Here is a 57,671-nt window from a genome sequence, read left to right on the forward strand (position 1 = left end):
TCTCTGATAAAACCCTTTTTACAAACAAAACTTTTTTGATCACTTGTAAGCTTTTTCTCTGTTTTTGTGTTGTTTTGGTAGTTTTCAGGCATTTTGCCATCTTGATTTTGTGGAGTTTTTGTCTTTTACATCTCTTTTTTGAGGAAAAATTAACTTTAAAACTACTTTATAAATACCTTTTTTAATCTCGCAAAGACGCAGTAGCGCCAAGTTTTCCTTTTATTTTCTCCACAAGCCTCTTCTGAAAACACATGTCCTAGCCCCGATAGTAGCGAAAATCCTTTTGTACCGGGGTTCGGTACAAAAGATTGTAGCGGATAGCGGGATCAAGCTCCTTATTAAATTCCAATCTTAAAAGAGATTCGACTTCGCTCTGGACAACAAACTTTTACTATTATAGTATACTTTTTTACTTAATACATTATATATAGAAAAAACAAACCCGGCAGGTTTTTAAAAAACTGCCGGGTTTGAGACCTATATATAGTAGAAAAACAAAAAACCGACAAGCTTCGAAACTTATCGGTTTTGTTTTTTCATTTTTTAAAGGTTTATTTCTTAGCAGAAAACTTCCAGTCAAATTCGTCTTTATCATTAATGGTAGCACCTATTTCGAATTTTACCACTTCTTCGAATTCGGTTTGCAGAATAAACCAATTGTCTTCATTGAAATAGTTTTCAAAAGTATCAAATGTTTCCTGATTGTATTTTGTAATTCCTTTAGTTGCCAGATCTTTTTTTACATCTGTAATTTTTCTTCCTATCAGTTTGAATCCAAAAACTTCCAGGTCATTACTGGAAGCAACTACATATCCCAATTTTAAATCTTCTTCCTGATAAAAGGTTAACCTTATTTTTTGAGCATTGTACACAAAAATCACATTATCGTCTTCGTCCTTATAATTCTTATCAGGTTTTCCTAAAACTGCTGTCACATCATTTTGCTTCATCCCGAAAAGCAATTTATCAATTCCTGATTTTAGATTTATTTTCATAACTGTCTATTTATTTTTTCAGATGCAAATTTCGTGAAGTTTTTTTCAAACTTCGCTATATTTGTTATTATTAATTTTGATAATTCTTTTTATTAGGCTTACTACTCATATAGAACGTGATTTTACCACCATTTATAATATCAGAATGTTTTAAGAAAGGTTTTGAAAGTTCTTTACCATTTAAAATCACTTTGCTTACAAACACATTTTTATCCGATTGATTTACGGTTTGTACTTCAAATGTTTTTCCATTTTCTAAATTTAAAACAGCATTCTTTACTAAGGGACTTCCTAACGCATATTCATCCGACCCTGGTGCAACCGGATAAAATCCTAAACTGCTAAAAATATACCAGGCACTCATTTGTCCAAAATCATCGTTTCCGCCTAAACCATCGGCACCATTTCGATACATTTTTTCAGAATCATTCTGATTTTGTCCTGTGCTTTCCATGGTGAATCTGTCCAGTTGTATAGATAAACCACATGATGTGATGGTTCGTTGCCGTGAACATAATTTCCAATAATTCCTTCTCTGGTGATATCTTCTGTATTTTCGAAATACTTATCAGGTAAGTGCATGTTGAACAAGGAATCTAACCTAACATTAAATCTGTCATTTCCACCCATCATTTTAATCATTTCGGCTGGATCTTGCGGAACGTACAAACTGTAATTCCATGAATTTCCTTCAATAAAACCTTGTCCATGCGTGTCCAGAGGATCAAACTCCTTTTTGAAAGTTCCATCATTTAATTTCGGGCGCATAAAACCGGTTTTGGCATCATAAACATTTTTATAGTTTTTTGATCTCTCTATAAATTCATTGTAGATATCTGTTTTACCTAATTTCTTTGCTGCCTGAGCAATCGCCCAATCGTCGTAAGCATATTCTAAAGTTTTAGAAACTGAAGAACCATTTTTATCTTCAGGAACGTAACCCATTTTCATATAATAATCCAAACCATCGTAATATGGAACTTTAGCAGTATTCACACAAGCCTGAATTGCTTTTTCTGAATCAAAATTAGCATTACCTTTTACAATAGCATCAGCCACTACAGAAACCGAATGATACCCAATCATACACCAGTTTTCATTAGCATAATGCGACCAGATCGGTAACATTTTATGTACGCTTTGATCCGCATGTACCAGCATAGAACTAATCATATCTGAGTTTCGGCTGGTTTGTACTATATTAAACAAAGGATGCAAAGCCCGATATGTGTCCCACAAAGAATAACTGGTATAGTTTTTAAAATTCTCCGCCTTATGGACATTCATATCCAGACCTTTGTAATTACCGTCAAGATCCATATATTCTGTAGGACCTAAGAAAGCGTGATACATCGCGGTGTAAAAATTCACGTAATCTTCTTTTTGAGTGGCATCAATCTGAATTTTATTGAGTTCGTTGTTCCATACTTCCTGACTCTGTTTTTTCACCTTTTCGAAATCCCAACCCGGAACTTCTTTTCTCATATTTTCTAATGCTCCTGCTGAACTCACCGGCGAAAGTGCCATCTTAATTTTTATCTTTTCTCCTTCTTCTGTATTAAAATCAAAAAACAATTTCAGATTTTGACCTGCCATTTCAGGAAAATTCTTTGTTTGATCAAATCTTCCCCAAAATCCTCTGTAAAAACTTTTTTCCTGTGTAGCCTGTCCATAGCTTTTGATTGATTTACTGAAAGACATAGCAAAATAAACTGTCCTGGTTCTTGCCCAGCCATTTGTCTGACGATATCCGGTAATTAACGTATCGTTTTCAACACGAATAAATGTCCACACATTTTTTTTGTCATAATTGTAAATACCGGAAGTCAAATCCAAAATAATATGAGCTTCGTCAGATTTTGGAAAAGTATACTGATGCACTCCAACACGTGTAGTAGCAGTGAGTTCTGCTTTGATATTATGATCTTCCAAAAACACACTATAATAAGCTGGCTCAGCTTTTTCTGTTGCATGAGAAAATGCAGATCGATATCCAGATAATGGTTTTGACGCAACTCCCGGATTCAATTGTAATTTTCCAGTCGTGGGCATAATTAGAAAATCTCCTAAATCTGAATGTCCTGTTCCGCTAAAATGTGTGTGACTAAAACCCACGATTGTTTTATCTTCATATTGATATCCTGCACAATACTTATAAACTTCTCCGTTGTATTTTCCGTTTAGGCTATAAGAGATTGTATCCGTTTCAGGGCTTAATTGCACACTCCCAAATGGTACTGTTGCGCCCGGATACGTGTGGCCCATTTTGGCAGTTCCAATCATTGGGTCAGCATATTGAATTAGGTTTCGCTTTTCGAATATTTTTTTCTGTGCCTTTATTTCATTCGTAAAACCAACAAACAAGATTGACAGTCCAAAAAGAAATCTTTGATAATTTACACTATTCATTATTATTTTTTTAATCATTTTTTATGCTTTCAAGATTATCAGTTAATTACTAAAACGATTTAATATTATTTTCAGATTAGAAAATTACAATAAATTATGCTTTATAAAAAATGACGTTAAAAGGTTTTAAATATCTTTGAAAAACAAAATGCTACTCATTATATGAAAAACTATTTTATACTTCTATACCTTTTTTATTCAATACTTTCTTTTGCTCAAAAAACCAACAGTTCTATATTAGACAAGAAGCAAATAACCCAGAGAGGACTAAATAATATTTCGAAGTTCCCTATCTATAAAGCGTATGAATATCAAGATAAAGACGGCATCTATAATGTAGTTTTATGCGAAAATCAAAAAAGCATTTCTAAAAAAGACAGTTTGAATACAAAAATTCAGGCCATTTGCGGAAAAAAAGATCATGCTGGCTTTCAGGAAAAATGGAGTATCAATGATTTACTTGAAAATACTGAACCTAAAGAAACCAACATCTGGTTCTGGACAAAATACTGCAGTACAAAAGATATTGATAGCGATGGATATGCTGAACCAATAATTGTTTATGGTACCAGAAATGACGATAACGAGATAAGACGTGTAAAAATCATTACTATTCATAAAAACAAAAAATATGTAATTCGGGCTGTTGAATGTGTCTTAGATGATTGCAGAAGTTTCAAAAAAGATGCTGATTGGAATCTGCTTCCTCAAAAAATAAAAATCTATATTGATAAATTGGTTGAAAAAATAAGACAGGATCAAGGCCTATTGCTAAAAGATGGATAACTTTTCAAATGTCAAAAATCAATATCAATGTCAATATCAAAAATCAATTTCAATTTCTGTCGAAATTTTTAATATTAGGTTTATATATCTTACCTCATAAACTGAATTGAAATCCGGACCTACAAAATTTATCGAGCCGATGGCTCTTTTAATTCTAAAGCTTTCGTTTTAAATTTTCTTTGACTTCGCCAAACCATTCGTTTTTTAAGATACTCAGAACTATGGAATCCCGACGTACATTGCTATCAGTGGTTGGCATGTGGCTACGTAAAACACCTTCTACTTTACAGCCAATACTTTTCATTGCAGCAATACTTCGCTCGTTATTATTATCAGCGCGGAATTCTACGCGTTCCAATCCGAGAGTTTCAAATGCAAATTGAAGCAATAAAAATTTACAATGTTTATTAAGTCCGGTTCCCCTAAATGCAGAACCGTACCAGGTATATCCTAATTGGAGAGTTTTAAAATCTAAGTTTATATCGTAAAAGCGGGTTGAACCTGCGTATTTTTGAGATTTTTTATCGAAAACTATAAAAGGAAATTCTTTTTTGGCTTCTCTTGCTTTTACAGCAGACTGAATATAATTGATGAGATTTTCTTTTCCGTCAGCGCCTACTAAAGAATATTTCCATGTTTCGGGCTCGTTGAGAGATATTTCTAATAAATTTTCAACGTCTGACCCCTGCAGGGAACGCAATAAAACAAAATCATCTTCTAAAACAATATTATCTGTGAAATCGAACGCTGATGTCATGAAGGAATTTTAAAATTATGGAAGAGAAAAGTTACTCGCTCATTTCGTCATAGCGTTCCGGAACTTGTGGATCATATAAAGGACATTTGAACTCTTCTAATAAATCTACCAGTTTGTTCATTGTTTTACCTTCGGTTCCGTAGCAGTCTATTTTAATGCTTTGTGGTGTGGTGATAATTTGAAAAGCACCTTTTCCTGTATTATTTTGCCAGCTGTTTTCATCCACTTTTTCCCATTCTGAGAAAACAGAACTAATTCGGTTAAGGATTATCTGTATGGGAATAATTTCAAGACCTTCAACTTCCTTCTTTTCAAGTAAAGCTTCATAAACTTCCTGATTGTTCAGGTAAATTTCGTCTAAATATCTCCAAAAAAGCAGTTCATACATATCTTTAAATTAAAAGATTAAAAGATTAAAACATTGAAAGATTAAAAAATTCAGATCTTGAAAATTATGGATAACCACTGTAATTCTTATGTAACTATAATTTTAGCCCCGATAGAAGTAAAAATCCTTTTGCTTTTTTCTTTAAAAAGCAAAAGATTGTAACGAATAGCGGGATTAGCTCCTAAAAAAGCTAATAGTTATATATTTTAATACTCGAAAGTTCCGTATTTGCTATTGATAGTCAGTTTTTTAGCATCAGCAGCTTCTACCCTTCCTACGATTTGTGCATCGACATTGAATGATTTTGAAATCTGGATAATATCCTGAGCAATATTTTCAGGAACGTAAATTTCCATACGGTGACCGCAGTTGAAAACCTGATACATTTCTTTCCAGTCGGTTTTTGATTGTTCCTGAATCAGTTTGAACAATGGCGGAACCGGAAATAAATTGTCTTTTATAATATGTAAATTTTGAACGAAATGTAAAATTTTAGTCTGTGCTCCTCCACTGCAATGCACCATTCCGTGAATTTCGTTTGGTGTATAGTTATCTAAAATTTTCTTGATAATTGGCGCATACGTTCTGGTTGGCGAAAGCACCAACTGACCTGCGTTTATTGGACTGTTTTCTACAGCATCAGTCAAATTAACCTGACCTGAATAAATCAATTCTTCAGGAACAAGGGCATCAAAACTTTCAGGATATTTTTTAGCTAAATATTTCCCGAAAACATCGTGACGTGCAGATGTTAATCCGTTGCTCCCCATTCCGCCATTATAGCTTTTTTCGTAAGTTGCCTGACCAAAAGAAGCCAAACCAACGATTACGTCTCCAGCCTGAATATTTGCATTGTCTACGACATTGGAGCGTTTCATACGGGCTGTAACGGTTGAATCTACAATAATAGTACGAACCACATCTCCAACATCAGCAGTTTCTCCTCCTGTTGAATGAATGGTTACTCCGAAAGATTTTAATTCGTTGATTAATTCTTCTGTTCCGTTAATGATTGCAGAGATAACTTCGGCAGGAATTAAATTTTTGTTTCTTCCAATAGTGGAAGAAAGCAGAATATTATCGGTTGCTCCAACACATAACAAATCATCAATATTCATAATTAAAGCATCCTGCGCAATTCCTTTCCAGACTGAAATATCTCCGGTTTCTTTCCAATACATATAAGCCAAAGACGATTTTGTACCGGCTCCGTCAGCATGCATAATCAGGCAGTATTCTTCGTCCTGCGTTAAATAATCAGGGACAATTTTACAGAATGCCTGCGGAAATAAACCTTTATCAATATTTTTTATGGCGTTGTGTACGTCTTCTTTTGATGCCGAAACACCTCTTTGTGCGTACCTTTTGCTAGAATCTGAACTCATGAAACTTAGTTTGTGTTGAATGTGGTGCAAAGATAATCCCTTTTTTTAATTCTTTGATGATTCGTAAGTTTGATTCACAAAAAAAACCAATCAGGCATAAAATATTACCATTCAATTTCTTTTAATCCCTTTGCTTTCAGGAAAGTATTGGTCTGGCTAAAATGTTTGTTTCCAAACCAAAATCCTCTGTTTGCACTTAAAGGCGAAGGATGTCCTGATTTTAAAATATGATGTTTTGAAGCATCAATCAAAGCCGCTTTTTTTTGTGCAAAACCTCCCCAAAGCAGGAAAATAACATTTTCTTTTTCAGCAGAAATTTGTTTGATAACGGCATCAGTGAATTTTTCCCACCCCTTTCCCTGGTGGCTGCCGGCTTCAGATTGTCGAACTGTCAACGTCGCATTTAAAAGAAAAACACCCTGATCTGCCCAACGTTCTAAATTTCCTGTTTTAGGAAGCGGTTTACCTAAATCCGTTTCAATCTCTTTGAATATATTATACAGGGATGGAGGAAAAGGAATCCCGTCATTGACAGAAAAACACAAACCATTCGCCTGATTAGGACCGTGATAAGGATCCTGACCTATAATCACCACTTTTACCTGATCAAAATGGCAATGATCAAAAGCTGAAAAAATCTGGCTTCCTTTTGGATAACAGACTTTCGTCGTGTATTCAGATTTTACGAAAGAAATCAATTCGGTGAAATATGGTTTTTCAAATTCTTCATTCAAAACGGGCTTCCATGAATCATGCATTTTAACGTCCATAGTTTTTTTATGCGAATTTCAGGATTTTTTTATTGAAATCATATCTGAAGCGAATAAAATAACACCTATAAACTTTACAACATTCATTGCTACTATTTTTGTATTTTTGTCTTCACTTTCTTAAAGAAATTAAATGATTAGTATTACCGAAAAAACATTACAAGACTTACAATTTCCAACAGTACTCGAAACCATCTCAGCCGGTTGTAATACAGACATAGGAAAAGAAAAAGCTTTAGAAATAACACCATTTAGAGATAAAGAAACTTTGATGCAGGCCTTGATGCAGACATCTGAATATGTTTCATCTTTTGAAAATAACAACGCCATTCCGAATCACGGATTTGACGCCATCACGCATGAGATTAAGTTTTTGGCCATTGAAGACAGCTTTCTTGAAGTGGGAAGTTTCAGGAAAATTGCCAATCTTTCTGCAACGACAAATGTCTTATTGAATTTCTTACGCAAGTTTGATGACTATTATCCAAACCTAAATGCAAGGGCATCACGTGTTGAACTGACCAAAGATATCATAACTTCGATTGACGCAATTGTAGATAAATACGGAGAAATAAAAGACAATGCTTCTCCTGCTTTATTAAGTATTCGCCAAAACATGAATTTGGTTCGCGGTAAAGTAAACCAAAGTTTTGGTGTTGCATTAACCCAGTACAATGGTTTAGGTTATCTGGATGATATTAAAGAAAGCTTTGTGCAAAATCGTCGGGTTTTGGCAGTTTTAGCCATGTATCGCCGTAAAGTAAAAGGTTCTATTTTAGGAAGCTCTAAAACCGGAAGTATTGCTTATATCGAACCTGAAGCTACACTGAAATATTCTCGTGAATTAGCCAATTTAGAATACGAAGAGAAAGAAGAAATTACCCGAATTTTAAAGAATTTATCAAATGTAATTCGTCCATTCCTTCCTTTGTTGATTGAATATCAGGACTTTTTAAGTGATATTGATGTCGTTGCCGGAAAAGCAAAATATGCTAACAGAATTAATGGAATACTTCCAACAATTACTGAAGAAAGAAGATTGTTCTTTAGAGAAGCGTATCATCCTATTTTGTATCTGAACAACAAACAAAAACAAGAAGTTACGCATCCGCAGACCATTGAATTAAAACAAGATAACCGAATAATTGTGATTTCCGGACCAAACGCGGGAGGAAAAACCATTTCGCTTAAAACTGTTGGTTTATTGCAATTAATGCTGCAATCCGGAATGTTAATTCCGGTTCATGAGCGAAGTGAAACTTTTTTGTTTGACAGAATCTTAACTGATATTGGAGATAATCAGTCCATTGAAAATCATTTAAGTACTTACAGCTACCGATTAAAAAACATGAATTATTTCTTGAAGAAATGTAATCATAAGACCATGTTTTTGATTGACGAGTTTGGTACAGGTTCAGATCCTGAACTGGGTGGTGCTCTGGCAGAAATTTTCCTTGAAGAATTTTATCATCGTGAAGCGTTCGGAATTATCACTACGCATTACTCCAATTTAAAGATTTTGGCTAACGAATTACCATATGCAACGAATGCCAATATGATGTTTGATGAAAAATCACTCGAACCGATGTACAAACTGGCTTTAGGTCAGGCCGGAAGTTCGTTTACTTTTGAAGTTGCGTTGAAAAATGGAATTCCGTTTGGACTGATTAATCGTGCGAAAAAGAAAATTGAAGTTGGAAAAGTTCGTTTTGATAAAACTATTGCTACCCTTCAAAAAGAAAGATCGAAACTGGAAAAAACTTCTCTGAATTTAAAAGAGGAAGAAACCAGAGCGCGTGAAGAAAGCAAAAAAATGGAAAACATCAATGTAAAAATCAAACAGAAACTGGAAAGCTATCAGGAATTGTATGACAGCAACCAAAAGACGATTTACATTGGCCAGAAAATTGAAGATATTTCAGAGAAATATTTCAACAATAAAAACAAAAAAGAGCTTATTGGAGAATTTTTGAAAATCATAGAAATTGAAAATTCAAAACGTAAAAAAGCAACCCCTAAAGAAGCCAAAGCCATAATCGAAAAGAAAAAAGAAGTTGTTGCTGAAGTTGCTGTACAAGTTGAAGAAATCCGAAAAGAGAAAAAAGAAAAGAAACTAAAACCAGTTGTAGAAAAACCAAAACCAATTTTGAAAGTTGGGGATCGCGTTAGAATGCTCGACGGAAAATCTGTGGGAAGTATCGACTCTATCGAAAAAAACAAAGCAACAGTTAATTACGGGATTTTTACTTCGAAAGTGAGTCTGGATGAATTGGAGTTGGTTGAAGCTGCGAAGAAATAACCAATATAAAGACCTGAAATCAGAAAACTTATAGCAAATGCTAAATCTTCCAGTAAATAAAAAAATAATTCTCTTTGACGGAGTTTGCAATTTATGCGACAGTTCCCTTCAGTTTATCATTAAACATGATAAAAAAGATATGTTTAGATTCGTAGCTCTCCAATCAGAATTAGGGATTGGGATTTGTAATTATATTGGTGTAGACAGAACAAAAATTGATAGCATTATTTTGTACAATCCCGGTGTTGCTTACTACTACAAATCTTCAGCTGTTATTGAAATTGCTGAAGAATTAGGCGGGGTTTACAGTTTGATATCCATTTTTAAAATTCTTCCGGAGAAACTTCGAAATTATATTTACGATTATATTGCCAAGAACAGGTATAAATGGTATGGCAAAAAAGAAAGCTGTATGATTCCGACACCTGAATTGAAAGCTAAGTTTTTGTGAACTAATTTACTAATTGGAAACGAACGCTGTAAAGAAACAAACTGATAAAATAAATTATACCTGAAAATATAATTTACAAATGATTTTCTTACTTAAATTTAATTTGTACATTTCTGAACTAAACCAATCAGATGAAAATATCAAAATTAATTCCACTAATCCTTTTATTTGCAAGTACCGATTTGTTAGCTCAGTTAACGAATACTAAAGAAATTGATCCTCTTACTTTAGAAAAAGAAAGAAAAATTAGAAGTAAAAATAACATTAGCGAAAGCTTTGAGTACACTCATCAATTGAGGAGCAAAGACAGTATCCTGAAGTCTCATAAAACATTTAATAAGAATGGTGAGTTGCTTACCAAAACGGTATTCTCTTCAAAACAAGATACCATAAACCACGTTGTGTATGAATATGAAGGAGAAAAAGTAGTGAAATCACATATACTTAGCAAAGATAAAAATAAGCTGGTTTTTTTAGACATCCGAAACTATTCTTATGATAAAAATGGAAACAACATCGATATACAATTCATTAATAAAGATGGAGATACAATTTATCAAAAAATAGACTACTACAGCACTAATTTAAAAAAGACGCTCCAAACAAAATGGCAGAATAAAACAGATTTTTCTATTACAGAAGAATATTTTTATTCTAATAATAATTTAATTAAAACAAAAACATATCTCCCAAATGAGAAGTTATTTTCTGAGACAGCCTATCAATATGATAATCTTGGAAATTTAGTGAGTAATTACAGATTAGTAAACGAAAAAAAAGACATTATTAATTTTTACAAATATGACAGAAATAATAATTTAATCGAAAGTAGTTTTAAAATTTTATCTAATAATTATCCTAATCTTTATAAAACAAAATACGAATACGACAAGAATAAAAATGTCATAAAAGAATACCATACCGGAGATAAGAATCTTAAATCTGTTCATACCATTTCTTATAAAAAATTTGAATAACTATTTTCACTAATAATGGACAAAAAAAAGGATGCTAAATTTTTAGCATCCTTTATCTATTAAAATATCAACAAGATTTACCTAATCAATTTTCTATATTTCAAACGTTTTGGAGTTAAATCACCACCAAGACGTTTCTTCTTGTTTTCTTCATAATCAGAGAAACTTCCTTCGAAGAAATAAACTTCAGAATCTCCTTCAAAAGCCAGAATGTGCGTACAGATTCTGTCTAAGAACCATCTGTCGTGCGAAATAATTACAGCACAACCTGCAAAATTCTCTAAACCTTCTTCAAGTGCACGAAGGGTGTTTACGTCAAGGTCGTTCGTTGGCTCATCCAGTAACAATACGTTTCCTTCTTCTTTTAAAGTCATTGCTAAGTGCAAACGGTTACGTTCTCCACCAGAAAGCATTGAAACTTTTTTGTTTTGCTCGCCTCCTCCAAAGTTGAAACGAGATAAATATGCTCTGGAATTCACCTGTTTTCCTCCCATCATAATCAATTCCTGACCATCTGCGAAGTTTTCCCAGATAGATTTATTCGGATCAATATTAGAGTGGGACTGATCTACATAAGCGATTTTCACTGTTTCTCCAACAGAAAATTCTCCACTGTCAGTAGCCTGTTCTCCCATGATCATTTTGAAAATGGTAGATTTACCAGCACCATTTGGTCCGATAATTCCAACGATTCCCGCTTGTGGCAAAGTAAAGTTCAAATTATCGTATAATAATTTTTCACCAAAAGCTTTTGCTACATTTTTAGCTTCAATAACATTTGTTCCTAAACGTGGACCATTTGGGATATAGATTTCCAGATTTTCATCCAGTTGTTTTTGATCTTCGTTCAATAATTTATCGTAATTCTGTAAACGTGCTTTTTGTTTGGTCTGACGACCTTTTGCTCCCTGACGAACCCAGTCAAGCTCACGCTCCAAAGTTTTTCTTCGTTTAGAAGCTACTTTTTCTTCCTGAGCCATACGGTTTGATTTTTGATCTAACCAAGAAGAATAGTTTCCTTTCCATGGAATACCTTCGCCTCTATCCAATTCAAGAATCCAACCCGCAACATTATCCAGGAAATAACGGTCGTGCGTTACGGCAATTACAGTTCCGGCATATTGTGCTAAATGCTGCTCTAGCCATAAAACTGATTCAGCATCAAGGTGGTTGGTTGGCTCATCCAGAAGCAAAACATCCGGTTGTTGCAATAACAAACGACATAAAGCTACACGACGACGCTCACCTCCTGAAAGATTTTTTATTGGCGTATCTCCTTCCGGCGTACGCAAAGCATCCATTGCGATTTCTAATTTGGTATCGATTTCCCAGGCACCAAGAGCATCAATTTTGTCTTGTAAAACTGCCTGACGATCCATTAGTTTGTCCATTTTATCTGGATCTGAATAATTTTCTTCAAGACCAAACAAATCATTGATATCATTATATTCTTTAAGAACAGCCATTGTTTCAGCGGCTCCTTCCTGAACAATTTCTAAAACTGTTTTAGAATCATCCAAAATTGGTTCCTGCTCTAAATATCCAACAGTGTAACCCGGTTGAAAAACCACATCTCCCTGATAGTTTTTATCAACTCCTGCAATAATCTTTAAAAGAGAAGATTTTCCTGAACCGTTAAGCCCCAAAATACCAATTTTAGCTCCGTAAAAGAAACTAAGGTAAATATTCTTAAGAACCGGTTTATCTGCTCCCTGATAGGTTTTACTCAATTTTTGCATTGAGAATATGACCTTTTTATCGTCTGACATTTGTTTTATTTTTTATTTTAATTAATTATTTTTTATTGATTAAATATTGCGATTGATTTTTGCAATTATATACAATTTTGTTACACTCTACCTTTTAAAGCATTAAATACCCAGGCATTGGCTAAAAATCCTACTCCTGTTGCTGCAAATCCCCAGCCTGATATTTCACTGTATCTGAAAGCACCAAGACCTATTAGTAACAATCCCATGATTACCATTATAAAAGTAGCCCATCCTAAAACGGTATTTTTATTCATTCCCATAATTGTGTAATTAATTTAAAGTGGTATTATTTTTAGAAATGCAAATATCGTGAATTTTCACGGCTTAATTAAAAATTTTATACAGCATTTCTTTTAGCAAATCAGATTGAGGCAAAGCATTAGCACCAACACCTTTACTTTTTACATCAATATCTCTTAAAGCTCCCACAATCTGGCTTACTTTTCTCATTGGATAGTTCTTGACTGCTAAATCATATTCTTTCAAAAAATAAGGATTTACACCAATTGCTGCAGCTACATTTTTAGGGTTTTTATCTTTTAGTCCATGGTATTTTAAAAGTTGTATAAAAAAACCAAAAACTAATCCGGTTGTCATTACTAACGGATATTCTTTAGGATTATGAGCAAAATTCTCTGCAATTTTATACGCTTTGAGCTGGTTACGTTCACCAATTGCTTTTCGAAGTTCAAAAACATTATAGTCTTTACTGAAACCAATATTTTCTTCAATATGTTCAGCCGTAATCATGGTTCCTTGCGGTAAAATAATTTGCAGTTTTTCAAGTTCATTATTGATTTTACTCAAATCTGTCCCTAAAAACTCTACTAACATTGCATTCGCTTTGGGATCAATTGTATATTTTTTTCCGGCCAAAACACGTTTTATCCAATCGCCAACCTGATTTTCGTATAACTTTTTGCTTTCATAAACGATTCCGTTTTGTGCTAATAATTTAGTCACTTTTTTACGTTTGTCCAGCGTTTTATATTTATAACAAAAAACCAAAACCGTTGTTTCCATTGGATTATTGACATAGGATTCAATTTTATCAATTGTTCTTGATAAATCCTGAGCTTCTTTTACGATAACCACCTGACGGTCTGCCATCATTGGATAGCGCTTTGCTGTAGAAACTATATCTTCTACAGAAACATCTCTGCCATATAATACCGTTTGGTTAAACCCTTTTTCTTCTTCAGCAAGGATATTCTGCTCAATATATTCCGACAATTTATCAATATAATAAGGTTCTTCACCCATTAAAAAATAAATTGGCTTTATATTTCCCGCTTTTATATCATTAACAATTTTTACAACTTCGTCCATTCAAATGTATGTTCAAGTTTCAGGTTTTACGTTTGTTTCAATAACTTGAAACTTTAAACTTGAAACCTGAAACTATTTTAATTATTTTTGCGTTATGCAGCGATTAAACTTTCCAATCTATAATTTTCGATTCAAAAATAACGAAAATAAAGTGTCTATTTTTGATGAAATCAGAAAAAAATTTATAATTCTTACCCCGGAAGAATGGGTTCGTCAGCATGTTGTTCATTATTTAATGAATGAAAAAAAATATCCAAAATCACTCATAAACGTCGAGAAAGTTTTAACTATCAACGGATTAAAAAAAAGGTACGATGTCGTGGTTTTTAATTCGGATGGTACTATACATATATTGGTAGAATGCAAAGCACCCGAAGTAAAGATATCTCAGGCAACTTTTGATCAGATTGCCCGTTATAATATGACAATGCAGGCACGGTTTTTGAAAGTCACAAACGGTCTGAATCATTATTACTGTCAGATGGATTTTGAAAACGAAAAATATGAGTTTTTAAAATCGCTGCCAGATTACAAGGAGATTTATTAAATTATAAAAAAGATTACTTTTGAATAAAATTGCAGTTGTTATTTTAAATTGGAATGGAATAAAATTATTAGAACAATTTTTGCCATCAGTAATTCAATTTTCTCAAGATGCTGTTGTATATGTAGCAGATAATGCTTCTACAGATAATTCAATTCAATTTGTACAGGATAATTTTCCTTCTGTAAAAATTATAAAAAACTCTGGAAATCATGGTTTTGCCAAAGGCTACAATGATGCATTAAAAGCTGTCGATGCCGAGATTTATGCTTTAATTAATTCAGATATTGAAGTAACTGAAAATTGGTTAAATCCTATTATAGAAACCTTTCATAACGAAAAAAACACCGCTATTATTCAGCCTAAAATACTTGATTTTAAAAACAAAGAATATTTTGAATATGCCGGAGCCGCCGGAGGATTTATTGATAAATATGGATATCCGTTTTGTAGAGGCCGAATTTTTGACACTATAGAAAAAGACAAAGGTCAATATGATGATAATTGCGAAATATTCTGGGCATCAGGCGCTTGTTTTTTTATAAGAAAACAAGTTTATGATGAATTAGAAGGATTTGATGAATCTTTTTTTGCACATCAGGAAGAGATTGATTTATGCTGGCGTGCTTTAAACGAAGGACATACTATTAAATATAATTCTCAATCTGTTGTTTATCATGTTGGAGGCGCTACTCTTCAGCATGGAAATCCTAAAAAAACTTACTTGAATTTTAGAAATTCATTATTGATGATGGTTAAAAATCTTCCGAAAAAAGGATTATTTTTTATTATTTTCTTCAGAATGGTTCTTGATGGAATTGCAGGAGTAAGATTTTTAACACAAGGAAAATTTAAACACACACTTGCTATTTTACATGCCCATTTTTCATTTTATTGTGTTTCATTCATTTACCTGAAAAAGAGAAAAGATTTTCAAATGCAAAAATACTACACTCTAAAAAGTGTCGTTTTCATATATTATATAAAGAAATTGATTTTTTTTAAAGAAATCTTTAACATTAATCAAAATATTAAAAACTAAATTTGTAAATAACGTCTAATTAAATTTAACATCTATGAGAAAAATAGTAATCGCACTATCAGTATTAATGGCTTTAACGTCGTGTGTTTCAAAAAAGAAATATGCAGAATTGGAAGCTAAGAACAAAGAGGTTCAGGATTTATTAAATTCTTGTACTGTAAAATTGAATACCTGTCTGGAAGAAAAAGCTGGTTTAGCTGCTACAGCTCAAAGCTATAAAGAGCACAATCAAGATTTGATCAGTTCTTCAAAAGATTTAACTGTATTGACAACAAAAGGTGCTGAAAACCTTGAAAAATCTTTAGAAAGCCTAAAAGAAAAAGATCTTAAAATATCCAGACTTCAGGATGCTCTTACTAAAAAAGACAGTGTAACTTTAGCATTAGTTACAAGTTTAAAAGGTGCTGTAGGAATCTCTGATCCGGATATCGAAATCAATGTAGAAAAAGGAGTTGTATTTATTTCTATCGCTGATAAATTGTTATTTAAAAGCGGAAGTTATGATGTAACTGACAAAGCTAAAACTGTTTTAGCTAAAGTTGCAAAAGTAGTAAATGACAAACCTGATTTTGAGTGTATGGTTGAAGGTCATACTGATAATGTTCCATACAAAAGCAATGGGGTTTTACTTGACAACTGGGATTTAAGTGTAAAACGTTCTACTTCAATTGTTAGAGTATTAACAAATGATTTAGGAGTTAATCCAGCTAAATTAATTGCTGCAGGTAGAAGTTCTTATGTTCCGTTAGTAGCGAACGATACTCCTGAAAACAAAGGAAAAAACAGAAGAACACGTATTGTTGTTATGCCAAAAATCGATCAGTTCTATGATATGATTGAAAAAGAGATGAAAAAACAGGCAAAATAATTATAGTTCATACAGGATTATACAGAAAAAGCAGGTCAATGACCTGCTTTTTTAGTACCCTGCAAGGATAAACTATTTTCAATTAACTAACTAAATTTAACTAATCCTAAAGTTAGTAATAATTTTTGTCTGATTATCTATTTTAAGTTTTTTTTTACAAAATATCCACATCTCCTTTACCTTCTCTTATAATAACAGGGTCATGCTCTGAAAGATCTATAATTGTTGACCCAACATTATCTCCATAACCTCCATCTATAACAAGATCTACCAGATTTTGCCATTTTTCAAAAATTAATTCAGGATCAGTAGTATATTCAATCACATCATCTTCATCACGAATCGAAGTTGAAACTACTGGATTACCCAATTGTCGAACAATTTCCAAAATAATATTATTGTCAGGAATACGTATTCCGACAGTGGTTTTCTTTTTAAACTCTTTTGGGAGATTATTGTTTCCAGGCAAAATAAAAGTATAAGGCCCTGGCAATGCTCTTTTTAATATTTTAAAGGTTGAAGTATCAATCTGACGTACATAGTCTGATAAATTACTCAAATCGTGACAAATAAATGAAAAATTTGCTTTTTCTAATTTAACACCTTTAATTTTTGCAATTTTTTCCAATGCACGTGAATTGGTTATATCACAACCTAAACCGTAAACAGTATCAGTCGGATAAATTACCAAACCTCCATTTTGAAGCACTTTTACCACTTTTGCAATAGCAGCTTCACTGGGTTTATCGGGATATATTTTTATGAATTCGGCCATTTGTTTTTGTTTAAAGTTAGATATATTTTAGCTTTAAAACGTTACACTTTTTAATTTTCATGTTTCATTTATTGTATGAGAACAAAAAATCTTATCCGACAACATCTAGTTTGGCAAATCTTAAAAGTAATTTTTTAATTCCTCCAACCTCAAATTTTATTTCAGCTTTTTTATCAGCTCCAATACCTTCCAGATTAACTATTTCCCCCTTACCAAAACGTTCATGCATTACAATATTCCCAATAGTTAATTTGTTATCAAATAAATTTGGAGCTGCTGCATTTGGGTTCGTTCCTGCCACAGGTTTTAATTTGCGGATGTTCAAATCAGGTTTTGGTTCGTTATCCGTTATGTATTTGGGAGGCGTTCCTCCAATTGGCTTTGATAAACGTAATTTTGACTTGTCTACATCTCCAAAAATATCGCTGTCAATAGTCGGTTTATAACGATAATTACTTTCTGAAGGAGTTAAATACTCTAAAAACTGACCATCAATTTCTTCGATAAAACGAGAAGGTTCACTATCTGTTAATTTTCCCCAACGATAGCGAGACTGTGCATAAGTTAAATAGGCCTGATGTTCTGCACGTGTTAAGGCTACATAAAACAAACGGCGTTCTTCTTCTAATTCACTTCTAGTACTCATACTCATCGCACTTGGAAACAAGTCTTCTTCCATCCCCACTACAAAAACATGTGGAAATTCAAGACCTTTTGCTAAGTGAATTGTCATTAAGGCAACACGGTCTTCATCAGATGTATCTTTATCCAAATCAGTAGCCAAGGCAACGTCTTCCATAAATTCTGACAAAGCGCCTCTTGCTCCATCTATTTCTGTTTGACCTTCGGTAAAATCTTTGATACCGTTTAAAAGCTCTTCAATATTCTGAATTTTTGCCATACCTTCCGGAGTAGCATCTTTTTTCAATTCCTGAACTAAACCTGTTTTCTTCGCAACATGGTCTGTAATATAAAATGCATCCTGATTTTGATCAATTACCTGAAAACTCTGGATCATAGTAACAAAATCTTTCAGTTTGTTTTTTGTACCAGCATTCAGTTTCAAATCGATTTTATCGATATTTACCATCACTTCCCAAATCGAGCGTTTGTAATGATTGGCTGCAATGGTCAATTTTTCAACGGTAGTATCTCCAATTCCACGAGCAGGATAATTGATCACCCGAATCAAAGCTTCTTCATCTTTTGGATTAATTACCAGACGCAAATAACACAAAACGTCTTTTATTTCTTTACGCTGATAGAAAGAGAGGCCTCCATAAATTCTATACGGAATATCTCGTTTTCTCAAAGCATCCTCCATAGCACGAGATTGTGCATTGGTACGGTACAAAATAGCAAAGGCTCCATTATGAAGCTGATTCTGCATTTTTTGTTCAAAAATAGTACTGGCAACAAAACGTCCTTCTTCTGCATCAGTTAAACTACGGTGTACTTTAATTTTTGGACCAAAATCATTAGCTGTCCAGACAATTTTATCCAACTTGGTTTTATTATGCTCCATTACCGTATTTGCCGCTTCCACAATATTTCGCGTTGAGCGATAATTTTGCTCCAAACGAAACATTTTTACGCCTTCGTAATCCTTTTGGAAATTCAGAATGTTATTGATATTCGCTCCACGGAAAGCATAAATACTCTGCGCATCGTCTCCAACGACACAAATATTTTGAAATCTGTCTGACAAAGCTCTTACTATCAAATATTGCGAGTGATTGGTATCCTGGTACTCATCCACCAGAATATATCGAAAACGATCCTGATATTTAGCCAATACTTCAGGAAAACGTGTCAATAATTCATTGGTTTTCAGCAACAAATCATCAAAATCCATTGCTCCGGCTTTGAAACATCGTTCTACATACTGCTGGTAAATTTCTCCCAAGCGAGGTTTTTTAGCCATCGCATCAGCTTCCATCAATTCCGGATTATTGAAATACGCTTTTACCGTAATTAAACTGTTTTTATAAGTCGAAATTCGTCCTAAAACTTGTTTCGGCTTATAAATATCACGATCCAGCTGCATTTCTTTTATAATCGAAGAAATTAGCCTTGCCGAATCCTGAGAGTCATAAATGGTAAAGTTGGATGGATATCCCAAATGTTCTGATTCTGAACGAAGAATACGTGCAAAAACAGAGTGAAAAGTTCCCATCCATAAGTTTTTTGCTTCACTGGCCCCCACAATAGATGAAATCCTGTGTTTCATTTCGCGGGCAGCTTTATTGGTGAAAGTAAGTGAAAGTATATTGAAAGCATCAATTCCCTGATGCATCAAATAAGCAATTCTGATTGTCAAAACACGGGTTTTTCCCGAACCTGCACCAGCAATAATAATCATTGGCCCATCTTTTTGTAAAACAGGTTGTCGTTGGGCTTCGTTGAGCTGGTCAATATAATTTTGCATGAAATAGTTCTCCTTTTATGCAAAAATAAGAATTAAAGTCTTAGAATTTTAATTCTATAAAAATCAAACTTGTGTTAAAAAGAAAAAGACTTAAATAAAAAACCACTTCATAACAAGAAGCGGTCTTTTAATTTAACAAAGTGGTTTTAGTTTTCTTATAAATCAGAAACAAGATTCGCCAACCGGAGCTTCTCCTGTAATTTCTATCCAGTCTATATTAGCAAACGGTAAAGCATCAATGGTCTCTAATCGAATTGTGTTTATGCCTTTATTCAGTCTGAGGATTGTTGGTAGTGTAGTCACAAATTTTGTTGTACTGGAAGTTACAGGAAATGATATATCAATCGTATCTGTTGCGTTTACTTTTACTTTTGCAGTTGTCGTTTTCCCTCTGTGTACATATCGAAATACTACTGTATAAAGCCCTGAAGTTGGTACTTTAATTATATAATTTATTCCTTTGTCAGGAGCATCAGCAATATTTATTACTTTTCTGTTTTCTGCGCTTGAGTTAATAGCTATTACTCCATCATATGTACAAAATCCAGGTGCAGCTTCTTCAATTCGTAAAGTGTGGGTTCCCGTAAATTTTTCTCCAAAAGTTGCCGTAACTGCCATATCAGCACTCATCGCAACAGTTATTACCTCAGTAGTTTCTCCTGAATTCCATGATTTCAATTCATTTCCTTTTGAAGGAATGGCAGTTAGAGTTACCTGTTCTCCTTCTGTATAAGCAGCTTTATTTGGATTTATTGTGATGCTTCCTCCTTCAATTGGATTAGCTGCAGTAGTCAAAACATAAGCGGCAGGTATCGTACTTTTAAAATTAGCCGTAATTGTTTTGTTGGTATCCATTTTAACATTCGTTATGGCTGTAGCTGAACCATCACCCCATGATTTGAATACAAAATTATTTGCTGGTGTTGCTGTCAATGTTACAACTTCACCCGCATCATAAATTGTTTTAACCGGACTAACAGTTATATTCCCTCCTGCAGTTGGTTTTACTATAGTTTTCAATACAAAATCAGTTTTCTGCTGAGATCCTAATTCTCTGGCTCCAAGATCTGGTGCTGTTCCGTTAAATTCTATTCCGTTTGCCTGTACGCCTGCATCTATAAAATCGCTTGTAACTTTTAATGCGAGAAAATCACCCAGATTAGGACTTCCGTCTTCATTTTTGAGAACAGTAGGAACAGTCAAAGAAACAAAATCATCATCACTGATTACAATTGCCGGAGTTCTTCCGTTAATACTGCCTTTTATCCACCAAACATTCGAGTTTTCGACATCTTTCCCAAAGTTTTTATCTTTAAATGATTTATAGGAAATGTTGTTTCTAAATTGATGTTTCCCCCCGGGGCGAAAACCAAAACCGTTGCTTTTATTATTGTAGGACGTGTTATTAGTCATTTCAATAGCACCTAAATTATTATTATCAGTAAAACCGTGCTGACCGTTTCCAAAAGCAATACAGCGGCGCAGAATATGATTCACCGGAATTCCTTCGCCTCCTAATTTAAAACCATTTTTATCTCCGGTTACTGTTGTGCTTCCATTAGTTAGTGTTCCATTGTTATAGGCTACGCAATTTTCGAATAAAACAGCACCGATTGGTCCAGTCTTTTTCTTCGTGTATAAATCCCAGCCATCATCACTGTTATGATGCGAAATACAGCCACGAAAAATATTATCCTGACCGCAAGTCAGTTTTGCAGCAAAACCGTCTGCATTTTCAGCCAATGAATCTTTATTATCAAAAGATTCACAGTTGAGAATTAAATTATTTGAAGGCCATTGGGCAATTGTCGTATAAGTATCATTATAACGACTTATCTGAAGTCCGCTGTCTCTGTTTTTTTCAAAAATACAATTGTCAATAATATTGTTGTTCCCGGAAAGCAGCATACCGTTATCTCCGGATTTTCTGATTGTAATTCCTTTAAAATACCAATACAAACCATCCAATACAATCCCTTTATTTTCATTAATTTCCTTTTGACCTGAAAAATCAAGAATTGGGGTTTCATTTTCATAAGCTTCAATTCTTTTTAGATTTTGTACTGTTCCGCTATTTTGTCTTTCAATAAAAATAGTTGAAGCTATAGAATAAATTCCGCCACGCACATAAATCGTTTGTCCAGGATTTATAATACTGATTGCTTTTTGAATTGTGACAGGGTTGTCAACAGTTCCATCGTTAGTTGCCTTTCCTGCGGGAGAAACATAAATTTGTGAGTATATACAAAGCGGAAATAACAGTGCATAAAACACTGTAATTATCTTTTTTTTCATTTATCCAGAGTCTATTAAGATTTATCTTTTATAATCAATTAAAAAATGTAATCGATTACACAAATGTATTATTTTGTAATGAATTAACAAATAAAAATGTAATATTCAGATAAATAATCGATTAGATTCTCGAATTAGAATGGTTATTGAAAAGAAAATTGTTACTTATAAAAAACATCGTAAGCAAACCGGATAAGAGTTCCGATTACAACAACTAAAAAGAATATTCGAATAAATCCATTTCCTTTATTGATGGCCAATTTAGCACCAAGCCAGCCTCCAATACCATTGCTTACAGCCATCGGAATTGCAATGCTCCAGATGATTTTTCCTTTGATCATAAACAAACAAATCGAGCCGAAATTTGTTGCGAGATTTACCATTTTCGCATTTGCGGAAGCGTGTAAAAAATCGAAGCCCAAAAGTGCAATAAAAGCAACTACAAAAAAACTGCCTGTTCCCGGACCGATAAATCCATCATAAAAGCCAATAATTACACTAATAACGACCGCATATATAATCTGAGTCTTTGCAGAATGATCTTTCGCTACATGCTGACCGAAATTTTTCTTCGCATAAGTGTAAACAAACAACAAAGACAAAACTACAAGTAAAAGCGGCTTCATAAAATCATTACTTACCAAAGTCAATATCGTAGAACCCAAAAATGCTGATGGAACTGCCAGACACATCATAATCAAAAGTAATCTCCACTGGATGACGACTTTTTTAAGATATTGAAAAGCAGCAAATGCTGTTCCGCTAAAAGCCGGAATTTTCAATGTTCCAACAACTGTTGAAACAGGTAGATTTGGCAATAAAATCAATCCCATTGGCGTTTGTATCAATCCTCCACCACCAACAATTGCATCAATAAATCCTGCGGCAAAAGCAGCTAAACAAAGAAAAAGTATACTATAGTAATCCATTAAAATTGTATTTGAAGAGCTTAAAAAAGCAAGGAGCAAAAGTACGGCTTCCATTTTGTTTTATTACTAAAATTTAAATCGGATTTCTCCTCAAAAAGTATATTTTTGCTAAAAAATATTGAAATGGATTTTACACGAATTATAGAATTAGCAAGTTATACTTTACCAGCCATTGTTACCGGATTTGTGGCTTACAGTTTTTTTGAACTTCACATTAAAAACAACGATAAAAAACGTGCTTTTTTATTAAACAGAGAATATCAGAAACAATCTTTACCGATTCGTCTGCAGGCATACGAGCGCATGACTTTATTTTTAGAACGCATCAACCTGACCAAATTATTAATTCGTGTTACGCCAATTTCACAACAAAAACACGATTATGAAAATTTCATCATTGATCAGATAGAACAGGAATTCGAGCATAACCTAACACAGCAGATTTACATGTCCGATGAATGCTGGACAATTATTACAACTGCCAAAAACGCAACTATACAAATGATTCGTAAAGCTGCCATGAGTGATCGCATAGACAGCGCTGATAAATTACGTGAAGTGATTTTGAATGATTTATTAGAGAAACAATCTCCAAGCAATGCAGCTTTGGGATATATAAAGACTGAGGTTGCGGAACTTTGGTAATAAGATTTTTAGCACTTAGTACGAGTCCCTAAAATTTTATCTTTAGAACTAAGGAGTAAATACTTTACTTATTATCACTCATAATTTCCGACTTATTCTGAGCATATTCATAGCCCTGTTCCCACCAGGTTTTCATTACTTCCTTATTAAAAATCAAGGCATTATTTGTCAGTTTGGTTGGCGTGTAATATAAATTAAGTTTTACATCCTTGTTGTTTGCTATCAGTTTTCCTATAGCAATGTCATGTTTTTCAACCTGATCCAGAGCAATTCTGAATAAATCAATCATCAATGAAAAAGGATTTTTTCCGATAACGTTTTTTTCCATATTGACTTCGGTTTCCAGAATAATTACATCAATTTCAGTTGCTCCACGATTGATTGCCTCTTTAATTGGTACTAAACTTGAAAATCCGCCATCGCCATATTCAAAATTATTTCTTTCAACCAGGCTCATAAAAGGAACATAATTACTTGAAATCCATGACCAGTCGCAAAATTCATCATACGTACAATCTTTAACCGACTTATATTCGGCTTCGTTTTTTGTAAAATTGGTCACTGTAATGACAACATCTTTCTTCATCTTTTTCAACTGATTGAAATCTGATAATGAAAAATTCTTTTTGATGTATTTCTGTAATCCCTTACTTTCCCCAAAGGTTCTTTTTCCTTTAAAAAACTGGCGGATAACATTAAAGTGATTAATGGTCACAATATCAACACCATCCTTTACTTTAACGACAAAAGGACAAATATTAAATATTTTTGACATGTTGACATTGGTATAAATCGAATGAATTTGTTCAATATTTCCAAGTGCCAGATGCGGAATCAATAAACTTCCGGTAGAAGTACCGAGGTACAAATCATATTGATGTCTTTTTACTTCTAATAAATACTGGGCAACACCACCGGCAAATGCGCCTTTACTACCACCACCGGAAATAACCAATGCTCTCATAAATTAATTGTAGGTTTTGTTTTTGGATTTTTTCAGGAGAAAGCAGAGGCAAGAATCAAGAGCAAAGACTTCTTTTAACTCTCCAATCTATACTCTCGAATCTTGATTCTATTCTCTCATTACTCTTTCAACAAACGATTCAATTGAAATTGTTCATCGGGGGTCAAATTAGTCAAAATTCTTTCAAACGAAGCACGCATTTCAGAATTTTTTAATAACAATCTAATAGTTTCTCTTCCAAATTTTGAAAATTGCCACATATGATGGGTTGTAGAATTAACTAAATTACTCAAAACCTGATCGTTAATAATTTTAAACGCAATTAGTTTTTCTAAAGCATTTTGTCTGGTAGTAGCTTCGTATTTTGTAGAAGAAAAAGCTATTAATTCTGAAATTAAAGCTTCTGGATCATTACTGTAATTTGTAGTAGACAATGCTAATGAAAGCCATAGAGTACGAAGATTGTAATCATTGAACCCAATCCAGGTTTTAGTTTTATCAAGATATTCTGTTCTGCGTTCAGTGAAATTCTTCCATAAAAAATAAAGGGCAATTTCCTGTGTCTGATACGATTTGTCTTCTAATAAAGTTTCATATTCAGTTCTGAAATCTTCCGGGATTTTCGATAACTTTTCGGCAACAGCCTGACGGATTTTAATATTGTTTGTTTGCAAAGCAGCTATTAAAAGCCCTTTTTTACCTTCATATTTTTCAGATTCAATTTGCTCAATTACGGATATTTTTACAGCCTGATACGTATCTGAATTTAAAATTTTCAAAAAGTAATCCTGTTTATCAGCCAAAGATGTTTTTTTTAGTTTATCCACTTCGAGACGCTCTTGAATCGGCTTGTTTTTACTCAATAAAGCATTCGCAGTTGGTGTGTCAAAAGCAGTAGTTTCCAACCATGTTTTCTGAAATTTATCCAAATCAAAATCCGATACTTTTTTAATTTCATCAAAGAAATTCTGAGTATTTACGGTTTGATACGCATATTTTTTCAAATAACTTTTTATGGCTTTTTTAAACGCTTTGTCTCCAATTGATTCATGCAAAACAAATAATGCCCAGGCTCCTTTTTCGTAAAAAGTCAACGAACTGGCTTTGGCATTTAAAACCGGAATTGAATCAGTTCTGGAAGCAAACTTGAGCTGTTGAGCCGTATCGTATAATTTTGAATAAAAATAGTCCTCGCCATAAATTTCTCTTTCGGTCAATAAAGCATAATACGTTGCAAAACCTTCCTGAAGCCAGTGATGGGTACTGCTCTCGGCGGTAATTAAATCTCCAAACCAATGATGTGCCAGTTCGTGTGCATCAACATTTGTATAATTTCGATCTTCAAAACCAATCGAATCTACGACATACCGTGTAGCAAAAAGCGTCGTGGTCGTATTTTCCATTCCGGCATACAAAAAATCACGTACGGGAATTTGCCTGTTGATTTTCCAAGGATATTTCACTCCTATTTCTTTCTCTAAAAAGTCAAAAATACGTTTGGAATACCGATAAGTCGGTTCAAAATGATCTGTATCTTTAGGTTCTAAATAATATTCTAACGGAATTTTAGATTTTGATTTGAATTCTTTTTTATTAAATTTTCCAATGGCGAGCATCAATAAATAAGAACTCATCGGTTTTTCCATTTCATATTGCCAATGAAACTGGTTGTTGTTCTGCGTTTTATCTTTTAAAATCCCGTTCGAAACAACCTGATAGTCTTTATTATAAGTAATTCCAAGGTTAAAAATCAGTTTTTCGTTTACATCATCAAAACTCGGAAACCAATTACTTGTGTATCTTCCCTGCCCCTGTGTCCAGATTTGTACGTCAGCGTTTTCAATAGTAACAAAATACAAAGCTTGTTTTGGTTTTACCGAATATTCAAAAGTCAACTGATTTTCGCCTTTCTGAAAATGATCAACGATTTGCAATTGCTTGCCTGTATTAACAAAAACTACCTCTTTTTGATTGATTTCAACTTTAGAAAATTCCATGTTTTTGGCATCAATCTTAATGGTATCGACAGGTTTTACTATTTCGAATTGGAAATTAACCGAACCTGAAACCAATTTTTCAACAGGATTTAATTTCAATTGCCCTGAAACCGATTTAAAATCGACAAATTGTGTTTGTTGGGCAAAAATGAAGGTGGTAAAAAATAATAAGATGTATTTCATTGAAATAAATTTGAAGGCGAAATCCAAAGTTACAAAGGTTTCATCAACAAATCGAATGAAATTTGTATGTTTACATTAGAAAATTATAAACACGTGCTGATACCTAAAAAAGCCATATTCAACTGGAGCAGCGGAAAAGATTCTGCTCTGGCTTTATATAAAATTCTTCGGAATCCTGATTATAAAATAGAATGTTTACTGACTAGCGTCAACCAGCAATATCAAAGAATTTCAATGCATGGTGTACGTGTAGAATTACTCGAAACTCAGGCAAAAAGTCTTGATTTGCCTTTAAAAATAATGCAGATTCCTGAAATGCCAACTATGGAAGTTTATGAAAATGTCATGACTGAAACCTTATCTGAATTAAAAAAACAAGACATTACACATTCAGTTTTCGGGGATATTTTTTTGGAAGATCTACGTAAATACCGTGAAGATCAATTAACAAAAATTGGTTTTCAAGGCGTTTTCCCAATCTGGAAAATCCCTACTCATGATTTAATTCAGGAGTTTATCAGTTTAGGATTTAAAACGATTGTAGTTTGTGTAAACGAACGCTACCTCGATAAAAGTTTTGTTGGCCGGATTATCGATCAGGATTTTATAAAAGATCTGCCTGAAAATGTAGATGTTTGTGGTGAAAACGGAGAATTTCATACTTTTACCTTTGATGGACCTATTTTTTCAGAACCCATTAATTTTGAGATTGGAGAAACGATTTACCGTAAATATGAAAAACCTAAAAATCAGGACTCTTCAAATACGGCCTGCGACACAAACGCAACTGATGCATTTGATTATGGCTTTTGGTATACTGATTTAATTCCGAAATAATTTTATTTGAAATGACGATACAAAATCAATCATCTGAATTAGAGAAAGTCCTGACGTTCTTAAACGAAATTGGGATTGACGTGGTTGAAAAAGAACTTGAAACTTCTTTTTTACCGGGACTGGATTTAGGTCCAAACTGCCTTTATATTGATTTTGAAAAATTACTATATCCGGGTGATATTCTGCATGAAGCGGGTCATCTTGCTGTTACAACTTCTGTCGAAAGGAAAATTGCCGGTACTGATAAAATGGCTGCCGACTGGCCATCTCAGGGTGAAGAAATGGGCGCCATCTTATGGTCTTTTGCTGCAGCAAAATATTTGGAATTACCTATTGAATTTGTATTTCACCCGAACGGATATAAAAATGAATCCGAATGGCTTATTTCAAATTTTACAAATGAAAATTATATTGGGTTGCCTTTTCTGGAATGGACAGGGCTTGCTTTGGGAAAAGTTAATGCAGAAAAAGAAAGCAAAGAAGCCTTTCCAAAAATGCTAAAATGGCTAAGAGATTAAATTATGGATAAATTAGTTCGCTCAATAAAGTTTCCGATGTTTTTTGACCCAGAGAGACTTAAAAAAGATGTTTATAAAATCATCGATAAAAACTGGACGAATCATTATAATACAAATGATTATTCGGGAAAATGGACTTCGATTGCCTTAATGTCACAAAACGGAAAATCGGATTCTATTTTTGCATTACCCAGCGGTGATGAAAAACTAGTTCCTACCGAAATTCTGGAATCCTGTACTTATTTTCAGGAAATTCTGGATAGCTTTCTGTTCGAAAAAACTGCTGTTCGATTGTTGAAACTGGATGTTGGTGCCGAGATAAAACCACATACTGACAATTGCCTTGGATACGAAGACGGCTGTTTCAGATTGCATATTCCAATCATTACAAATAGCAAAGTTGAATTTATTTTAGACGGAAATCGTTTGATTATGAATGAAGGGGAATGCTGGTATATTGATGCTAATTTTATCCATTCGGTAGCAAATCGCGGGGCACAAGACCGAATTCATCTGGTTTTGGACGGGATTCGAAATGAATGGACAGATCATCTATTTTTTAAGGAAGCCGATCAAAATGATTTTGTACGACCTGCTACAGAAGTTTCCGAAAATGAAAAACAACTTATGATTGCAGAATTAAAACGCATGAATCCGCCAAATTTGGATGCCATTTTGAAAGATTTGGAATAAATTGAATTTATTTTTCGATCACATAATTTTCTAGAACCAAAATATCCAAAGCTGTCATTTCGAATAAATCAAGTGCTTCTTGTGGAGTTTCAACAATAGGCATTCCTTTTTTGTTCAGACTTGTATTGAGTAAAACTGCTATTCCGCTTTGTTTATAAAATGCCGTAAGCAATTTTACAAACTTTGGGTTCCAGCTTTCTTCTACAGTCTGAACCCGTGCTGAGCCATCCCAATGTGTTACGTTTTTAAGTTTTTCTAAATATTCAGGTTTTGTTTTGTCTACTAAAATCATGTAAGGGCTATTTCTTCCTTTTACAAAATATTCTCCAACCTTTTCTTTTAATACTGCCGGGGCAAAAGGACGAAAATCTTCCCTGAATTTAATATCCAGATTGATATGATCTTTCATAGCTTCAATTCCGGGATGTGCCAAAATACTTCTTCGACCCAATGAACGCGGACCAAATTCTGCTCCTGACTGAAACCATGCAATTGTTTTCCCCTGATTCAACTTTTCTGCACAATAATTTACCAGCTCATTTTCCTCAAAAAACTTTTTATACTTATATTTTTTGTTTTCATTTTTATCGAACACAATTTCAATTTCATCATCTGAATATGTTTTTCCGAAACAAGTGTTGCCATCATGAGGCACTTTTGGCATATTTAAACATTCCAGCCAGCCATAAAATGCACAACCTAAAGCGAGCCCATTATCTGCTGCTGCGGGTTCAAAATAAATATTTTCAGCTATTTTACTGTCCTGCAATTTTGCATTGGCTACCGCATTTAAGGCAACACCTCCAGAGTAACATAAATTTTTATGAGGAAATTGTTTTAATCGATTTTGAATGCATTTTAAAACTGCTTTTTCCACCTGTTCCTGAGCCCATTTTGCTACATTAGCATAATAATCAAAATTGATTTTGAAATACTCATAGCCTTTTGACGGATTGGTAAATTGATTTTTCCAGTCTTCGTTTACGAACAAATTTCCCGATTTAAATTCAAAAGCTTCAAAATCATAAATTCCTGATTTTCCAAATGGTGCAAGTCCCATTAATTTTCCTACATCATCCATATCTCCAAAAACATAATGACTTACCGTTGCATAAAAGCCTCCTATAGAATGTTGTGTTGTAGGAAGTGAAAACAAACTATCTGACTTTTCAGCCATTTTACTAAAATCCTTCATTAACGAAATAAGTTTTTGTCCGTCAAAATGATAAAAGCTGTCTTTTTCGCATACCATCTGAGTTTCATTCAGGATTTCAGGACTCACATATTGTTTTTGTTCTGGATGTAATTTAATAAACTGGTCAAGCGGGCTGCCACAGCCATCTATAACCATTACTGCACATTCTGAAAATGGAGAAGTTCCAACAGCACTGTATGCATGTGACAAATGATGGGAAATATCAATAATTTTTAAATCCTTTACTTCTGCAAAAAGTCTTTTCCCTTTATATTGATTACGATCCGGGATTTCAAAATTCGCACACTGTACGACAAGAGAAATATCTTTCAATTGAATTCCTTCCGCATCCAGACAATATTGAACGGCCAGATTATCATTCCCCCCATCATGTTTTATCCGGCTTAATCGTTCTTTTTCAATTCCCACACAAATACGTCCGTCTTTTAATAAAACTGCCGATCCGTTGTGTGAAAGTCCGGTACCGAGAACATAAACAGGTGCATTCATTAAGGCATTATTTTAATAGTTATTTTTAAACTACTAAAATAAATAAACTTAGTTATCCATTGAAAGAATAAACTGAAGAATTTCCTGAATATTTAAAATATAATCAGGTATCATATTTTGTATAGCGTTGTTGGGCATAAAAGGCATATCGGCTGATTCAGGATTTTGAACAATGACAGTTCCTCCTTCATTTTGAATTACTTTTAAACCATTCGTACCATCAGCATTTGATCCAGACAATAAGATTCCTACTAATTGATTTTTGTATACTTCAGCAGCCGACTCGAAAGACACATCAATACTTGGTCTGCTGTAGTTTACCTTTTCGGAAGTATCAAGTGACAGCGTATTATTTTTTTCAAAGAGTAAATGATAATTAGAAGGCGCAACATAAATAAATCCCGGTAACAATGGCACTTTGTCCTCAACCTGTTTTACTTTAACAGCTGATTTTAATTCGATTAATTCTTCAAAAGTTTGTTCGTCTGTACTTTTTCGATGTACAACAATTACTATTGCAAAAGATTTTATTGCGGGCAATTGCGGTAAAATTTGCATAAGTACATTTAAACTTCCGGCAGAACCGCCTATAATTACTACCTTAAAATCTGGATTTACTTGATCTTTCTCCATATTTTTTCCCTATCTAATTGTTTGTATTTGCCTGGGGATATTGAATACTTTATGGTTTCTTTTGTTCCTAAAGCCAGAAAACCCAAAACAGCAAGACTATCATCAAATAAATTTATTGCTCTTTTTTGTAAATCGTTATCAAAATAGATTAAAACATTACGGCAAAAAATGATATCAAATTCATTAAACGAGGTGTCTGAAACTAAATTATGCTGGGAAAAAACCATTTTTTGAGCTAATTCTTCATTAAATTTTGCAATACCATAATTTGCTGTATAATAATTCGAAAAATCTTCTTTTCCGCCTGAATCCCGGTAATTTTCAGAATATTCTTTCATCATTCTTAATGGAAAAATTCCTTTTTTTGCTGTTTCCAGTACCTTTGCGTTAATGTCTGTGGCATAAATTAAAGATTTTTGCAGTAATCCTGCTTCCTTTAATAAAATGGCCATTGAATATACTTCTTCACCTGTTGAGCACCCTGCATGCCATAAACGAATAAAAGGTTTTGTCCCCAATAATGGGAGAATTTGATTTCGAATTACAGTATAAAAGGATGGATCGCGAAACATTTCGGTAACATTTACCGTAATTTCATCAACCATATGTCTGTAATATTCAGGATCGGATCTCACTTTGGACAAAAATTGTTCGAAATGAGTGAATCCGTCCAAGTGATATATTCTGTTTACACGTCTTTTTAAAGAGGCTCTCGAGTAACTACCAAAATCAAAACCATAATATTCATATACTTCATTAATAAGGGTTTCCAGTTCGATGTCTTCTATCATAAAAACTTTAAATTTTGCTTAATATCAAAAGCAATTTATCTACATCAACCGGTTTAGAGATATAATCATCTGCACCAGCCTCCAAACATTTTTCTTTATCTCCTGTCATTGCCTGAGCTGTTACTGCTATAATAAAAGTTGATTCATGCGAAGCGATTTTTTTTATTAAAGGAATTGCATCATAACCATCCATTTCAGGCATCATCATATCAATCAAAACTGCATCTATATTTTCGTCAGCATTTAATATTTTTAGAGCCTCTTCAGCGCTCAGACATGATAAACAATCAAATGATTTAGCACGCAGCGTATTTTCCAAAGCAAAAATGTTTCTGGAATCATCATCGATAATTAAAAGTCGTTTTTTATTCATTTTTTTACTACTCTATAATTAAACTTTATCATACAGCCACACACGCAACAATGACAATAACTGATCAATATCAACAGGCTTGGTGATATAATCTGAAGCTCCTGCTTTGATACATTTTTCACGGTCACCTGTCATTGCTTTTGCTGTAACGGCAATTAATGGCAAAGTCAAGTGTTTTGGATTACTGCGAATTTTTTCTGCTGTTTCATAACCATCCATGTTCGGCATCATCATATCCAGTAAAACGATATCTGTGTTTGGATTTTCTTCAAGCATTTTTATGGCTTCTTTACCATCAAATGCAGTAATCACATTCATTTTAAATACTTCCAAGGCTTTTGTCAGCGAATAAATATTACGAACGTCATCATCTACTATCAAAACAGTTTTATCGAACAAAATATTATTCAGCAAATTCAGTTTTCTATGATTTTCTTTTTTCCCTTCCGGTTTTTTGTTTTCTTCAACCAAATGGAGGAAAAGAGAAACTTCATCCAGCATTCTCTGGTAAGAATGTGCTGTTTTGACAATTATAGAATCAGCATACTTTTTAATCTTTATTTCTTCTTTAAGCGAGAGGCTTTTTCCGGTAAAGACAATTACAGGAAGATTTTCTAAACCAGGACTTTTTTTAACACCGTCCAAAATTTCGTAAGCCTGTTTGTCCGGGATTCCCATATCTAAAATGACACAATCAACGTCTGTTTTATTAAGTGCTTTTAAACCTGCAGAAACTTCACTTTTAATTTCAGAATTGATATTATAACTTCCTAAAAAGTAAGCCAAAGCTTTGGCATGTTTAGGATTGTCCTCAATAATCAAAACCTTTTGGGCCTCTTTATTGATTATATATTCTATTCTGACAAAAACATCCGGAATTTTTTCAAAAGCTACGGGTTTATCCAGAAAATCAACCGCTCCTTTTAACAAACTCTCCTGTTTCAATTTGTGCGATGACATGATATGCACCGGAATGTGTTTGGTTTGTGAGTTATTTTTAAGTTCTTCCAAAATTTCCCAACCACTTTTCACAGGAAGTTCAATATCTAACAAAACACCAATTGGCTTATACAACAAAGCAAAATTTAAGGCATAATCACCTCTTACTGCTACTACCGCTTTATAGCCTTTTTTTCTGCTAAAGGCTAATAATGACTTTGCAAAATTGATATCGTCTTCTACGATCAGAATGACTTTATCATTTTCTGAAATTGAGTCTCTGTCGTCTTCTACTTCCTCAGGGATAACGGCACTAATGTATTTATTTTTATTGTTATTTTCCTGTAATTTTTCTTCCGATTCCTCGATTTGGATAGGCGGAGTTTTTAAAGCTGTAACTTTTTTTAATGATGAACCGAAAACCGGCAGACATAAAGTAAAACTACTGCCTTCATTTTCTTTACTATGCAAAATTATTTCTCCTTTAAGTAATTTTGCCAGCTCTCTGCTTATTGATAGGCCCAAACCTGTACCGCCATATTTTCTTTTCGTTGAACCGTCTGCCTGTTGGAAGGCTTCAAAAATTAGAGGCTGTTTGTCTAACGGAATTCCAATTCCTGTATCTTTTACAATAAAACAAATTATTTTATCATCGTCATCGTTTATTTTAATTTCTACACTTACTGATCCTTTTTCTGTAAATTTTATAGCATTTGAAATCAAATTTTTAAGGATTTGTTCCAGACGCATTTTATCGGTTTTAATAACTGCCGGCGCTTCTTTAGAAATAATTTCAAAATCAATTTTTTTCTCTTTTGCAACTACCGTAAACAAATTAGAAAGATTATCTGTTATCTCTTTAGTTGTAACATCTAAAAACTCCAGCTCCATTTTACCGGCTTCGATCTTGGATAAATCCAGAATTTCGTCAATAAGGCCCAACAAACTATTACCTGAACTCTGAATAACCTTTGCAAATTCAATCTCTTCAGAATTCATGCTTTTGTTATTGTTCTCGGATAATAAACGGCTTAATAACAAAATAGAATTTAAAGGAGTCCTTAATTCATGTGACATATTTGCCAAAAACTCCGATTTGTAACGTGTGGTAAGTTCCAGTGCTTCAGATTTTTTCTGAATCTCAGTATTTCTTTCTTCCAGTAAAACACTGCGTTCAGACAATTCTTCATTGGTTTGCTCCAGTTCTTCCTGCTGTACCCTCAATTCTTCTTCAGAAGCCTGTAGTTTTTCGGTCTGTGTTTCTAATTCTGCATTCATGGCTTCGAGATCGCTATGCTGGATTCTTAACTCTTCTGATTGTGCTTGGGTTTCTTCCAGAAGTTCAAGTACTCTTTTTCTATTTTGAGTTGATTTTATAGCAATAGCAATATTATTTGAAACCGTCTGTAAAAATTCCAAATCAATTGCTGTAAATTCTTTTACGTTTGCCAATTCAAACGCACCTTCTATTTTAGTGTCAATTAAAGGCACTGCCACAATATGTTTTGGTTTTATTTCTCCCAAAGCATACGTAATCTGAACATCATTTTCTGTAAATGATTTTAGTTCCAGAATTTTTCTTGAAACCACACATTGTCCAATTAATCCTTGTCCTTTTTGAATGTGTTGTCTGTTTTTATTAGGAAGATAGCTGTAGCCCGAAGTTGCATAAAGCTCATCGCCTTCAATTGCATAGATCACCCCTGCACTGCTTTTAGTATATTGACATAAAAACTCGATTACATCTTTTGATAATCTTTCGAGTTCCTTATCCCCTATCATCACATTATTTAGTTTTGCAATTCCGGTTTGCAGCCATTCTTTTTGAGACAATAAATCAAAAGACGATTTTAAAGAAGCCCCCATACTATTTAAAGATTCACCTACACTGCCCAAAGCATCTGATTTGGTATCATCGACCCTGATATCATAATTTCCTTGTGAAATATTAATCGCAATAGTACTTATTGCTTTAATTCTTTCAGCAGTTTCTTTGTCTTTTCGTTCTAATTCCTCCTGAAGAAACGAACGTTCATTATAATCCTTTAAAATACGCAACAAGAACACAATTGTTATAATAAAAGCGATTATAAAAGCAGCTATAATTAAAATAAAACTATAATTACCATATCGCTCCGAATTTGCATTTCGCTCTTTCAAAAGCAGCTGTTCTGTATTTTCTATACGTTTGTAATAACTACGCAATTCATCCATCATTTTTTTTCCTTCGTTCAGATCAAAAGAGACAGTTTCTTTGCCTAATCGTTTTTTTATTACCTGATTATTTAAATATTTATAAAAAATACTGGTAAGCGATCTTACTTGTTGCAGGTTTTTTTGCTGTGACGGATTATCAACTGTTAATTCATCCAATTTATTAAAGAAACTATCCGATTTCTTTTCAGCTTCATTGTATTGGTCTAAAAATTGTTCATTACCGGTTATCAGGTAACCCCGCATACTTGTTTGAGCATCAGTAATTACAGATACTCCCTCATTCAGATTATAAATTACTTCCTGCGTGTGGTTTACCCAATAGTTGCTTTTCAACAGGCTTTTTATACTTAAAAATGAAGCTGTTGAGCTTATCATTAAGATTAATAAGGAAACTAGTGAACTGATTAATAAGTTTCTTTTAAAGTTGTTTTGTTTCATATGTTAATAATATTTCTTTTTTATCTGTTATATGTAATTCGCATATCATCATTTGGTATTTGTCCCACCAATTCACTCTAATGCTCATTTCATATAAATTATTTAATTTCCTGATATTCTAAAGGTAAAATCATAATAAAGCTAGCTCCCTGGCCAATTTGACTTTTAGCGGTAATTAATCCATTATGTTTTTCAATTATTTTTTTTGCAATAGCGAGTCCAATACCTGTTCCTTCATAGCTTTGGCGATCATTCAGACTCTGAAAAATGATAAAAATCCTGTCCAGATAAATTTCATCAAAACCAATTCCGTTATCCTTTACAATGATTCGGCAATAGCTTCCGTTTGGAGAAGGCTTTCCATCAAAATCTTTGGTTTCAATCAATTCCGAAGTAATTTCTATCACAGGATTTTCGATATTGTTTGAAAACTTAAGTGCGTTTCCAATCAAATTCTGGAACACCTGACGTAACTGACTCGGAATACTGTCAATAGTTGGAAGTACGTTTGTTTTTATTGTGGCATTTTTACGCTCAATCAGATAATCAAAATCAGAGAGCACTTCTTGCAGCACCTCATTTAAATCGGTTTTTTCAGGCTGTACTTTTGATGATAATCTCGAATAGGCCAGCAAATCTGTAATTAAAGTCTGCATTCTTTCTGCCGATTTAATCGTTCTGTTCACATAATCAACTGCCTTGTCATCTTTTGCCAGATATAAATCTTTGATGATTTTGATAAAGATTTGAATCTTTCTGATAGGTTCATTCAAATCATGTGAAACCACCCACGCAAACTGCTGAAGTTCATGGTTTTTAAGTTCCAGTTCTTCATTTTTTAAGATTAATTCTTTTGTTCTTTCTGTGATTTTAACTTCCAGATTATCCTGTGCTTCTTTTCTGATTTTAACCTCTTTTGAAAGCAGCTCTTTCATTTCTTTTAATTGATTCTGCTGCTCATAGATCTTCAGGAAGGTTTTTACTTTTAAAATCAGTAAATCAGTATCAACGGGTTTGGTAATATATTCTACCGCTCCGGTTTCATAACCCTTAAAAATGTATTTTTTTTCTATATTAAGTGCTGAAAGAAAAATGACAGGAATGTCTTTTGTTTTTTTATTTCCTGAAAGAATTTTTACTACTTCAAAACCATCCAGACCCGGCATCTGAACATCCATAATAATAAGACAATAATTTATCTGTAAAATTTTTTTTAAAGCCTCTTCACCCGATTCAGCTGTATCTACTTCGATATTATGCAGTTCTAAAGTTTTTTTTAAGGCAATTATATTTGCCCTTATATCGTCTACAATTAATATCATATTTTTTGGCTAGAATGGTTATAGTTACAGCAAATTTTTAAAACTTACTTTTAAATTAAAGTTTACAAACTCTCAAATATATTTAAAAAAAAATTAACATCTTTTTTATTTGAAATTATATTAATTACATAATTCCCATGTTTATTTTTTTAGCAATTTGAAAAGTCTTTTTTAGCGACAATCATAAATTCTTTTAAGTTAAAGATTGCCAATGAATTGGAATATTTTAGCATTATACTATTCTAAAATAAAGAGTAATGAAAAAAACAAAAACATTTCCGGAGCAAAAGCAAAATTTGCCCGGCAACGAATATTTAATGAAACCTGAACCGGAAATTATTAAAGAAAATTATGCCGGAAGCGGGAAACTTTTAGGAAAAGTAGCTTTTATAACCGGAGGGGACAGCGGAATAGGCCGAAGCGTTGCAGTGCATTTTGCGAGAGAGGGCGCCAATATTGCAATTATTTACCTGAAAGAAGATAAAGATGCACAAATAACAAAAGAACTGATTGAAAAAGAAGGTCAGCAATGCCTGCTTATCAGTGGTGATTTAAAGGATGAAAAGTTTTGCAAAAGCGCCATAAAAACCTGTATTAAAACATTTAGTAAAATAAATATAATTGTAAACAATGCAGCAGTTCAGTTTCCTCAAAACGAACTGGAAAAAATTACAGCTGTACAGCTTCAAAAAACATTCGAGACGAACATTTATCCTTATTTTTATATTACCAAAGCTGCTTTACCCTTCTTAAATAAAGGCGACAGTATTATTAACACAAGCTCTGTCACAGCTTATCGCGGAAGTGAACATCTTCTTGATTATTCGAGTACAAAAGGTGCTATTTTAAGTTTTACCCGATCGTTATCAACTATGCTGGCAAAAAAACAAATCAGGGTTAATGGAGTTGCTCCCGGACCAATCTGGACTCCCCTAATAGTGGCAACATTTGATAAAATTTCTGATTTTGGTAAAGATAACCCAATGGGAAGACCTGGCCAGCCATCGGAAGTTGGCCCTGCTTACGTATTTTTAGCTTCTGATGACAGCAGCTACATTACAGGACAATTTATTCACATCAACGGTGGGGAGCTAATTGGCAGTTAATTAAATAAAATTATGAATTTCATTGATATAATTGGTCTGTTTGCAGGAATTTGCGTTACTGCCTCGGTGATTCCGCAAATAGTAAAAGTATGGAGAACAAAAAAGGTAAAACAAATTTCACTGCTGACTTTTGGCATACTCACTTTTGGAATAGCAATATGGGTCGTTTACGGAATTTTAAAAAAGGATTTTCCCATAATTATTACCAACAGTATTTCGCTATTCTTAAATTTGATAATGGTTTATTTTCTCATCTATTACGAAAAAGAAGAATAAAAAAAACAGCTTAAATAAGCTGTTTTTTTTCAATATGCAGGGCTTTGTTAGCTAACTAATTTTTGATTGTATGACTTGTTAAAAGCCAGATGGTATTTTTCCTTAAACATTCTTAGCATGTAATTTCTGCTTACCGGCCCGGCGCCTGAGAATATTTCAAGAACATTAATAGTCGAAATTCTTTTCAATTCTTCCATTTGTTTATTTGCGAGAGATACGATTGGTTTTATACTTTTCGCATAGCCATAAGTATGCTGATTAAGCTCAATTTCTAAAATGCTTTCTAAAATTCTGTTTTTCAGCAAGTTTTTAACGATTCCTTTTTGTGGAACTGTATTAAATTCTTTAATTTTTTCAGCTATTTTTAAATTTTGTTGTCCGACATAAATATAATTACCGGAATTACTATTAAATACCTTTTTTAAATCTAAGAATAATGTGCTGTTTTCAGATATTTCAGCTTTATAAGTATTGTTGCAAATCATAGAAAACCGCACATGTTTATATCCCTCAAAATACAACACACTATTAATGTTTGATGTATTTCTTATAATTCCTGTCTGGTTAGGTTTTATCTTTTTTCTTTCGCCGTTGATTCCAAAACTATGACTTAAATTCCCCTGAAAACAATAGGTGAATAAAATAGGTGAATTGGCAAAAGACTCCATACTCAATTCAACATCTTCATTAAAAACAATATCAAATTGAATATATGAAATTTGTTTATTTAGTGTAATGCCACTTATAACTCCATTTGCGTTTTTAGACTTAACCGTTAAGTTGTATTGATTATTTTCTAAAGTTAAAGTCCCGTTAAGACTATCTTTAAGATCATTAAAAATAGTATTTATTCCGCCTGTATTTAAGTAAAGTTTTTTCATTTGATAACAATTAAAAGTTCTATAAATTAGAGTTCAAATTTTAAACTATACCCTCATAATCTCCTTCTTTTGAACTATTCAAATTTCGTTATAGTCCAAACTTTTATTGTTATATAATTTTTCGTACAACTTTCATAATTAATACTTTATAAAAAAAGAACAAAAACAAAAACAGCTGCTCCAAACTCAATGTTTGAAACAGCTGTTTTTTCAGCAAAATAAAAAAATCCTTAACCTATGTAACCATGAATCTAAATTAAGTTTTTAAGTAAGTTTATTGATATCAGCATTCGCCGAATAATTTTTTTCTGGTATGTCTTTAAAAAATTCAGCCGCTTCAAGATCTGCAGAAGGCCCATATCCTAATAAATAAGTGCCTTTTCTATTGTCTCCTGTTTCTATAACATATAGAATTGACATATCTTCAGGATCGCTCATTCCCTCGTATCGATGATGTGCTACAATAAAGATTTCGTCCGGTTGATAGGAATATTTAGATTCTGTTTCTATAAGTGCTCCGTCCTGAAATAAAAAATTACAGCAATACCCATTTTTCTGGTATTCATCTATATATTCTAATTCGTGTTTTGAAAGTTCTTTTTTCATGATAATTTGGATTATTTGATTAATTAAAGTTTTCCAAACGTTTATCTAAGCAAATTTCCTTCATTTAAAACCAACCGTTTAACTCAAAAAATATTTTTTTTATCTCATTAAATCCTTACCTGCCTAAAACCTTACAATATGATGATTAGTAAAATATAAGAGCAAAAAAAAAGCAGTCAATCGTAATAAACAATTGTACTGCTTCTAATATTACTTTCGTAAAATATAAAAATTTAATTTATGATTTGTAAATAAAATTATGAGGTGTTGTAACAAAATTTTTCCAGTCAATTCCTAAAGTATAATCAATGATTTTTATAATATCATTCATTAAAATAGGCTTAGTTACGAAATAATTTGCTCCCAGAGAACGGCATTTCTCTATAATTCCAGGCTCATTTGAAGTAGAAAAAATAATTACGGGAATATCAATTTTATTTTTGTTGTCACGAAGTTCGGTCAGAACATCAAAACCGTTTTTTCCAGGCATGTTCAGATCCAAAAAAATAATATTAGGCATTTGCGACGAATTATAAATTGCATTTAACAATTTATCGCCTCCTGTATAGGTTTGAAGTATTATTTTTTTTTTCAACGACTCCACGGCATCAGCAAAAATACTTAAATCATCCTCGTCATCGTCAGTATAAAATATAGTTATATCATTCATATAATTTTTAAAATTGATAAATCTTACTCCAAAGATAAATAATTAAATAGAATTATCAATATAATACTAATTCCTGAAAAAAATTAAAAATAGAAATGTCATAATCCTAAAAATTAATTATATAACTATAGAAAAGTAAAAAAACATGACCTTTATTTTCATTTAAGTTTACAGTATAATCAAAAAAATATAATCATGGGAGATCATAAAGACCTTAAAAACGTTTCGGCTGCAGAAAAAATAAAAGAATTAGCTGAAGATATCAAAACATGCATGTTTTGTACATATAAAAATGGAAAATTACAATCCAGACCGATGTCATTTCAGGAAATTGACGAACAGGGAAATATCTTTTTCCTATCGGATAAAAACAGTAATAAAAATGCTGAGATTATCGAGAATTCAAAAGTAGAAATAGTCTTTGCCCAGCCTCACGACAAGTTTCTTTTCCTGCATGGTAATGCGACTGTTTCTTACGATAGAAAAAGAATTAAAGAATTATGGAATCCAATCATCAAAATCTGGATGACCGGTGGCGACGATGATCCAAACCTGAGTATTATAAAAGTGGTTCCTGAAGATGGTTATTATTGGAATAATAAACATGGAAAAATGGTGGCAATTGCAAAAATGACAGTAGCTTTTGTTACGGGAAAAACGATGGATGACGGAATTGAAGGTAATCTCGAATTATAAATAGTACAGAAATGGCAATTTAAGTAATTGTCATTTCTCTATATTTTTTTGAACTCGAGGGCATTTAAGATCCCTTCCGTGCTTGCTGTATTATTAAAATAAACAAAGGCATTTTTGTGTTCCAGTTTATTTTTTACCTGATTTAATTCGGATGTAGAATAACCCGAATAAAAAAGTTCTGAATCGCCATGAAACCTTATGTAAATTAAAGGAAATTCAGTAAAAATGGTCTGAGGAAGGTTTGGATAACTTACACTGCAAAAAGTAATATTATTTTCAAGAAAGTTTTCCCAGACTTCATCATTCCACCAGCTTTCATGCCTGAATTCTATGACGTTTTTGAATTCCGGATTTAATTGGGTTACTATGCTATTAAGCCTTTCTTTACTGTACTGGTAACCTGGCGGAAACTGAAACAAAATGCAGCCTAATTTATCTTTTAAACCATTTTTAGAAATAGCATAAAAATCTTTAATCAGGTTTTTACAGTCTGTAAATTTTTTAATATGCGTGATTTCTTTCGGTGCCTTGACTGAGAATAAAAAATTCTCTGGTGCTTTTTGATACCAGTTTTCAAAATTTTTAAAAGTTGGAAATTTATAAAAACTGCCATTAAATTCATACGTATCAAAGTGTTCGCAATAATATTCGAACCATTTAGAAACAGGGAGATTTTCAGGATAAAAAATTCCTTTCCAAAAACGATTGTTAAAACTCGAACAGCCTATTTTAATGTTATCTTTCATTGATACAATTCTTGACAATTAGTGCAAAAAAAGCTTCGGCGTTTTTTGACACCAGTATATTTTTTTTGTAAAGGAAGATTACAGCGAACACATACCTTTTTAGTGTGCGCAAGCCAATGTTTCTTTAATTCATTCATTTTTTTCCAATTCAGGAATTGAAAACTATAAATTACACTCTCATCAATAAGTTTTTGAATATCTTCGGAAGGGATTTTACCTACTAAAGATTCCGGGTGAATTTTACAACGATATAAAACTTCATTTTTTATGATATTCCCCACTCCCGAAAATATATTTTGTTCTAACAAAGCATCACAAATCATTTTTTTCGGAATTTTATCCAGACTCTTTTTTGCTTTTTTTGGATCCCAATTTTCATTCATGACATCTTCCTCCCAATCATAATAAAGATTGATATTGCCTTCTAAAATTTTAATTGAACAGGTATAAAAATTGATTTCCCCATTTGCAAAAACCATACTTAATCTTGCCGTGGTTTCTTTTGTATCATTAATGCGATAGGTACCAAACATAAGCATGTGAATTTTGACGGTAAAACCATCGAAACAAATCAAAAAATGCTTGCCCCAGCTTTTAAATTCAAATATCGTTTTGTTTTTTAACCTCAAAATATCAATACTGCTGTTTCCGGAAACATCTATGATTTTTTGTCCCGCAAATTGCTGTACTTCTTCTTTTAGTATCACTATGGATGGACCTTCTGGCATAATATATTTAGTTTAAACTAAAAAAGCACAGTATAGAACTGCGCTTTTTTTGTATTTTAAGAAATCTACTCTGCATCTGCAGCTTCAAGATTTACTGCATTTACAGCAACTTCTGTCAGTTTTTTGTCTGCTCCTTTTTCTTCGTCAAGGGTTAGCTCTAATAAAGCAGCTGCTTCTTCTAATCCAAGAGTTTCTGCAAATTGTCTAAGCGTTCCGTAAGTCGCAATCTCATAATGCTCAATTTTTTGACTTGCTGCAATAATTCCGGCATCACGAACTACGCCTAATTCTGTTTCTTCAAGAATTCCTTTTCCTTCTTCAATTAAACCTTCCATGGCATCACACTTTTTAGCTGTTGCTTTTTTGCCTATCAGTTCAAAAACTTTTTCAAGACGGGAAACATGTTCTTCAGTTTCGGTCAGATGAGAATTTAATGCTTCTATTAAATCTGCTGAAGTTGCATTTTTTGCCATTGTTGGAAGTGCTTTCGTTAAAGCTTTCTCTGCCCAATAAATATCTTTAAGGCTGTCTTCAAATAATTCTGTTAAACCGGATGCTGCATTTGATTTCGGCTTTGTTGTTCCGCTTTTTGTTGCAGTTTGTTTAGAAGTGGTTTCTTTTTTAGCTGTTTCTTTTTTATCAGTCGTTTTCATAATTATATTTTTTTTAAATGATTTAATGTTTTCAAAATTAGCCTGTTAATAATGCCTTTGCTTATATTATTAAATTCCAAAGTTTCAAGATGAACACCTGTATATTATGAAAGGAGATTAACAAATTCTGTAAGGTGTTTCTTTTAAATCAGATATAGATTTGTAGTATCAATTATTAAAATAAATATCATGAAAACTCACATCACATATAACACAATTAAATATAACGATTACGAAAACGCACAGCTTTACTTTGAGCGAAAATTTCAGGGAGGTTTTTTGGATCCTGATACTGCTATTTTAATCGAAAGAGCCATTGATAAACTGCTTAAAAAAGATAACATTCTTAGGAATGAAAATATCCCTAATGATGGGCAAACAATTAGTGAAGAAGAATATGTCAAAAAACATCAGGAAGATGATAATTTCTATAAACCTGAAAAAACAGAAAAGGAAGAAGAAGGGATACAGAACGATGATAATTTAGACGATGACGAGTTACAACAACGAAATGATTAAAGCTATAGATACTAAATCAATATTACTACATTCATAAGATACTAACATTAAAAAATACTATCATGGACACAACAGAACAAAAAAATAAAGTCTTTCAGGGAAATAAAAATTCAGAAAATCAAAGCATTTCAGATAAAAATGAATTTATGAATGAAGAACTGTATGATAATGATGAGTTCAAAGAAACTTATAATCAAACTAACAGAGAAATTGCTGAACAAGGATTTACCGTAAGAAATGGTCATGACCCAAACAAACCAAATCCTGAAGAGCAAATTACAAATGATGAAGATGATCTGGACGATCTTAATGATGATTTTCATACTGACAGGGATCTTGAAGGCGATGACAATTTAGATTTAGACGATGAACCAGGCCAGGAAATAGATCTTGATGGAGATGAAAGAATCGTTAACGATGAGTTCGACAATCCTTCAGACGATTTTAATGAAACTGAAGAAGATCTGGAAGATATTGATCAGGATGAGGAAGAAGAAGAAGAAGATGAATATAAAGAAGATGATATTCAGGAAGAAGAAAATGAAGAAGACTATCCGGCAAATGATCCCAGAAAGTTTTAAATCTAGATAAAATAAACATAAAATTACATACGTTTCGTGAAAGGGGTAACTTTAAAAGTTACCCTTTTTTGTGTTTAAACGAACTTATATTTTAAATTCAAAAAGACATAACCTACTCATAAATAAAACATTATAAAGACAACACTTTGTTTTTGAAAAAATTAACTTACATTTCTATTGCACTTGCTTTCAAATGTAAGAAAAATACATATCTTTAAACCGCATTTATCTTACATTTAAAAAAAGGAATGATAAAGATTAAAAACAGATAATAGGAAATAAATTAAGTGTTGTAACAAATTATGTCAGATTTTAAAAAAGTATTTTTAGCGAAAGATACTACAATACGATTCACTCCTTTTAGTCAAAATAGACTCTATGGCTTCACGTGTGAGAATTTCGAAAATGATTCATTAATCAGCTCAATACATTATGAAGTAAAGATGGTGTGTATTCAAAGCTATGAAGATAATTCTTTCAGTTATGAAATAAACAGGAAACAAGTCTATATCGATAATACTGCACCAGATTTAAAAATAGAACAAATAGCTGATAGTTGTGCGCAAGCCATTTTTCCCATTCAAATAAAAGTTAGTGAAGAAGGGGAAATTATAGAAGTAATAAATCATAATGATATTAAAAAAAGATGGCCGGCAATAAAAGACAAGTTGTCAAAATATTATCAGGGAAATATAGTTTCTGAAATATTAGATAGTGTCGAATCTACTTTAAGCAATAAAACTATTTTGGAAGAATCAATTTGTAAAACCTGGTTTTTTCATCTCTACTTCAGACCAATATATAACAAGTACATCAAAAATGAATCTCTCCAATATACTTGGGAATCACCTGTATTTGGACATCAAATTATCAACTATGATATTCAACAATCTATAGAAGAATACTACTCTGCAACGGATAAGCTCTTTATTAATATTAAAGGCAAATCGATAGACAAAAGATCTATAAATGAAGTTCTAAACGGATACAGTTATCCCAAATCTGAAATGAACGGAATTAAAATTCAGCCTTTAGAATCTGAAATGGAAGTGCAGTATAAATTATATGGAGAAGACAGAAGTATTTTTTCAATTATTGGAACTTACAAAACAAAAATTACAGAGAAAAAGCAAAGAACAACTCAAATAGAAATCTATCATTTACCTGAAAATAGTTCTTTTAGACCCTCATCCCAGCCTAAACAAAATAATTTTTCCTTTTGGATCGAGGAAGAGAGACCAAAGAAAAAAAAGGCTGGTTTCTGGAGCAAATTATTTTAATAATATCATCACAAATTGAAGTAAACTAATACATAATTTACTATGTCTGAGAAACATTTTGTAGTCCAGGGAGCAACTTGCCAATGCAAGTTTAGCGTAGAACCTAAAACGGATAAACTAAAAGTAAAAACACATTCAAAGCATTTTGCAAATGAGAACGATGCTCAAGATAAACTCATTGCAACGGATAAAGAAATTGGTCAAACATTAGAGAAAAACACTTTCGGGAAATGTAAAATGCAGCCTAACGGAAGTGGTGACTACCTTCCATGCCAAGCCACAATAACAAAATGGAACAGTTTTTATGAAAAAGTAACTTTATCTAATCAGGGCAAAATATTACTGGAAGACAGTAAAGCAACCTGCCCGATTGGAGGACCTGATTGTATTACCGTTAAAGACCATGGCCAGACTTCGGAAGTAAGTAAGCAAAATGTAGCAAACAGCAAGCCGGAAGTATTAAATGAAATTTTACCGGGAGTAAATTTTGCAGATTTAAACAGTGCCATTTTAATGATTGAAAAAGATTGAAAAAGATTAAAAAAGAAAAAACATGAGCAAAAACTTACATCTTGTTCCAAAAATGCCTCTCGCTAAAGATCAAAAATTTGATAAGGCAATGGGCTGCCTCACACTCTCAAAAGCTGGAGCATTTACAGTTGAAGTTATTCCTGCAGCTGGATTACATAGTGGCGCTCCAAAAAAATTACCACCATTTAAAAAGCTGACTCAGGAAGAGGTATTCAAAATGCCTGATGTGGATGACAGAAAGCGCTATGTAGCCGATCATAAAAAAAGAGAGGCAGAAGAAGCTGAATATGAAAAAGAAAAAAAAGCTTTTAATGATAAAATAAGCGAAGAACTTGCAACATTAAGCTGGTGTTGGCAAGTGGTAGGAAATAAAATCGATGCTAAATCTATTAAGCATCATATTGATTATCCTATTGGAATGCCTAAAGACCAACAACAATTATTTAATTTTCCTGAAGTCCTTGTAGGTGGAGGTTTTGTATGGGTTGAAGCTTTTACTAAAAATGATCCCGGTACCGGAAAGACACCAAACGGATTGTTTATCCGTGCTACAGGAGAAACCCCTAAAATTGTTCGTGTTGCATGGACTGATCTTGATTGCAAACCAATTACCAATGCAGTAAAATTTGGTTCAAAAGTTTTACTGAATATTTATACCACTCATCTTTACGGGCAAGATTTAGAAGTTGGATTATGGGACAAAGATACCGTAGATGCTGATGATTTACTTCCAATTTCTAATAAAGATAATTTTACTTGTGAAGCATTGATTTATAAATTGCTTCCAAATGAAATAAATAAAACGGGAATATCCGGTAATGTTAAAATAAATGGAAAATCAGAAACACATGTTCAAAAAATAAAGATTGAAGTTTTAGTTGATAAAAAATGGGAAGGTTCTGCCGGAAGTAATTTAAAAATTTATCCAACAGTCAAATCAATAGAAACAGGGGCATTTTTAAAATTACCTAAGGAAGATTGTTTTTTGAAAGTAGCTCCGGATGGCAAAATGCACGAAACTGTCATCGAAGCGACCAATAACCCTGCCCTTGTAGGAAAAGTAGAAACCAACATAGCCAGTTTCAGACCATGCAGATATGATAGTATTAAAGGTTCTTATGCTAAAAAGGCAAACAGAGAAAATAATGAACCTATTGAAATTGAAATTTTTAATTCAAAGACAGAGGCTTCCAAACAAAAATTAATAATGCCTGTTATAGCAGGCGTAAGAGAAGCCCGCAGAGACGTTAAGATTGTATTGGATTCAAAAACTGATGAATGTCTTTTCATTAATGATAAAGTTAAATCTCATAAAGGAAAAGTTATAGATTTATCCTTAATACAAAGCAGTATAGTAGTTTCGGATAGTACAAGAATTAATGAAAATTTGATATTTAGTGATAATAGTTTTAAAATCGGATGGCTCAATTTCAGTAAAGAAGAGGAAGGACATGAAGATACTAATGACGATAACGAAATCAGTGCTTCTCATACAAGTCGTACTTCTAGTTTAAAAAGTCCTTTGGGCATTTCTAAAACCAGTAACTCGACATTATATAAAGATAAAAAAACTACGGGAAAATATCCTAATTCAGATACAGAAGTCGTTTTAGATATAGGATTTGATTATGGTAATGAATCTTCAGTTAGTTTGTTAAAGTACATTTGGCCTCTACGTCAAGGGGCATTACAGCATTATCCTATTATTTTGCAAACTTGTTGTTTTACAAAACAATTAGATATTGTTGTTTATCCTGATATTAAATGGATATTACAATTTTCATATGACTGTGATCCCGAAGAATTTCAGGAAATGAGAAACGAAGAATATGACAAATATTTGGTTCGGGTTGAAAAATTAGATGAAAAACTAAAACCAAAAGAGATTACATCGAAAATCAACAAAATAGATCAGGATATCGCAAATGCAAATTTAGGTTTGAGTGAAGCTAAAAAAAAGGATAAGGAAAAATTTAAAAAATTAATCTCAAAACTAAATGAAAGAAAGAAGCAGCAATTAAACATTCAAAAAAAATATAATAAAGATAAAGCAAAAGCAAAAAAACAATATAAGGCAAACAGACCCGATTTATTTAGTTTTAAAGATAATGTTGAATCAGGATTGTCAGACCTGGTTGTATCCTTAAATGTAGAGTATGACCGCCCAGGAGAAGCAATTGAAATATCCGCAAGCTACAAAAGGTATATCAGTCTGGTAAAGCAAATTATTGAAATCACCAAAATGATTGAATTAATTTTGGATGGCAAAAAGAAATCAAAAAAGAAGTTAGATAAAAAATTAAAAGAAATTGATGAAGAAAAGGCTTCCGAGCAGTTAGCTAAAATTGGAGATGCATTAAAAGGCAGACCACTGTTTTCTTTTGATGTCACTCCCCCTTCATTAGCTATATTAGCTTCTTGGTATGCCGAAAATCCAAAAGATATAAATACAAGCCAGGTAGGAATTGTTGGCGAGGTTCAAATTTTAGCAAAACCATTGATTGGAGCATCAATAACAATGGATTTTTTAGCATTGGCACAAAAGGCCCACCCAATAGCAAGAGGCATAATTACACTAATAGATGTTGGAGCTGCGATGGGAGTAGGACCTGAAATAAATGTTAATTTAGAAGTAAGCGGACAATTAGAAATTAGCGGTATGCTCCGATACAACAGTGCAAGCGGGACAACCAACTTAAATCAACAATCACTTGCAGGTGATGCTGAAGATGACAGTCCATTAACCGTAAATGGTGTTTTTGGTCTGAAACTGGAAGCCAATATTAAATTGTCCAGAAAATATAGCAGTATATGGTTAGGAACTATATCAGCGTATGCTGAAGCCGGAGTTGAGATTGTTACAGGTTTTACCCTATCCGGTGCAATAAAAGCAGATGATAAAGGATTTTATATAGATCCTCTTTTAACTTTTCATGGTATAAAATTACAAATTACCGTTGCAGCCGGGTATGTTGCTGAAAATTCTGAAGGAGGAGAATATTCATCCGGCGAAGAATCAATGGAATTTAATTTAGTTTTGATGCATGAATATGAAGGAAGTTTTGAAGACTCCGATGGTAAAAAAATACAATTTTATTTAACTTAAATCAATATTATGAAATTTATAAAAACATTTTTTCTGATAACTCTGTTCTCTCAAATAACAAGTTGTCAAAATACACAAAAAGAAGTAAAGCCAAAAAAATTTAATTCCGGAGATTTGGAATTATATGATTTAGTGAATCAAGTGAAATCTGTAAAAACTATACACAATGATGAACATATTGCAGGTTTAAATTCATCTGAAATTTACAAAGGTCAATATATAGGAATTACAGATACTATAAAAATAACCTTTAATAAAAAAGGAACTATTACAACGAATAGTATCATGAGATTTTCTATAAAAAATAAGCTCCCAAATCAGTCTGCTATTCGCTATGATAGAGTTTTATTAGATTCGACTTCTTACAAATATGGATTTGAAGACAACTTGTTTGATTATAAAAAATATATTCTTTCAGGTAATAAATTGAAAGCAAAAGATGAATATGTTAACTATAGTTACAATGAAATTGGTGATTGCATCTTGATTAAATACAATGCTGAACATGATTCAAGCAATAAAGTAGATGGCTATTCCTATTTCGAGTATGAATATGATGATAAAAATAACTGGATTAAGCGAACTATATACTATAATGAAAATAAAAAAGAGATCAGAGAGAAAACTGTTAGAGAAATTACATATTACTAATTAAACAATGAAAAATAGTCCAGACATTTATTCCTTAAGCAGAGAAATAAGCAGATTTGAAAAAGAATATCATTATGGCGCCTACATTTATACTAATAATTCTTCATTTGAAATTCTTATAAATGATTTGCCTGTAGTGAATCATTTTAATCCGTCAAATGAAACTTTAAAAGGTTCATATTATCCATTAAATTGGCATATTTCTAAAAATGGAATTCAAAATATAACTATTAAGATGTATCCCGGGTTCAATCAGGATACAAATGCCTTTAATCAAACTTTAGAGAACAATTCAGGAATAAAAATAAAAATTGTTAAATCATTTTTAGATAGTAATAACACAATGCCTGATGAAGAAGAAGTCACAACTTACACTACTCCTCAGAAAAAAATAAATGAAACTTTAATTTCAGTATTTTCAGGCAGAACATTCTACGAAGATAATTTTACATTTATTTCCGAGGTTCCTTATGAAATACAAACTTTAGAAAAATCAGAAGTTCTTTTCACTACAGATGCAGAAAAACTCAACCAATTACAAAAAGAGGTAGTAATTAAATACAATGAGATTAGAGAAATTTATATGTCAGGAACCAAAGATGAACTGGCTCATATAAATTATGATAAAGAGAAAAGAGTTGCGCAGCAACTTTATTTATCATCAGCAGAAATAAAAGACAGATGGGAGAATGATTATCAATTCAGAACTGATCAGAATCTTGATTTTTTTGATTTAAAACCTATTGAGAAATTTAATATCAAATTTTATGCTAATGGCAAGATTGTGTGCCTACAAAAAATAAACAATAAAAAATCAGCACTGTGGGGAGGATTTAAAAGAAAAGATAAAAAAGAAGTAACTACAACTTATATTTCACTTTATCTGTATCGTCCAAAAGGCAGTAATGAATTATTCGTTTATTAAGAAAGCCGATTTAATATTCAATTCTTGCATATCTCACGATCGATTCAATTCAAAGCCGTTTAATTTAACGGCTTTATGCATCATAATCAATCCCCTATTTTTTCCAGAGCAGGAATATCGTCCATTTTTTCCAGACGTTCTGCTAAACCTGATCTTGCCTCAGCCAATTCTTCTTCGGCTTTAATTAATTCTTTATACCATTTGTCTTTTTCAAAGCTGTCTGAACTTTCAATTTTACGCATTATCTCATAAATTTCACCTTCAGCTTCCATCACTTTTAATCTTTTATAATAAGTCAGGCTTTCTGTCATATGAGCAAGTGCAATCATAGCCGTTAAAAAAGGATGATTGTTGGTTACATTTACATCCTTGATTTTACCATGTTCAAGTTCAACCTTAAGAGCAAAGGCAAACTCTTCCATATTAAATGCTTCATGCTTACTCTTCGGGTTTAAATAAGCCTTAATTGATTCTACATTATTCATTGTTGAAAGATCAACATCTGTTTGTTTTTCATTTAAATCCCTAAAAACTACATTTCCAATCGCCCTTGCCTCATCAATGGTTGGGTCATTTTTCGGATTTTCAAAATCACGAACTGACCAGTCCCAGTTATCAGGATGAACGGGTTTTATATATTTTTCGCAAAAGTCTGTTACATCTTCTTTTAAGCTTACCATTTCATTTTCTCTTTTTATGTAAACATCCTGATAAGCGCCACTTTTCGTTCCCATGATTCTATTCTTTATTGTAAATTAGAAACGACACATTTACCGAAATATATGTGTCGTTTTTGCTTTATTTTCGAAATACTGTTCTAAATTTTTCGTCTGCCGCTTATTAAAGACAACAGGAACAACACGATAAATATAAAAAATAACACTTTAGCAATACTTGCAGCTCCGGCAGCTATACCACCAAAACCGAATATTCCGGCTACTATAGCCAGAATAATAAAAATGACTGTCCAACGTAACATAATATTGATTTTTTTAATTAATACTGATTTCTTTGTTATCTCAAATTTCCAATTTAAACAGCAATGCAATTAACTCAAAACATTATTTTTTTGTCTCAATCAAATAGTGTTTCTTAATCTGGATTAAGCTGATTTTAATCTATATAAACTATTTTTGTAATGTAAAATATACCATCATGGAAAAATATGACTTTTTAATACTGGGTAAAAATCAGCCTATTCTTGAAATTTTGCTTCGGCTGGTAAATGCTAATGAAAATTGGAATGCCGTTGGATTTCATGATGAAGAATTAGCCAAGGATCATTTTTTACAGCACAATGTTGATTTTGTTTTGTTAAGCTCTGCAATTGAAGACCATGTGGAAAAAGAATTTGCTGCATTTTGTTTAAAAACCCATCCGGGAGTTGAGGTTATAGAGCATTTTGGTGGCGGAAGCGGTTTACTCCAATCTGAAATTTATGATCGCTTGTATAAAAAAGGAAAGTTATAATGGAGAAAAAGTATTCAGTTGCGATTTATCCTTCAAACGAAGTTATTGATTCTGTCAAAACAATGAAGGAATATTTAAAAAGCAAAATCAACTGGTATAGCAGCTGTAACTCAACTGCACATATTACGATCTGCGAATTCACAATTGACGATGCACAAATCGATACATTCAAACAAAAGCTTTTTAAAACCTGCGATACTTTTACCCCTTTCCCAATTTATCTGGATCATTTTTCTTTTTACGAAAACAGCGGTGCTTTTTTTATTGCGCCGAATGAAGTTTCGAAAAATAATCTGAAACCAGTCATGAAAAAGGTTCAGGAAACTTTGAAATCTTTAAAATTAAAAAAAAGCGACGATCCGCACCTGTCGATTGGCAGAAAACTCACAGCTGAAAATCTCAAAATAGCGTCACAGCTTTTTACGACTATTGAAATTGATTTTTTGTGCAAAGAAATTGTTTTACGGGAACTCGACCCTGTTAAAAAGCAGTTTTTTGTTATTGACACTTTTACTTTTAATGGAAATGTACAGCCCGAATTTGTTCAGGGAAGTTTGTTTTGATTTTGTAAAATGTTAGAGGTTAGAAAGTGAATAATAATTAGTTCCAAATTCCAAATTTTACATTTCACATTTTACATTTCACATTTCGCAACTTACAATTAGTTTCCGTATATTTGAATTTTACAACTCACACTCATGAAATCATTAGATTCTTTTTATCAGGATATCACCGAAGGATCAACTGTTGAACCTAGTTCATTATTGCCCAATGACATCAAAAAGGAAATTGGTCATTTTAATGTGTTCGACATTAAAGAACTGATGGAACGAATGAAAGACAAGCCTGCGATGCCTTATGATCGAAGAGCTTATTACAAAATCAGTTTAATTAGAGGGAAAAACCGGGCAGAATACGCTGATAAAATAATTGAAATCGAAAAACAGGGGCTTTTATTTGCCACACCAAAAATTCCTTATAATTATGTTCCGCAGGATACCAATCAATCCGGGCAGTTTTGCGTGTTTACAAGTGAATTTTTATCAAAAAACAAAAGTGGAATCGACTTAGATCAGTTGCCTATTTTCGCCTCAGACGGCTACCCTGTTTTCCAGCTTTCTGATGAAGAAGTTACAGAAGTAGAATTGATTTTCAACAAAATACAAAAAGAAATCAATTCTGATTATGTGTACAAATACGATTTGATTCGGAATTACGTTGCTGAATTAATTCATTTTGGACAGAAATTACAGCCTATTACGGCACTTTATTCCAAACACAATTCGGCAGCAAGGGTTTCTTCTTTATTTGCCGAATTGTTAGAAAGACAATTCCCGATAGAATCACCACACCAACGCCTGGAACTTAGAACTGCCAAAGATTTTGCAGAACGATTATCTGTACACGTTAATCATCTGAATAAAGTTTTAAAGGAAAATACCGGAAAAACCACAACCGAATTAATCAGCAGCCGATTAACCAGCGAAGCGAAAATCCTTCTAAAACAAACGGATTGGAATGTTTCAGAAATTGCCTATTCTTTAGGTTTTGAAGAATTAGCACATTTTTCTAATTTCTTTAAAAAACAGACAACGCTTACGCCTTTAGCTTTCCGTAGCTAATTTTGAAAGTTCAGTTTCAGGTTTCATATTTGGAATTTGAAATTGATTTTTGAAATTGATATTGAAATTGATATTGAAATTGATATTGACATTGTCTTTTGCTATCCTGATTTGAATTTCGCAAACATCAGTTTGATATTTACAAATTCTAAACATTACTTCGCTCTTACCTTTGTCTTATCAATTTAAAAGATCGAAAAAATGAATTTATCAAACAACAAAATTTTAATAACAGGAGGCGCAAGTGGTATTGGACTTGGGTTAACGCAACGCTTTATTGAAGAAGGAAATTCTGTAATTGTTTGCGGAAGAAGAGAATCAGTTCTAAACAATGTTAAAGCTCAATTTCCATCAATAATTACAAGAGTGTGTGATTTATCTGTTGAAGCAGAAAGAATTGCGCTTTACGAATGGATCAAAGAAAACCACAGCGATTTAAATATTTTAATCAATAACGCAGGAATCCAAAAATGGGTTTCTGTTACAGATGCAGATTTTTACGAAAGTATGAAATCTGAAATTAGTACCAACATTGAGGCTCCGTTACATTTAACTTCTTTATTCATCAATTTACAATCACTTACAACAGTGATGAATGTAACATCAGGACTGGCATTTTCGCCTTTTGCAAAAGTTGCTGTCTATTCAGCTACAAAAGCATTTTTTCGTTCGTTTACGATTTCCCTTCGACATTTATTAAAAGAAAAAAATATTGAAGTTGTCGAAATCATTCCTCCTGCACTAAACACCGATCTTGGTGGAGTTGGATTGCACGACGCACATCCAAGCGTAAGCAGTTTTATCGTTTCAATATTCGAACAATTAAAACAAGGCAAAACAGAACTTACTTTTGGAACCAGCGAAACAAGATTAAACGCAAGTGTACCAGAACTAAAAGCTTCATTTGATGCTTTACACTCTAATTAATTTACAATTAATAATTACAAATTAAAAACATGGCAGTAAATACAAAAATAGCCTTAGTAACAGGCGGAAGCAGAGGCTTAGGAAAAAACATGGCAATCGCAATTGCAAAAAAAGGAATTGACGTAATTATTACCTACAACAGCAAAAAATACGAAGCTGATGAGGTAGTAAAAGAAATTGAAAACCTGGGGCAAAAAGCAGCTTCACTTCAATTAAACGTAGCAGATTCCGGTACTTTTGATTCCTTTTTTGAAGCAGTAAAAACATCTTTAAAAGACACTTTTAAAACCGATAAATTTGACTTTTTAGTAAATAATGCCGGAATCGGAATTCACAATTCATTTCTTGGAACCACAGAAGCTGAGTTTGACCAATTGACTAATATTCAGTTTAAAGGCCCGTTTTTCTTAACGCAAAAAGCTTTGAATGTAATGAATGATGGCGGTGGAATCGTCAATATTTCAACAGGTTTAGCCAGATTTTCTTTTCCGGGTTATGCCGCCTATGCTTCTATGAAAGGTGCTATCGAAACCCTTACTAAATATCAGGCGAAAGAATTGGGAGAAAGAAAAATCAGGGCAAATGTTGTCGCTCCCGGAGCCATTGAAACTGATTTTGGTGGCGGTGCTGTTCGCGATAACGAACAATTAAACAAAAACTTAGCTTCAATAACGGCTTTAGGAAGAGTTGGTTTACCGGATGATATTGGCGGTGTTGTTGCCTTTTTATGTACGGAAGACGCGTACTGGGTAAATGCACAGCGTATTGAAGTTTCTGGAGGAATGAATTTATAAACCGTTCGATTTATAAGAAAAACAAAACCCGATGAGCTAAAACTCGTCGGGTTTGTCGTTTAAATATATTTAAATTAGTAAGTGAGCTTCTTTTAATTTTTTTCAAGGCTGACATTGAATCCACCATTAGCATCAAAAATCACATCATAAAACCGTGAATCTTTTTCAACCCCGACTTCATATGTAGTTTTATTTTTATCATCTACTACAACTGCAATTTCCTTGATAGATTTTGATTGATAATTTTTCTTAAGATAAACCTGCGCTTTTTGAGGAAGCTGATTAAAAGGAATCTGCAGTTCATAGGCTTTCATATTGCCTAAATTATCATAGATCGCAAGTGCATTTGTAGTAGTGTTTACATTGTATTTCGCCTCATAGCGGATTTCATCATTATCATCACCCACGTATTCTTCATACCAGACAGGTGTTTTTCCGGGATATTCTTTTTCAAAAGCAACTCTTACCAGTTCAGGAGGAGTCACTGTTTTTTTCATATTCGTTCCCTCCTGTGCTATTAAAAAACTAAAGCTAATTAGAGCAAAAATTAAAGATACACTTCTCATTTTTCTATCATTAAAAGAATTAATAATTCCGAAAAAACAGTAATAAATTTACTACTTATAAATGAATTAAAAATGAATTTGCTAAGAAAATTTATAATCTTAAGAGAAAAAAAAGTTTCTATTTTTCAAAATCCGGTAACATTTTTTCGAATCGAACGTCTTAAACTTTAAACTAATACACATGAAAATCAGCATCAATAATTTTGAAAATTCTCCTCAACTCTACGCCAGAATAGCCGGATTATTTTATTTACTTATTATCATAACCGGAATTTTTTCAGAAACTCTGGTCAGAAATAAATTGATTGTTTATGGAGATGCTGCTGCTACAGCAGACAATATCATCCATTCTGAATTTTTATGGAAAATTGGCATAACCTCAGATTTGATTATGCAAATTTGCGATCTGCCTGTAATGGTTCTGCTCTATTTATTTTTTAGACCGGTAAACAAAAAACTTGCTCTCTTGAATTTGTCATTTAATTTGATTCAGACTGCCGTTTTAGTTGCCAACAAATTAAATCTTTTCGCAGCATTATTTTTCCTTGGAGATGCTGATTATTTAAAATCCTTTAGTGCGGATCAATTACATACATTATCATATCTGTCCATAAATCTGCATAACTTTGGACTTGGAGTAGGATTAGTCTTTTTTGGTTTTGTATGCCTGATTGAAGGTTATTTAATTTACATATCAGGATATTTCCCAAAAGTATTTGGTCTCCTGATGTCAATAGCAGGGATATGTTATTTAACCAATAGTTTTACCTTAATTCTGGCCCCGAAATTTTCCAGCATTTTAATATTAATGCCGTGCCTTATTGCAGAATTAGCGTTTAGCTTGTGGCTTATTTTTAAAGGAGTAAATCTTCCTGTCTGGAAA

General features: G+C 32.8%; 56 protein-coding genes and 1 pseudogene (1 of these 57 running past the window's edge). 27 read left to right on the forward strand and 30 right to left on the reverse strand.

Annotated features, from left to right (window positions below; translation table 11 throughout):
- Positions 1–551 precede the first annotated feature (551 nt).
- Together DMB68_RS18150 and DMB68_RS18155 are read right to left on the reverse strand one after the other, a co-directional pair.
- Positions 552–995, reverse strand: a complete 444-nt coding sequence (locus DMB68_RS18150) for a hypothetical protein (RefSeq protein WP_110348059.1) — start codon at positions 993–995, stop codon at positions 552–554.
- Between the two features lie 70 nt (positions 996–1,065).
- A pseudogene (locus DMB68_RS18155) lies at positions 1,066–3,404 on the reverse strand (GH92 family glycosyl hydrolase).
- 162 nt (positions 3,405–3,566) lie between these two features.
- Here DMB68_RS18155 and DMB68_RS18160 point away from each other — a divergent pair.
- Entirely contained in the window at positions 3,567–4,190 is a 624-nt protein-coding gene (locus DMB68_RS18160) for a M949_RS01915 family surface polysaccharide biosynthesis protein (RefSeq protein ID WP_110348060.1), read from the forward strand.
- 154 nt (positions 4,191–4,344) lie between these two features.
- On the opposite strand, the gene DMB68_RS18165 is transcribed toward DMB68_RS18160, so the two are convergent.
- The 4 genes from DMB68_RS18165 to DMB68_RS18180 form a co-directional block, all read right to left on the reverse strand.
- Positions 4,345–4,947, reverse strand: a complete 603-nt coding sequence (locus DMB68_RS18165) for a GNAT family N-acetyltransferase (protein WP_110348061.1) — start codon at positions 4,945–4,947, stop codon at positions 4,345–4,347.
- 31 nt (positions 4,948–4,978) lie between these two features.
- Positions 4,979–5,335, reverse strand: a complete 357-nt coding sequence (locus DMB68_RS18170; RefSeq protein WP_110348062.1) for a hypothetical protein — start codon at positions 5,333–5,335, stop codon at positions 4,979–4,981.
- Positions 5,336–5,541: 206 nt separating this feature from the next.
- Positions 5,542–6,720 (reverse strand): AIR synthase related protein, encoded by a 1,179-nt coding sequence (locus tag DMB68_RS18175; protein ID WP_110348063.1) that lies wholly within the window; start codon positions 6,718–6,720, stop codon positions 5,542–5,544.
- Between the two features lie 104 nt (positions 6,721–6,824).
- Positions 6,825–7,490, reverse strand: a complete 666-nt coding sequence (locus DMB68_RS18180; protein ID WP_110348064.1) for a uracil-DNA glycosylase — start codon at positions 7,488–7,490, stop codon at positions 6,825–6,827.
- A gap of 133 nt (positions 7,491–7,623) precedes the next feature.
- Here DMB68_RS18180 and DMB68_RS18185 point away from each other — a divergent pair, with 133 nt between their 5' ends.
- The 3 genes from DMB68_RS18185 to DMB68_RS18195 all read left to right on the forward strand — a co-directional run bounded on the left by DMB68_RS18185 (position 7,624) and on the right by DMB68_RS18195 (position 11,217).
- Positions 7,624–9,789, forward strand: coding sequence for an endonuclease MutS2 (locus tag DMB68_RS18185; protein WP_110348065.1), 2,166 nt, complete (start codon positions 7,624–7,626; stop codon positions 9,787–9,789).
- Between the two features lie 37 nt (positions 9,790–9,826).
- Positions 9,827–10,240: a thiol-disulfide oxidoreductase DCC family protein gene (locus tag DMB68_RS18190; RefSeq protein ID WP_110348066.1), complete on the forward strand. Its 414-nt coding sequence runs from the start codon at positions 9,827–9,829 to the stop codon at positions 10,238–10,240.
- 131 nt (positions 10,241–10,371) lie between these two features.
- Positions 10,372–11,217, forward strand: coding sequence for a hypothetical protein (locus DMB68_RS18195; RefSeq protein WP_110348067.1), 846 nt, complete (start codon positions 10,372–10,374; stop codon positions 11,215–11,217).
- 77 nt (positions 11,218–11,294) lie between these two features.
- On the opposite strand, the gene ettA is transcribed toward DMB68_RS18195, so the two are convergent.
- From ettA to holA, 3 genes are all read right to left on the reverse strand, one after another.
- Positions 11,295–12,986 carry an energy-dependent translational throttle protein EttA gene (ettA, locus tag DMB68_RS18200; protein WP_110348068.1) on the reverse strand — a complete coding sequence of 564 codons (1,692 nt, stop codon included), beginning with the start codon at positions 12,984–12,986 and terminating at the stop codon, positions 11,295–11,297.
- An 80-nt stretch (positions 12,987–13,066) separates the two neighbouring features.
- The gene (locus DMB68_RS18205; RefSeq protein WP_110348390.1) at positions 13,067–13,243 is read right to left on the reverse strand and encodes a CAL67264 family membrane protein; all 177 of its coding nucleotides are present in this window, start codon (positions 13,241–13,243) and stop codon (positions 13,067–13,069) included.
- Positions 13,244–13,313: 70 nt separating this feature from the next.
- Positions 13,314–14,318: a DNA polymerase III subunit delta gene (gene holA / locus DMB68_RS18210; protein WP_110348069.1), complete on the reverse strand. Its 1,005-nt coding sequence runs from the start codon at positions 14,316–14,318 to the stop codon at positions 13,314–13,316.
- Between the two features lie 94 nt (positions 14,319–14,412).
- Between holA and DMB68_RS18215 the strand changes: the two genes are divergently transcribed.
- The 3 genes from DMB68_RS18215 to DMB68_RS18225 are packed head-to-tail and all read left to right on the forward strand — an operon-like array spanning position 14,413 to position 16,772.
- Positions 14,413–14,865 (forward strand): type I restriction enzyme HsdR N-terminal domain-containing protein, encoded by a 453-nt coding sequence (locus DMB68_RS18215; protein WP_110348070.1) that lies wholly within the window; start codon positions 14,413–14,415, stop codon positions 14,863–14,865.
- A 19-nt stretch (positions 14,866–14,884) separates the two neighbouring features.
- Entirely contained in the window at positions 14,885–15,904 is a 1,020-nt protein-coding gene (locus DMB68_RS18220) for a glycosyltransferase family 2 protein (protein ID WP_110348071.1), read from the forward strand.
- A gap of 34 nt (positions 15,905–15,938) precedes the next feature.
- Positions 15,939–16,772, forward strand: coding sequence for an OmpA/MotB family protein (locus DMB68_RS18225; RefSeq protein WP_110348072.1), 834 nt, complete (start codon positions 15,939–15,941; stop codon positions 16,770–16,772).
- A gap of 154 nt (positions 16,773–16,926) precedes the next feature.
- Here the strand turns inward: DMB68_RS18225 and DMB68_RS18230 are convergent, their stop codons facing one another.
- The 4 genes from DMB68_RS18230 to DMB68_RS18245 form a co-directional block, all read right to left on the reverse strand.
- Complete coding sequence (locus DMB68_RS18230) at positions 16,927–17,547, reverse strand: L-threonylcarbamoyladenylate synthase (RefSeq protein ID WP_110348073.1); 621 nt, start codon at positions 17,545–17,547, stop codon at positions 16,927–16,929.
- Positions 17,548–17,638: 91 nt separating this feature from the next.
- On the reverse strand, positions 17,639–19,975 hold the full coding sequence (locus tag DMB68_RS18235) for an ATP-dependent helicase (RefSeq protein ID WP_110348074.1): 2,337 nt from the start codon (positions 19,973–19,975) through the stop codon (positions 17,639–17,641).
- A gap of 162 nt (positions 19,976–20,137) precedes the next feature.
- Positions 20,138–22,270, reverse strand: coding sequence for an InlB B-repeat-containing protein (locus DMB68_RS18240; protein ID WP_110348075.1), 2,133 nt, complete (start codon positions 22,268–22,270; stop codon positions 20,138–20,140).
- 161 nt (positions 22,271–22,431) lie between these two features.
- Complete coding sequence (locus DMB68_RS18245; protein WP_110348391.1) at positions 22,432–23,199, reverse strand: sulfite exporter TauE/SafE family protein; 768 nt, start codon at positions 23,197–23,199, stop codon at positions 22,432–22,434.
- 123 nt (positions 23,200–23,322) lie between these two features.
- Between DMB68_RS18245 and DMB68_RS18250 the strand changes: the two genes are divergently transcribed.
- The gene (locus DMB68_RS18250) at positions 23,323–23,844 is read left to right on the forward strand and encodes a DUF7935 family protein (RefSeq protein ID WP_110348076.1); all 522 of its coding nucleotides are present in this window, start codon (positions 23,323–23,325) and stop codon (positions 23,842–23,844) included.
- A 64-nt stretch (positions 23,845–23,908) separates the two neighbouring features.
- Here DMB68_RS18250 and DMB68_RS18255 read toward each other — a convergent pair whose 3' ends face one another.
- Entirely contained in the window at positions 23,909–24,808 is a 900-nt protein-coding gene (locus DMB68_RS18255) for a patatin-like phospholipase family protein (protein ID WP_110348077.1), read from the reverse strand.
- Positions 24,809–24,927: 119 nt separating this feature from the next.
- Entirely contained in the window at positions 24,928–26,988 is a 2,061-nt protein-coding gene (locus tag DMB68_RS18260; RefSeq protein WP_110348078.1) for a M1 family metallopeptidase, read from the reverse strand.
- 66 nt (positions 26,989–27,054) lie between these two features.
- Here DMB68_RS18260 and DMB68_RS18265 point away from each other — a divergent pair, with 66 nt between their 5' ends.
- The 3 genes from DMB68_RS18265 to DMB68_RS18275 are packed head-to-tail and all read left to right on the forward strand — an operon-like array spanning position 27,055 to position 29,036.
- Positions 27,055–27,825, forward strand: coding sequence for a Dph6-related ATP pyrophosphatase (locus tag DMB68_RS18265; RefSeq protein ID WP_110348079.1), 771 nt, complete (start codon positions 27,055–27,057; stop codon positions 27,823–27,825).
- A gap of 11 nt (positions 27,826–27,836) precedes the next feature.
- Positions 27,837–28,343 carry a hypothetical protein gene (locus DMB68_RS18270; RefSeq protein ID WP_110348080.1) on the forward strand — a complete coding sequence of 169 codons (507 nt, stop codon included), beginning with the start codon at positions 27,837–27,839 and terminating at the stop codon, positions 28,341–28,343.
- Positions 28,344–28,346: 3 nt separating this feature from the next.
- Entirely contained in the window at positions 28,347–29,036 is a 690-nt protein-coding gene (locus tag DMB68_RS18275) for an aspartyl/asparaginyl beta-hydroxylase domain-containing protein (protein WP_110348081.1), read from the forward strand.
- 7 nt (positions 29,037–29,043) lie between these two features.
- Here DMB68_RS18275 and DMB68_RS18280 read toward each other — a convergent pair whose 3' ends face one another.
- The 6 genes from DMB68_RS18280 to DMB68_RS18305 all read right to left on the reverse strand — a co-directional run bounded on the left by DMB68_RS18280 (position 29,044) and on the right by DMB68_RS18305 (position 37,454).
- Positions 29,044–30,741 carry a carbamoyltransferase family protein gene (locus DMB68_RS18280; protein ID WP_110348082.1) on the reverse strand — a complete coding sequence of 566 codons (1,698 nt, stop codon included), beginning with the start codon at positions 30,739–30,741 and terminating at the stop codon, positions 29,044–29,046.
- A gap of 48 nt (positions 30,742–30,789) precedes the next feature.
- A complete protein-coding gene (locus DMB68_RS18285) occupies positions 30,790–31,374 on the reverse strand; it encodes a chemotaxis protein CheB (protein WP_110348083.1) in 585 nt (194 codons plus the stop codon).
- Positions 31,356–32,165, reverse strand: coding sequence for a CheR family methyltransferase (locus DMB68_RS18290; RefSeq protein ID WP_110348084.1), 810 nt, complete (start codon positions 32,163–32,165; stop codon positions 31,356–31,358). The genes DMB68_RS18285 and DMB68_RS18290 overlap by 19 nt, the downstream gene beginning before the upstream one ends.
- 7 nt (positions 32,166–32,172) lie before the next feature.
- Positions 32,173–32,538, reverse strand: a complete 366-nt coding sequence (locus DMB68_RS18295; RefSeq protein WP_110348085.1) for a response regulator — start codon at positions 32,536–32,538, stop codon at positions 32,173–32,175.
- Positions 32,539–32,556: 18 nt separating this feature from the next.
- On the reverse strand, positions 32,557–36,069 hold the full coding sequence (locus tag DMB68_RS18300) for a response regulator (protein WP_231131686.1): 3,513 nt from the start codon (positions 36,067–36,069) through the stop codon (positions 32,557–32,559).
- A gap of 161 nt (positions 36,070–36,230) precedes the next feature.
- Entirely contained in the window at positions 36,231–37,454 is a 1,224-nt protein-coding gene (locus DMB68_RS18305) for a hybrid sensor histidine kinase/response regulator (RefSeq protein WP_110348087.1), read from the reverse strand.
- Positions 37,455–37,711: 257 nt separating this feature from the next.
- On the opposite strand from DMB68_RS18305, the gene DMB68_RS18310 reads away from it, so the two are divergent.
- Together DMB68_RS18310 and DMB68_RS18315 are read left to right on the forward strand one after the other, a co-directional pair.
- Positions 37,712–38,560, forward strand: coding sequence for an SDR family oxidoreductase (locus DMB68_RS18310; protein WP_110348088.1), 849 nt, complete (start codon positions 37,712–37,714; stop codon positions 38,558–38,560).
- Positions 38,561–38,572: 12 nt separating this feature from the next.
- Positions 38,573–38,836 (forward strand): SemiSWEET family sugar transporter, encoded by a 264-nt coding sequence (locus DMB68_RS18315; protein WP_110348089.1) that lies wholly within the window; start codon positions 38,573–38,575, stop codon positions 38,834–38,836.
- A gap of 47 nt (positions 38,837–38,883) precedes the next feature.
- Here the strand turns inward: DMB68_RS18315 and DMB68_RS18320 are convergent, their stop codons facing one another.
- The 3 genes from DMB68_RS18320 to DMB68_RS18330 all read right to left on the reverse strand — a co-directional run bounded on the left by DMB68_RS18320 (position 38,884) and on the right by DMB68_RS18330 (position 40,993).
- On the reverse strand, positions 38,884–39,717 hold the full coding sequence (locus DMB68_RS18320) for a hypothetical protein (RefSeq protein WP_110348090.1): 834 nt from the start codon (positions 39,715–39,717) through the stop codon (positions 38,884–38,886).
- Between the two features lie 264 nt (positions 39,718–39,981).
- On the reverse strand, positions 39,982–40,323 hold the full coding sequence (locus DMB68_RS18325) for a hypothetical protein (RefSeq protein WP_110348091.1): 342 nt from the start codon (positions 40,321–40,323) through the stop codon (positions 39,982–39,984).
- Between the two features lie 238 nt (positions 40,324–40,561).
- Positions 40,562–40,993, reverse strand: a complete 432-nt coding sequence (locus tag DMB68_RS18330; protein WP_110348092.1) for a response regulator — start codon at positions 40,991–40,993, stop codon at positions 40,562–40,564.
- A 195-nt stretch (positions 40,994–41,188) separates the two neighbouring features.
- Between DMB68_RS18330 and DMB68_RS18335 the strand changes: the two genes are divergently transcribed.
- Positions 41,189–41,689 carry a pyridoxamine 5'-phosphate oxidase family protein gene (locus DMB68_RS18335; RefSeq protein ID WP_110348093.1) on the forward strand — a complete coding sequence of 167 codons (501 nt, stop codon included), beginning with the start codon at positions 41,189–41,191 and terminating at the stop codon, positions 41,687–41,689.
- Positions 41,690–41,727: 38 nt separating this feature from the next.
- Here the strand turns inward: DMB68_RS18335 and DMB68_RS18340 are convergent, their stop codons facing one another.
- The 3 genes from DMB68_RS18340 to DMB68_RS18350 form a co-directional block, all read right to left on the reverse strand.
- Positions 41,728–42,435 (reverse strand): DUF72 domain-containing protein, encoded by a 708-nt coding sequence (locus DMB68_RS18340; protein WP_110348094.1) that lies wholly within the window; start codon positions 42,433–42,435, stop codon positions 41,728–41,730.
- Positions 42,432–43,163 carry a DNA-formamidopyrimidine glycosylase family protein gene (locus DMB68_RS18345; RefSeq protein WP_110348095.1) on the reverse strand — a complete coding sequence of 244 codons (732 nt, stop codon included), beginning with the start codon at positions 43,161–43,163 and terminating at the stop codon, positions 42,432–42,434. The genes DMB68_RS18340 and DMB68_RS18345 overlap by 4 nt, the downstream gene beginning before the upstream one ends.
- Positions 43,164–43,228: 65 nt before the next feature.
- Complete coding sequence (locus DMB68_RS18350) at positions 43,229–43,816, reverse strand: YciE/YciF ferroxidase family protein (protein WP_110348096.1); 588 nt, start codon at positions 43,814–43,816, stop codon at positions 43,229–43,231.
- Between the two features lie 189 nt (positions 43,817–44,005).
- On the opposite strand from DMB68_RS18350, the gene DMB68_RS18355 reads away from it, so the two are divergent.
- The 7 genes from DMB68_RS18355 (at position 44,006) to DMB68_RS18385 (ending at position 51,409) form a co-directional block, all read left to right on the forward strand.
- The gene (locus DMB68_RS18355) at positions 44,006–44,335 is read left to right on the forward strand and encodes a hypothetical protein (RefSeq protein WP_110348097.1); all 330 of its coding nucleotides are present in this window, start codon (positions 44,006–44,008) and stop codon (positions 44,333–44,335) included.
- Positions 44,336–44,397: 62 nt separating this feature from the next.
- On the forward strand, positions 44,398–44,916 hold the full coding sequence (locus tag DMB68_RS18360) for a hypothetical protein (protein ID WP_110348098.1): 519 nt from the start codon (positions 44,398–44,400) through the stop codon (positions 44,914–44,916).
- A gap of 302 nt (positions 44,917–45,218) precedes the next feature.
- Positions 45,219–46,196 carry a hypothetical protein gene (locus DMB68_RS18365; RefSeq protein WP_110348099.1) on the forward strand — a complete coding sequence of 326 codons (978 nt, stop codon included), beginning with the start codon at positions 45,219–45,221 and terminating at the stop codon, positions 46,194–46,196.
- 42 nt (positions 46,197–46,238) lie between these two features.
- Entirely contained in the window at positions 46,239–46,727 is a 489-nt protein-coding gene (locus DMB68_RS18370; protein WP_110348100.1) for a DUF4280 domain-containing protein, read from the forward strand.
- Between the two features lie 22 nt (positions 46,728–46,749).
- Positions 46,750–49,833, forward strand: coding sequence for a hypothetical protein (locus tag DMB68_RS18375; protein ID WP_110348101.1), 3,084 nt, complete (start codon positions 46,750–46,752; stop codon positions 49,831–49,833).
- Positions 49,834–49,842: 9 nt separating this feature from the next.
- Positions 49,843–50,484, forward strand: a complete 642-nt coding sequence (locus DMB68_RS18380; RefSeq protein WP_110348102.1) for a hypothetical protein — start codon at positions 49,843–49,845, stop codon at positions 50,482–50,484.
- 7 nt (positions 50,485–50,491) lie between these two features.
- Positions 50,492–51,409, forward strand: a complete 918-nt coding sequence (locus tag DMB68_RS18385; protein ID WP_110348103.1) for a hypothetical protein — start codon at positions 50,492–50,494, stop codon at positions 51,407–51,409.
- Between the two features lie 86 nt (positions 51,410–51,495).
- Here the strand turns inward: DMB68_RS18385 and DMB68_RS18390 are convergent, their stop codons facing one another.
- Entirely contained in the window at positions 51,496–52,143 is a 648-nt protein-coding gene (locus DMB68_RS18390) for a DUF5661 family protein (protein ID WP_110348104.1), read from the reverse strand.
- An 83-nt stretch (positions 52,144–52,226) separates the two neighbouring features.
- Positions 52,227–52,388, reverse strand: coding sequence for a DUF1328 domain-containing protein (locus DMB68_RS18395; protein WP_078230027.1), 162 nt, complete (start codon positions 52,386–52,388; stop codon positions 52,227–52,229).
- Positions 52,389–52,564: 176 nt separating this feature from the next.
- Here DMB68_RS18395 and DMB68_RS18400 point away from each other — a divergent pair, with 176 nt between their 5' ends.
- The 5 genes from DMB68_RS18400 to DMB68_RS18420 all read left to right on the forward strand — a co-directional run bounded on the left by DMB68_RS18400 (position 52,565) and on the right by DMB68_RS18420 (position 56,222).
- A complete protein-coding gene (locus DMB68_RS18400) occupies positions 52,565–52,879 on the forward strand; it encodes a hypothetical protein (RefSeq protein ID WP_110348105.1) in 315 nt (104 codons plus the stop codon).
- A complete protein-coding gene (locus DMB68_RS18405; protein WP_110348106.1) occupies positions 52,879–53,442 on the forward strand; it encodes a 2'-5' RNA ligase family protein in 564 nt (187 codons plus the stop codon). Before DMB68_RS18400 ends, DMB68_RS18405 begins: the two co-directional genes overlap by 1 nt.
- Before the next feature lie 135 nt (positions 53,443–53,577).
- The gene (locus DMB68_RS18410) at positions 53,578–54,501 is read left to right on the forward strand and encodes a helix-turn-helix domain-containing protein (protein ID WP_110348107.1); all 924 of its coding nucleotides are present in this window, start codon (positions 53,578–53,580) and stop codon (positions 54,499–54,501) included.
- A 201-nt stretch (positions 54,502–54,702) separates the two neighbouring features.
- Positions 54,703–55,428, forward strand: coding sequence for an SDR family oxidoreductase (locus tag DMB68_RS18415; protein ID WP_110348108.1), 726 nt, complete (start codon positions 54,703–54,705; stop codon positions 55,426–55,428).
- 29 nt (positions 55,429–55,457) lie between these two features.
- The gene (locus DMB68_RS18420) at positions 55,458–56,222 is read left to right on the forward strand and encodes an SDR family NAD(P)-dependent oxidoreductase (RefSeq protein ID WP_110348109.1); all 765 of its coding nucleotides are present in this window, start codon (positions 55,458–55,460) and stop codon (positions 56,220–56,222) included.
- A 92-nt stretch (positions 56,223–56,314) separates the two neighbouring features.
- Here the strand turns inward: DMB68_RS18420 and DMB68_RS18425 are convergent, their stop codons facing one another.
- On the reverse strand, positions 56,315–56,788 hold the full coding sequence (locus DMB68_RS18425) for a hypothetical protein (protein ID WP_110348110.1): 474 nt from the start codon (positions 56,786–56,788) through the stop codon (positions 56,315–56,317).
- 181 nt (positions 56,789–56,969) lie between these two features.
- Between DMB68_RS18425 and DMB68_RS18430 the strand changes: the two genes are divergently transcribed.
- Positions 56,970–57,671, forward strand: the 5' portion of a protein-coding gene (locus DMB68_RS18430; RefSeq protein ID WP_110348111.1) for a DUF4386 domain-containing protein. Its footprint extends 21 nt past the window's final position; the window shows 702 of its 723 coding nt (coding positions 1–702); it begins with the start codon at positions 56,970–56,972; its stop codon lies off the right edge, out of view.

It is taken from the genome of Flavobacterium hydrophilum (genome assembly GCF_003202405.1).
Classification (GTDB): Bacteria; Bacteroidota; Bacteroidia; order Flavobacteriales; family Flavobacteriaceae; genus Flavobacterium; species Flavobacterium hydrophilum.

Coding starts and splice junctions, on each gene's coding strand:
- DMB68_RS18205 (WP_110348390.1), bottom strand. CDS start 13,243: ATGAATAAAAATACCGTTTTAGGATGGGCTACTTTTATAATGGTAATC.
- DMB68_RS18190 (WP_110348066.1), top strand. CDS start 9,827: ATGCTAAATCTTCCAGTAAATAAAAAAATAATTCTCTTTGACGGAGTT.
- DMB68_RS18240 (WP_110348075.1), bottom strand. CDS start 22,270: ATGAAAAAAAAGATAATTACAGTGTTTTATGCACTGTTATTTCCGCTT.
- DMB68_RS18250 (WP_110348076.1), top strand. CDS start 23,323: ATGGATTTTACACGAATTATAGAATTAGCAAGTTATACTTTACCAGCC.
- DMB68_RS18345 (WP_110348095.1), bottom strand. CDS start 43,163: ATGCCAGAAGGTCCATCCATAGTGATACTAAAAGAAGAAGTACAGCAA.
- DMB68_RS18375 (WP_110348101.1), top strand. CDS start 46,750: ATGAGCAAAAACTTACATCTTGTTCCAAAAATGCCTCTCGCTAAAGAT.
- DMB68_RS18265 (WP_110348079.1), top strand. CDS start 27,055: ATGTTTACATTAGAAAATTATAAACACGTGCTGATACCTAAAAAAGCC.
- DMB68_RS18300 (WP_231131686.1), bottom strand. CDS start 36,069: ATGATAAGCTCAACAGCTTCATTTTTAAGTATAAAAAGCCTGTTGAAA.
- DMB68_RS18150 (WP_110348059.1), bottom strand. CDS start 995: ATGAAAATAAATCTAAAATCAGGAATTGATAAATTGCTTTTCGGGATG.
- DMB68_RS18275 (WP_110348081.1), top strand. CDS start 28,347: ATGGATAAATTAGTTCGCTCAATAAAGTTTCCGATGTTTTTTGACCCA.
- DMB68_RS18320 (WP_110348090.1), bottom strand. CDS start 39,717: ATGAAAAAACTTTACTTAAATACAGGCGGAATAAATACTATTTTTAAT.
- DMB68_RS18180 (WP_110348064.1), bottom strand. CDS start 7,490: ATGGACGTTAAAATGCATGATTCATGGAAGCCCGTTTTGAATGAAGAA.
- DMB68_RS18245 (WP_110348391.1), bottom strand. CDS start 23,199: ATGGATTACTATAGTATACTTTTTCTTTGTTTAGCTGCTTTTGCCGCA.
- DMB68_RS18270 (WP_110348080.1), top strand. CDS start 27,837: ATGACGATACAAAATCAATCATCTGAATTAGAGAAAGTCCTGACGTTC.
- DMB68_RS18355 (WP_110348097.1), top strand. CDS start 44,006: ATGAAAACTCACATCACATATAACACAATTAAATATAACGATTACGAA.
- DMB68_RS18340 (WP_110348094.1), bottom strand. CDS start 42,435: ATGAAAGATAACATTAAAATAGGCTGTTCGAGTTTTAACAATCGTTTT.
- DMB68_RS18175 (WP_110348063.1), bottom strand. CDS start 6,720: ATGAGTTCAGATTCTAGCAAAAGGTACGCACAAAGAGGTGTTTCGGCA.
- DMB68_RS18385 (WP_110348103.1), top strand. CDS start 50,492: ATGAAAAATAGTCCAGACATTTATTCCTTAAGCAGAGAAATAAGCAGA.
- DMB68_RS18305 (WP_110348087.1), bottom strand. CDS start 37,454: ATGATATTAATTGTAGACGATATAAGGGCAAATATAATTGCCTTAAAA.
- DMB68_RS18255 (WP_110348077.1), bottom strand. CDS start 24,808: ATGAGAGCATTGGTTATTTCCGGTGGTGGTAGTAAAGGCGCATTTGCC.
- DMB68_RS18290 (WP_110348084.1), bottom strand. CDS start 32,165: ATGATAGAAGACATCGAACTGGAAACCCTTATTAATGAAGTATATGAA.
- DMB68_RS18285 (WP_110348083.1), bottom strand. CDS start 31,374: ATGGAGAAAGATCAAGTAAATCCAGATTTTAAGGTAGTAATTATAGGC.
- DMB68_RS18170 (WP_110348062.1), bottom strand. CDS start 5,335: ATGTATGAACTGCTTTTTTGGAGATATTTAGACGAAATTTACCTGAAC.
- DMB68_RS18360 (WP_110348098.1), top strand. CDS start 44,398: ATGGACACAACAGAACAAAAAAATAAAGTCTTTCAGGGAAATAAAAAT.
- DMB68_RS18330 (WP_110348092.1), bottom strand. CDS start 40,993: ATGAATGATATAACTATATTTTATACTGACGATGACGAGGATGATTTA.
- DMB68_RS18370 (WP_110348100.1), top strand. CDS start 46,239: ATGTCTGAGAAACATTTTGTAGTCCAGGGAGCAACTTGCCAATGCAAG.
- DMB68_RS18390 (WP_110348104.1), bottom strand. CDS start 52,143: ATGGGAACGAAAAGTGGCGCTTATCAGGATGTTTACATAAAAAGAGAA.
- DMB68_RS18230 (WP_110348073.1), bottom strand. CDS start 17,547: ATGGCCGAATTCATAAAAATATATCCCGATAAACCCAGTGAAGCTGCT.
- DMB68_RS18325 (WP_110348091.1), bottom strand. CDS start 40,323: ATGAAAAAAGAACTTTCAAAACACGAATTAGAATATATAGATGAATAC.
- DMB68_RS18380 (WP_110348102.1), top strand. CDS start 49,843: ATGAAATTTATAAAAACATTTTTTCTGATAACTCTGTTCTCTCAAATA.
- DMB68_RS18420 (WP_110348109.1), top strand. CDS start 55,458: ATGGCAGTAAATACAAAAATAGCCTTAGTAACAGGCGGAAGCAGAGGC.
- DMB68_RS18335 (WP_110348093.1), top strand. CDS start 41,189: ATGGGAGATCATAAAGACCTTAAAAACGTTTCGGCTGCAGAAAAAATA.
- DMB68_RS18365 (WP_110348099.1), top strand. CDS start 45,219: ATGTCAGATTTTAAAAAAGTATTTTTAGCGAAAGATACTACAATACGA.
- DMB68_RS18295 (WP_110348085.1), bottom strand. CDS start 32,538: ATGAATAAAAAACGACTTTTAATTATCGATGATGATTCCAGAAACATT.
- DMB68_RS18350 (WP_110348096.1), bottom strand. CDS start 43,816: ATGAAAACGACTGATAAAAAAGAAACAGCTAAAAAAGAAACCACTTCT.
- DMB68_RS18165 (WP_110348061.1), bottom strand. CDS start 4,947: ATGACATCAGCGTTCGATTTCACAGATAATATTGTTTTAGAAGATGAT.
- DMB68_RS18280 (WP_110348082.1), bottom strand. CDS start 30,741: ATGAATGCACCTGTTTATGTTCTCGGTACCGGACTTTCACACAACGGA.
- DMB68_RS18425 (WP_110348110.1), bottom strand. CDS start 56,788: ATGAGAAGTGTATCTTTAATTTTTGCTCTAATTAGCTTTAGTTTTTTA.
- DMB68_RS18410 (WP_110348107.1), top strand. CDS start 53,578: ATGAAATCATTAGATTCTTTTTATCAGGATATCACCGAAGGATCAACT.
- DMB68_RS18315 (WP_110348089.1), top strand. CDS start 38,573: ATGAATTTCATTGATATAATTGGTCTGTTTGCAGGAATTTGCGTTACT.
- DMB68_RS18395 (WP_078230027.1), bottom strand. CDS start 52,388: ATGTTACGTTGGACAGTCATTTTTATTATTCTGGCTATAGTAGCCGGA.
- DMB68_RS18310 (WP_110348088.1), top strand. CDS start 37,712: ATGAAAAAAACAAAAACATTTCCGGAGCAAAAGCAAAATTTGCCCGGC.
- DMB68_RS18415 (WP_110348108.1), top strand. CDS start 54,703: ATGAATTTATCAAACAACAAAATTTTAATAACAGGAGGCGCAAGTGGT.
- DMB68_RS18215 (WP_110348070.1), top strand. CDS start 14,413: ATGCAGCGATTAAACTTTCCAATCTATAATTTTCGATTCAAAAATAAC.
- DMB68_RS18235 (WP_110348074.1), bottom strand. CDS start 19,975: ATGCAAAATTATATTGACCAGCTCAACGAAGCCCAACGACAACCTGTT.
- DMB68_RS18260 (WP_110348078.1), bottom strand. CDS start 26,988: ATGAAATACATCTTATTATTTTTTACCACCTTCATTTTTGCCCAACAA.
- ettA (WP_110348068.1), bottom strand. CDS start 12,986: ATGTCAGACGATAAAAAGGTCATATTCTCAATGCAAAAATTGAGTAAA.
- DMB68_RS18195 (WP_110348067.1), top strand. CDS start 10,372: ATGAAAATATCAAAATTAATTCCACTAATCCTTTTATTTGCAAGTACC.
- DMB68_RS18225 (WP_110348072.1), top strand. CDS start 15,939: ATGAGAAAAATAGTAATCGCACTATCAGTATTAATGGCTTTAACGTCG.
- holA (WP_110348069.1), bottom strand. CDS start 14,318: ATGGACGAAGTTGTAAAAATTGTTAATGATATAAAAGCGGGAAATATA.
- DMB68_RS18185 (WP_110348065.1), top strand. CDS start 7,624: ATGATTAGTATTACCGAAAAAACATTACAAGACTTACAATTTCCAACA.
- DMB68_RS18160 (WP_110348060.1), top strand. CDS start 3,567: ATGAAAAACTATTTTATACTTCTATACCTTTTTTATTCAATACTTTCT.
- DMB68_RS18400 (WP_110348105.1), top strand. CDS start 52,565: ATGGAAAAATATGACTTTTTAATACTGGGTAAAAATCAGCCTATTCTT.
- DMB68_RS18405 (WP_110348106.1), top strand. CDS start 52,879: ATGGAGAAAAAGTATTCAGTTGCGATTTATCCTTCAAACGAAGTTATT.